The sequence below is a fragment of the Actinomycetospora sp. CA-053990 genome, assembly GCF_050948445.1.
GTDB classification, from domain to species: Bacteria; Actinomycetota; Actinomycetes; order Mycobacteriales; family Pseudonocardiaceae; genus Actinomycetospora; species Actinomycetospora callitridis.
Window position 1 is genome coordinate 4,422,074 of sequence record NZ_CP192043.1, and the last position, 57,671, is coordinate 4,479,744.

Consider the following 57,671-nt stretch of genomic DNA (forward strand, 5'->3'; position numbering starts at 1 on the left):
CTCGTCGGCGCCGGCGGAGAGCTCGCCGAGGGCGTCGGCGGCCTCGTGGGCGGTGTCAACGGCGCCGTCGGCAGCGTGCTGGGGAGCGACGCCGTCGGCGACGTCGTGGACGGCCTGGTCTAGGTACCGGGTCGTCCGCTGCCGGTCCCCCGCTCGGGGGAGCGGGACGGGCAGCGACGAACCGGGGCGGGTCCCGGTGGCGCTGGAACCGCCACCGGGGCCCGCCCCGTCGATCGTCCCGGATGCTTCAGCCGCGCGGGCGACCCTCGTCGGACGGCGACTCCTCCACCGGGCCGGGCGCGCTCCAGGGCTCGGCCTCGTCGGCGCGGCCCGGGGTCAGGCGCCGCAGCAGGTGGTAGCCCGCGACGACGACGATGGTGCCCAGCGCGATCCCCGACAGCGACCCGCCCCCGAGGGTCAGGGCGACGTCCCCGATGCCGATGACGATGCCGGCGGCGAGCGGGACGAGGACCTCCGGGCGGGCGAAGTCGACCTTGTTCTCCACCCAGATCCGCGCCCCGAGCAGGCCGATCATCCCGTAGAGCACCACGGTGATGCCGCCGAGCACCCCGCCGGGCGTGGCCGCGACCACGGCCCCGAACTTCGGGCAGAAGCCGATCGCGATCGCGACGAGCGCGGCGACCCCGTACGCGGCGGTGGAGTAGACGCGGGTCGCGGCCATGACGCCGATGTTCTCGGCGTACGTGGTGGTCGGCGAGCCGCCGACCCCGCCGGCGACGGCCGTCGCGATCCCGTCCGCGGCGAGCGCCCGGCCGAGGTAGGGGTCGAGGTCCTCGCGGGTCATGCTCGCGACCGCCTTGACGTGGCCGGTGTTCTCCGCGATGAGCGCGATGGCCACGGGGACGATCAGCAGGATCGCCGAGGCACTGAACGCCGGCAGGTGCAGCCCGGGCGCCTCGGGCGTGCCGAGCGGCAGGCCGATCCAGGACGCGTCGGCAACGCCGGAGAGGTCGACGCGCGGGTGCGTCGACACGACGCCGGACGCGTCCGGCCCGGTGATCGGCCCCAGCACCGCGTCGAGCAGCAGCGACAGGACGAACCCGACGACGAGGCCGACCAGCACGCCGAGCCGGCCGACCATGCCCCGCCCGGCCACCGCCGTGATCATCACGACGAGCATGGTGATCAGCGCGACGAGCTCGTCCTGGGGCCAGTACGTGCCGGCGACGACCGGGGCGAGGTTGAAGCCGATGAGCATGACCACCGCGCCGGTGACGGCGGGCGGCAGGATCGCCGACACCGTCCGCGCGCCGCCGAGGTGCACCGCGAGCCCGACGAGGGCGACGACGACGCCGCACACCGCGATCGCCCCGGTGACCTCGGCGCTCGTGCCCCCGTCCGCGCGCACCGCGGCGACGACCCCGACGAACGAGGCGCTGGTCCCGAGGTAGCTCGGCACCCGCCCGCGCGTCATCAGCAGGAACAGGATCGTCGCGAGCCCCGAGAGCAGGATCGCGAGGTTGGGGTCGAGCCCCATGAGCACGGGGAAGACGAACGTCGCCCCGAACATGGCCAGGACGTGCTGCGCGCCGAGGCCGACCGTGCGCCCCCACGACAGCCGCTCCTCCGGCCGCACCACCTCACCGGGCGCGGGCGCCCGCCCGTCACCGTGGACCGTCCATCCCCTGATCACGGGCGACAGGCTAGGGCTTCGGCACGCGCATCCCGTCCAGCAGGAGGCCGAGGTAGCGCGGCCAGCGGCCCTCGCCGGCCTCGGCGGTGACGACGGCCATGTGGACGACGGTCGGCAGGTCCTCGGGCACGAGGTCGCCGCGCACCACCCCCGCGGCCTGCCCGCGGCCCAGCAGCTCGCCCAGCGGGGCCAGCGTGCGGGCGGCGAGCTCGGGGGTGAACGCGCCGGTGGCCTTGGCGGCCGCGAGCAGCGCGCGGTGGCGGGTGACCCCGTCGACCAGCCCCTCGAGCACCCCGACCAGCGCCGCCCACGGGTCGGCGACCTCGGCGGCGCGGGCGAGCAGGGGCTCGACGAACTCGGCGACGTAGTCCTCGAGCACCGCGGCCACGAGCTCGTCCCGACCGGCGAAGCGACGGTAGAGCGTCGACGGCGCCACGCCCGCCCGGCGCGCGACCTCCTCGAGCGCCACGTCCGGGCCGCCGACCTCGATGGCCGTCCGGGCGGCCGCGAGGATCGCGGCGTGGTTGCGCGCCGCGTCGGCACGCAGGGGCCGATCCACGCGGACGAGCGGATCGGACGGCGCGGACATCGGCGACACCGTATCGCCCGCGATCAGTCGTCGACGAGCTTGAGCGCGCCCGACGGGCACTGGGCGACGGCGTTGCGGACCTCGCCGACCTGGTCCGCCGACGGCTCCTCCTGGAGCACCAGGACGAGCGCGTCGTCGTCCTGGTCGAACACGTCCTCGGCGGCGAGCACGCAGTTGCCCGCGCCGATGCACGCCTCACGGTCGGCCTGGATGTGCATGGGTTCTCCCTCGGTGGTGGTGGGTCACCAGGTGACGGGCAGGGCACGGAGTCCGTGCACGATGGTGGCCGAGCGGAACTCGATCTCCTCGAACGGGATGCCCGGTGCGAGCGCCGGGAAGCGCCGGAAGAGGGCGGGGAACGCCACGGCCATCTCGGCGCGGGCCAGGGGCGCGCCCAGGCAGTGGTGCACGCCGTGCCCGAACGCCACGTGCGGGGCGATCGTGCGGGTGACGTCGAGGTCGTCGGGGTGCTCCACCGCCGCGGGGTCGCGGTTGGCGGCGGGCAGCGACAGCACGAGGACCTCGCCCGTGGCCACCGGCACGTCCCCGACCGTCGTGTCGTACCGGACGGTGCGCGGGATCCCGGAGTGGACCACCGACAGGAAGCGCAGCAGCTCCTCGATCGCCGGGGCGACGGCGCCCGGCTCGTCGCGCACGAGGGCGAGCTGCTCCGGCGCGCGCAGCAGGGCCAGCGTGCCGAGCCCGAGCATGTTCGCGGTCGTCTCGTGCCCGGCGATGAGCAGCAGGGACGCGATGCCGATCAGTTCGGAGCGCGCGAGGTCGTCACCGTGCTCGCGCACCAGCATGCCGAGCATGTCGTCGCCGGGCTCGGTCCGTGCACGGTCGACGAGCTCGCCCATGTAGGTGCGCGACTCGGCGGCCACCCGCCCGCGCTCCTCCATCGGCAGGCTGAGGTCGACCTGGCGCGCCGCACGGCCCTGGAACTCGGCGCGGTCGTCGTACGGGACGCCGAGCAGCTCGCAGATGACGAGGCTCGGCACCGGGAGCGCGAAGGCCTCGACGAGGTCGGCGGGCGGGCCGGCGGCAGCCATCGCGTCGAGGTGGTCGTCGACGATCTCGACGATGCGCGGCTCGAGACGTCGGATGCGCTTGACGGTGAACTCGCCGGTGAGCAGCCGGCGCAGCCGGGTGTGCTCGGGCGGGTCGGTGGCGAGCAGGTTCCCGGCGCGCGGGTCGATCCCGTCCTCGGGCATCGGGAGGCGGGGCAGGCCGGTGTTGGTGAAGCGCTCGGCGTCGCCCAGCACCTCGCGCACGTCGGCGTAGCGGGTGACGAGGCGGGCGGGGGTGCCGAACCCCGTCCGGATCGCGGTCAGCCCCGGCTCGTCGCGCGTCGCCTGCGTCTCCGGCACCGGCGCGAACCGGTCGCGCTGCATGTGGCGGGGAACCGGAGGAGCCCCGTCGGTGCTCGTGCTCATCGCCAGGACCGTACGCCAAGTGGGAGTGTGCTGCCGGTTTGGCCGCGGACCTCGCGAGGCACACGAGCGACATGAGCGAGAGCACCGAGCGGGTCGTCCTGGTCACCGGCGCGGGCCGGGGGCTGGGCGTGGAGGTCGCCCGCCAGCTGGTCGACGCCGGGCACCTCGTGGTGGTCGGGGCGCGCGACGTCGAGGCGGGCGCCGCGGTGGCGAAGCAGCTGGGCGAGAACGCGTGGCCGCTGCACCTCGACGTCACCGACCCGGAGTCCGTGCAGGCCGCGGTCGAGGCGGTCGACCGTCGCCACGGGCGCCTCGACGCGCTCGTGAACAACGCGGCGGTGCACTTCGACCCCGGCGCCGACCCCGTCACCGAGGACCTCGAGGTCGCCGACGGCGCCTGGCGCACCAACGTCCTCGCGCCCTGGCGCCTCACGCAGGCCTTCGTGCCGCTGCTGCGCGCCGGGAACGACGCGGTGATCGTCAACGTGACCAGCGGGCTCGGCTCGCTGGCGCGCATGGGCGCGCACTCGCCCGCCTACAGCGTCTCGAAGGCCGGGATCAACGCGCTGACCCGCGTGTTCGCCGACGCCCTGACCCGCGACGGCATCGCCGTGCACGCGGTGTCCCCCGGCTGGACCGCCACCGACATGGGCGGCTCGGGCGGGCGGCCGATCGCCGAGGGCGCGGCCGGGATCGTCGACGTCGTCCGCTCCCCCGGCGCCGCCCCCTCCGGCTCGTTCCTCCAGGACGGCGAGCACGTGCCCTGGTGACCCGTGAGCGATGTTCCCGGCTATAGCCGGGAACATCGCTCACGTGCCCAGGCTGCGCGCCACCTCGACGAAGTGGGCGACGGCGGGCGAGCGGTCGGCGCGGCGCCAGGCGACCTGGAGCGCGACCATCGGCACCGGCCCCGAGAGCGGGCGGAACACCACGCCCGGCGGCCGCAGGTTCGCGTAGTACGCCGGCTGCAGCGACACCCCGAGCCCCGCGGCGACGAGCCCGAGCTGGGTCTCGATGTCGGCGCCCTCGGCGACGATGCGCGGGCTGAAGCCGTGCTCGCGGCAGTAGCTCGTGATGATGTCGAAGAACGCCGTGCCCAGCGAGCGCGGCCAGAGCACGAAAGGCTCGTCGGCCAGCAGCGCCGGGTCGATCTCGTCCTGCCCTGCCAGCGGGTGGTCCCCGGGCAGCGCCGACACCAGGGGCTCCGAGACGAGGTGCTCGACCTCCACGGCCACCGTCGCCGACGCGGCGCGCACCAGCCCCACATCGAGACGGCCGTCGGCGAGGGCGACGATCTGCGCGGCCGTGTCCTGCTGGGAGACCTCGAGCTGCAGGTCGGGGAACGACGTCCGCATCGCCCGCAGGATCTGCGGCGTGATCGACGCCAGCGCGGTGCCGACGGACCCGACGACCAGAAGCCCCACCGCCCCGTCCGCCGCCTGCGTGACCAGCGACTGCGCCCGCTCGGCCTCGAACAGCACGCGCGGCGCCGCGTCGAGCAGCACCCGCCCGGCCGGGGTCAGCTCGGTGGCGCGGCTGGAGCGGTCGAAGAGGGCGGCGCCGAGCGTCCTCTCCAGCGCGCGGATCTGCTGGGAGAGCGCGGGCTGGCTGACGTGCAGCCGCCGGGCCGCGCGGCTGAAGTGCAGCTCGGAGGCCACGGTGAGGAACACCCGCAGCTGCCGGAGCTCGACGTCCATGACCTCGATACTGCCCCGCGCGAGCGGCATAAGTCCGCCCTGATGACAGCAGTGGCAGGGGTGATCGCGGATCCACCCCGCGCGACCGGGTGAGCGGTGACGCTGAGGACACATCCGAGAACCGACCCGGAGTGATCACCGTGCACAGCTCACGAACCCGGCCCGACCGCCGCCTCGTCGTCATCGGCTGCGGCGGGCTCGGCTCCGCCGCCGCCTACTGGCTCTCCCGGGCCGCCGGGGGTCGCGTCCTCGCCCTCGAGCGCCACGGCCTCGGGCACGACCACGGCGCGAGCCAGGACCACTCGCGGATCATCCGCTACGCCCAGCACCAGGACGCCTACGCGGCCCTCGCGCCCGCCGCCTACGCCGCCTGGCGCGACGTCGAGCGCGTCTCCGCCCAGACGCTGGTCACCGAGACCGGCGGGCTCGTCATCGAGGACGTCGACGCGCGCTCGGGCCTCGACACGGGCGGGCGCAACCTCGGCGGGTACGCCGCGGTGGCCGACCGGCACGGCGTCGACTTCGACCTCCTCGACGCGCGCGGCATCGAGGCGCGCTGGCCGCAGTTCCGTCTCGCCGGCACCGAGCAGGCCATGTACCAGCGGCGCACCGGCATCGTCGACGCGGCACGCGCCAACGCCACCCACGTCGCGCTGGCCCGCGGGCACGGCGCGGAGATCCGCGAGCACTCCCCCGTGCGTGCCCTGCACCCCACCCGCGACGGCGTCGAGGTCGTGCTCGACGGCGAGGTGGTGCGCGCCGAGCACGTCGTCGTCACCGCCGACGCGCGCACCAACGAGGTGCTCGACGGCCTGGTCGAGATCCCGCTGACCGTCCTGCAGGAGCAGGTGACGTACTACGCGACGCCGAACCTGCTCGACTTCTCGCCCGCGCGGTTCCCGGTGTTCATGTGGCACGGCGCCGACAACTTCTACGGCTTCCCCGTGTACGGCGAGGTCGCCACGAAGCTGGGCCAGCACATGGGCGGGAATGAGGTCACCGCCGACTCCCGCACGTTCGAGCCGGACCCGCTGCGCCAGAAGCGCCAGGAGGCGTTCCTCGCCGAGCACCTGCCCGGCTTCGGCGGCCCCGAGCTGTACACGAAGACCTGCCTGTACACGATCCCGCCCGACCAGCACTACGTGATCGACACCGTGCCGGGCGAGCCCCGGGTCAGCGTCGGGGTCGGCGCCGGGCACGCGTTCAAGTTCGCGTCGCTGATCGGCAAGATCCTCGCCGACCTCGCGACGACGGGCGGCACGCGGCACCCCATCGGCGCGTTCGGTCTCGACCGCCCCGCGCTGACCGACCCGACCTGGGGGCGAACGTTCCATGTCTGACCTCGTCACGCGCTCCCCCGGGTGGTCGCTCCCGCAGGCGGCCTACACCGACGCGGACGTCTTCGCCGCCGACCTCGACCGCGTCTTCGCCGCGCACTGGCTCTTCGCCGGGCACACCGGCGAGCTCGACACCGCCGGCCGCTACCTCACCGTGGACGTCGGCCGCGACCGCGTCATCGTCGTCCGCGGCGAGGACGGCGTCCTGCACGCCCACCACGACGTCTGCGCCCACCGCGGCTCGCGGGTGACCACCGAGCCCCGTGGCCAGGTCAAGGCGTTCGTGTGCCCCTACCACCAGTGGGTCTACGCACTCGACGGCTCGCTGCGCGCGGCCCGGCTGATGGGCGACTGCTTCGCCACCGCGTCCCACCGGCTCGCCCCGGTCGCGGTCCGCGAGGTCGCCGGCCTGGTGTTCGTCTGCCTCGCCGACGAGCCGCCCGACTTCGGCGCCTTCGCCGCCGCCCTCGAGCCGCGGCTCGATCCGCACGGGCTCGCCGATGCGCGTGTCGCCGTGCGCCAGCACTACCGCGTGGCCGCGAACTGGAAGACGCTCGTGGAGAACAACCGCGAGTGCTACCACTGCGCGGGCAGCCACCCCGAGTTCTCGCTGTCGAACTTCGACGTCGGCATGAACGGCGACGTGCGCACCAACCCCCGCTACGACCGCGCGCTCGCCTCGGCCCGCGCCCGGTGGAGCGCGCAGGGCCTGCCGGGCGAGGACGTCAACTTCCCCGAGGGCGCCTGGTACCGCGTCGCCCGCCTGCCGCTGCGCGACGGCTTCGTCTCGGAGACCCTCGACGGCCGCCCGCTCGCTGCGCCCATGGGCCGCCTCACCGACCCCGACGTCGGCAGCCTGCGCGTGGTGTCGCTGCCCAACCTCTGGGCCCACGCCAACGGCGACTACGCGGTGACCACCCGCCTGACACCGGTCGACGCCGGCACCACGGACGTCGAGCTCTGCTTCCTCGTCGCGCGCGACGCGACCGTCGACGAGGACGCGATGACCGCCGTGTGGCGGGCGACCTCCGAGCAGGACTGGGCGCTCTGCGAGGCGAACTACGCCGGCATCGCGTCGCGGGGCTACCGTCCCGGGCCGCTGTCCCCGGTGGTCGAGGCCTCGGTCGAGGGGTTCCTCGACTGGTACGTCGACGCGCTCGCCGATCCCCCACACGCCCGCTCCGCCTGACCTCCGGCGTCCCCATCGGGTGGTCGTCGCTGCTCGATGGCGTGACGACCCTCCCTCCTGTGGGCGTCGAGGCCGACACTCGGCGACGTCATCGGGGTGGGGCGACGTGTCGGGGGTGCGGCGATGGCTGTCGATCGGGGGGTCTGTCGATCGGTGGTGCTGGCGGCGCTCGTCGGGGCCGCGCTCGTCCTCGGGTCCGCGTCCGCCACCGGAGCACCGGCCGGCACCCCCGCGAGCGGGGGCGACGGGACGCGACGGGTCGCGCTCGGCGACTCCTGGGCCGCCGGGACCGCGGCCGGCGAGGTCGAGGCGGCGTCCGGCACGTGCCGGCGCAGCCCTCGCGCCTACCCCGCGGTCGTCGCCCGCGCCGCCGGCGAGACCTCGTGGACCTCGCGGGCGTGCGCGTCCGCGACGGGTGGCGGGAACGGCCAGTTCACGTCGCTCGGCCCGGCGACCGAGGTCGTGACGGCCACCGTCGGCGCCGACGCGACGGGGCTCGGCGCGCTGGCGTCCGCCTGCTCGTCGCAGGGCGCCGCGGCGCGCTGCGACGACGCGATGACCCGCTTCGACCGGGCGCTCACCACGCTGCCGCGCGCGCTCGACGCGTCGCTCGCCGACATCGGGAAGCGCGCCCCGCGCGCCGCGGTCACCGTCACCGGCTACCCCTGCTCGCGGAGGGACGGGCGTGCCCGAGCGGGCCCGCCGACGCGACCCGGGCCGCCCGCCTCGACGACGCCGTCACGCGCCTGGACACCGCGCTCGCCGGCCGCGTGACCGCGGCCGGGATGCGGTTCGTCGACGTCCGGTCCGCGTTCGCCGGGCACGGGGTGTGCGCTCCGGACCCCTGGCTCGCCCCGCTGACCGGCCCCGACGCGCTCCTGGCCGGCGGCGCCACCGCGACCGGGCACGCGCTCGGCGTCCTGCCCGCGCTCGCCGCGCCGGCCCCGACGACGCCCGCCCCGACGACGCCCGCCCCGACACGGCCGGCGACACCCCGTCCGACGGGCGCCGCGACGAGCCGCCGGCCCCGCTGTTCCCCGGCTGAGCCGGCCGGCGCAGCGTCAGCCGAACACCTCGAACGGCACCCGCGCCGGCCCGTCCTCGCCGCCGGTGGTCATCAGGACCACCTCGCGGGCCTGCTCGACGACCGGCCGCGGGTCGAGGGCCGCCAGGTAGGCGCGGTGCTCGGCGAGCGACGCGATCGCGACGTCGCGCCACCCGGTGACGTCCACGGCGTGCGTGGGCTGCGGAGAGGCGGCGACGACGACGTGCCGCACGCCGGACCAGGTCTCGAAGCCCTCGTCGATGAGCTCGCGGAAGACCCATTCGTTGCCGGCGTCGCCCACCGCGTCGAGGGTCGCCCGGCCGACCGCGCGGTGGTCGGCGCTGTTCCACGTGCCCAGGCCCCGTGTGTTCAGCCCGAAGGTGTCGCGGTGGTTGCTGACGACCACCAGCTGCGGGCGGGCCCGCCGGATCTCGCGGGCGAGGTCGCGCCGCAGGTCGAGGCTCTCCGTGACCACGCCGTCGCGATGACCGAGGAACCGGACGTCGTGCACCCCGACGGCCGCGGCGCTCGCCCGCTCCTCGGCCTCGCGCAGCGGCCCGGCGACCTCCGGCGGCGTGCCGGCGATGCCCGCCTCGCCGCGGGTCGCGAGCACGTACGACACCGAGCGCCCCGTGGCGGTCCAGGCGGCGACGGCGGCGTTCGTGCCGTACTCGAGGTCGTCCGGGTGGGCCGCGATCGCGAGGGCACGCGACCAGTCGTCGGGCAGGGGCGGCAGGTCGGGGCTCATGAGGTGCAGCCTGAGACCTCGACCTTGCTCCAGGTCAAGGGAGGGGTCATCCCAGGAGGGCCGCGAGCCGCCGGGGCGCCACCTGCCGGTAGGCGTCGGTGACCACCTCGCGGACCTCGCCCCAATCCGGACCCTGCGGCTCGACGTCGAGCCGCAGCCCGAGCCAGCCGCGGTGACCGACGTAGGGCGGGACGAAGAACCGGTCGGGCTCCGCCGTCACCATCTCCTCCTGCGCGCCCTCGGGGGCGGCGACCCAGAGGCAGAGGTACTCGTCGCCGTGGTGGCGGCCGACGTAGCTGGCGAACATCTTGCGCACGAACCAGCTCGGCGTCCCGTGGCTGATCTTCTCCGTGACCTCGGGCAGGGCCACGCAGACGGCCCGCAGCCCGTCGATCAGCTCGTCGGCGTCCACGCGGGCATCGTGGCCCGGGGCGGGCCGGCTACGCCAGCAGCGAGCCGACCAGGATCGACAGGACGAACACGGCCAGGATGATCACCGTCGCCACCCGCACCCACGGCCGGTGCGGGGTGGGCGTCGAGGGCTCGGAGACGCCCTCGGTGGGGTCGCTGCGCTCGTCGGGCCGCGTCATCGGCGTTCCTCACGGAAGGGGACGGATCGGACACCGACGAGGCTACCGGCCGGTGGCGGCCCGCCTCGGAGCCACGGGGACCTCGCCGCTCGCGTGCCGACCCGACGGCGGCTCCGCACGGTGCCGCCGGGAGCCGTCGGACTCCTCGTCGGCCGGCCGGTGCCGGGCCCGGCGCGGCACCGGGACGTCCCCGGTGGCGGCGTGCCGGCTCCGGGTGACCGGGAGCGGCCCGGACACGGGCGAGGGCGCCCGGGGGCGGGTGCGGCCTCGGCGAGGGCGGCAGCGGCCGCCGCCTCGGCCCGGACGCGCCGCAGGTCGTCGAGCGAGGCGATCGAGGTCGGGGCGGCCGGCTCCTCCTCGGCGTCCGGTGCCGCGGGGACGCGTGGCGGGGCGGGACGGGCGCCGGGGGCCGGCCGCGACGGTCCGAACGACAGCGCCGAGGCGAAGCCGGCGGGGGTGGGCGCCGACCCGGGCTTCGGCGTCGGGCTCGCCGCGGCGCGCACCGTGAAGGCGTCGGTGGTCTCCTCGGGCGCCGGGGTCGCGACGGGCTTCGGGGTGGGCTTCGGGGTGGGCCGTGCGGTCGCCGCGACAGGGGCCGGGGCGGGCGGGTCGACCGGGTCGCCGGCCGGCGGGCCTGGATCGACACCCGCGACGTCTCCGTGGCGACGGGCGCGGGACGGGCTGCGGTGGTCGTCGTCGCCGGGGCCCGGAGGGCCTCGGTCGCCGCTGCGGGGCGCACGGTCGCGGTCGCCGGGGAGGGGGCCACCGGAGCCGGACGCGCGCTCCGACCGGCCGGAGCGGCTGCCGCCGTGGCGGGCTCGACCGCCTCGGTGCGGTCAGCCACCTCACCGCCCTCCTTGCCGGCCCCCCGCTGCGCCACCGGACGAGGCCGGGCGGGACGCACGGGGACCGGCACGATCTCCTCGATCGGCGCGGGCACCACCGCCGGGGCGGGCGCGGAAGCCCGGCGACCGCGGATCATCTGTCCCGCCGCGGAGATGAGGTAGGCGACACCCACGAGGCTCCAGAACGAGAGCACGAGGAGCTGCACGACCGTCGGCGGATCGCTGATCATCGCCAGCTGCACCCCGGCGACGCCGAGCCCGGCCACGCCGAGCACGAGGGCGAACCGCGAGCGCGTCGTCATCTGCCAGCGGGGCCGCGGGCGGGCGACCGACGGCGACGGGCTCCGCTTCGTCTCCCGGCCCACACGTACCTCCTCGACGGATCGGACGACCCGCACCATACGGACAGGACGGACACGGGAGGTGTGGACGCACCGTCCGTGTGAGGACCTCGTCACGGACGGGGCACGTGTCACCCTCCCGGGTGAGGCATCGAACGCGGAGGGCGAAACGTAACGGTCAGGTCGCGGCCTGACAGGTCGCGCACCAGAACAGGTTCCGGGCTGCGTGCGTACGGCGGCTGACCTCCGTGCCACACACCCGACAGGGCTGGCCCGTCCGGCGGTACACGTAGACCTCCCGGCCGCAGCCACGGCCGTGCGGCTCGTCGGGGGCGTGATGACAACCACGGTGGTCGGGGCGCACGGTGTCGATCGCGCCCCGGCGCACGCCGTCGGCGAGCAGGTCCGCGAGATCGGCCCAGACGGCGTCGAAGCGTTCCCGCCCGAGCTCCCGCCCCGGCAGCAGCGGGTCCAGGCCGTGCCGGAAGAGCACCTCGGCCCGGTAGACGTTGCCGACGCCCGCGATCACCGACTGATCCATGAGCAGGGTGGCCAGCGGGGCCTTCGACCGGCCGATCCGCCGCCAGGCCGCCTCGGGGTCGGCGTCGTCGCGCAAGGGATCGGGTCCGAGGCGGGCCCGCACGCCGTCGACCTCGCCCTCGGTGAGCACCTCGCAGGCGATCGGACCGCGCAGGTCCGCCCAGTGCGTGGGCCCGACGAGGCGCATCCGCACCTGGCCGCGGGGCGGCGTCACGTCGCCGGTGTGCATCGTGAACTTGCCGTAGAGCCCGAGGTGGACGTGCACGACGAGGTCGTCGGCGTAGACGTGGAAGAGGTGCTTGCCGTGCGCGTCCACGGCGCGCAGCTCCCGGCCGTCGACGAGCTCGGCGTCCCGGCTGAAGCGGCCCTGCGGGGACGAGACGGCCACCTCGTGGCCCACGAACCGGCGGGTGTGGGTGCGCGCGAGGCGACGGATGGTGTGGCCTTCGGGCACCGGGCCTGCCTACCCCGCCACCCGGCCGGTCACTCCTGGGGAAGGGCCGGGGGCTCGCCGGTCTGCTCGTAGGCGGTGAGCATGTCGATGCGCCGCTGGTGGCGCCCGCCCTCGAAGGCCGTCGCGAGGAACGCCGTGACGATCTCGGTCGCGTCGTCCGGGGTGTGCATCCGCGCGCCGAGCGAGACGACCTGGGCGTCGTTGTGCTTGCGCGCGAGCTGCGCGGTCTCGACGTTCCAGGCCAGGGCGGCGCGGCACCCCGGCACCTTGTTGGCCGCGATCTGCTCGCCGTTGCCCGAGCCGCCGATGACGACGCCGAGGGCCTCGGGGGTCGCGACGGTGCGGCGCCCGGTCTCCACGCAGTACGGGGGGTAGTCGTCGACGGGGTCGAACTCCTCGGGCCCGACGTCGACGACGTCGTGACCCGCCCTCGCGAGCTCGCGCAGCAGATGGCCCTTGAGCTCGAACCCAGCGTGGTCCGATCCGACGAAGACGCGCACGGCGCGCAGTCTGTCAGGTGTGAGGAAGGCCGCCGCAGGGGTAGTGGACGGCGGCTCGGAAACATCCCCGTGACACACCGATCGTAGGTTGGCCCGTTATGGGAGCGCGACCGCCGGACCACCGCCTGCCCCCCGCGGGCGAGGTCGTGATGGGTGTCGAGGAGGAGTTCCACCTCGTCGACCTCGAGTCACGGTCGGCGGTGCCGCGCGTCCCGGAGCTGCTCGACGAGCTGACCGCCCTGGACGGCGAGGCGTTCGCCCCGGAGCTCAAGCCCTCGATCATCGAGACGAACTCCCGGCCGACGTCGGACCTCGCCGACCTGCGCACCGACCTCGTGCGGCTGCGCGGGATGCTCGCGCACATCGCCGACTCCCACGGTCTCGGCGTGGTCGGAACGGGCAGCGTCCCGCTGATCGACGGCTCCGCCGAGGGCATCACCCCGTCGCCGCGCTACGAGCGGATGCGCGACGAGTACCAGATGCTCGCCTTCGAGCAGCAGATCTGCGGCACCCAGGTGCACGTCGACGTCCCCGACCGCGACGCCGCGGTCGCGGTGATGCAGCACAGCGCGCCGTGGCTGCCGGTCCTGCTCGCGCTCTCGTCGAGCTCGCCGTTCTGGAAGAGCGAGGACACCGGCTACGCCAGCTCCCGCACGCTGGCGTGGCACCGCTGGCCGACCGCCGGTCCCCCGGCCCCGCTCCGCGACGCCGCCGACTACGACGCCCTGATCGCCGACCTGCTCGCCTCGGGGACGATGTCCGACCCGGGCATGGTCTATTTCGACATGCGTCCGTCGGCGCACCAGGCCACCGTCGAGGTGCGCATCTGCGACGCCAGCCCGAGCGTCGACGGCGTGGTGCTGATCGCCGGGCTCTCGCGGGCGCTCGTGCGTCACGGGGTGCGCGCGCACGTCGAGGGCCGGCCGATGCCGCAGTACCGCCCCGAGCTGCTGCGCGCCGCGAGCTGGCGGGCGGCGCGCTCCGGCCTCGAGGGCGACCTCGTCGACGTCCCCGGCCGCGAGCTCGTGCCCCCGTCGCGGGCGGTGCGCCTCATGCTCGAGCACCTCGCCGACGACCTGGACGAGGCCGGCGACCGCGCCGTCGTCGAGGAGCTGGCCCTCGAGGCCCTCGCCCGCGGCAGCTCCGCGGCCCGCCAGCGCCAGCGCGCCAACCGCAACGGCAACCTCGAGGCCGTCGTCGACATGCTCCTCGCCGAGACCCGGGGCGCGCCGGACTCGCCGGTGGACGCACCGATCTCGGAGACGGTCGCGCCGGTCCTGCTCGCCGACTACGCGTCGCCCGCCTACGACGAGGCCGTCGCCGAGGACGGCACCGTCCGCCCCGCGTACTCGTGGCTGGTCTCGACACTCGAGCGGATCGGCCCGCCCGGGCTGCTGGTGCACGAGAAGAGCCGCGACGCCGAGCAGCGCGCCCGCGGCATGATCTTCGGTCAGGCCGACGACGACGAGCGGCTCTTCCCCCTCGACCTCGTGCCGCGCCTCATCACCCCCGGCGAGTGGGAGACGCTCACCGAGGGGCTGATCCAGCGGGCGCGCACGTGCGAGGCACTGCTGCAGGACCTGCACGGCGAGCGCGCCTGCCTGCACGACGGCGTGCTCCCCGAGGACGCGCTGCGCTGGCTGCCCCAGCCGCACGAGACCGCGATGAACCTGCACCCCGGGGCCATCCGGGCCCTGGTCAGCGGCCTCGACCTCGTCTGCGACGCCGCCGGCGAGTGGAAGATCCTCGAGGACAACCTGCGCATCCCCTCGGGCATCGGCTACGCGATGGCCGACCGCCGCGTCGTGCGCAGCGTCCTGCCGGAGCTCCAGGCCCCGAACGGCGTGCTCGACGCCGACGAGGGGCCCGCGATGCTGCGCGAGGCGCTGCTGGCCTGCGCCCCGCCGGCGGCCGGCCACGACCCCGTCCTCGCCCTGGTCACCGAGGGGACGACGGACTCGGCGCACTTCGAGCACCGCATGCTCGCCGAGGAGATGGGCGTGCCGCTGCTCACCCCCGGCGAGCTCCGCGCCGTCGCCGGGATGATCACCGTGGCCGCCACCGGGCGCCCCATCGACGTGATCTACCGGCGCATCGACGAGGAGGTGCTGTTCACCGCGGAGGACGCCGAGGGGGTCCCCCTGGGCGACCCCGTCCGCGAGGCCGTCCGCACCGGGCGCCTGACCCTGGCCAACGCGCCCGGCAACGGGCTCGTCGACGACAAGGGCGTCTACCCCTTCATCTCGTCGCTCACCGAGTACTACTTCGGCGAGAAGGCGACGCTCGCGGCCGTCCCGACCTGGTCGTGCGCCGATCCCGAGCAGCGCGAGTACGTCCTGTCGCACCTCGACCGGCTCGTCACCAAGCCCGTCGACGGGTACGGCGGGCAGGGCATCGTGGTCGGGCCGCACGCGAGCGCCCAGGAGCTCGACGAGGTGGCGGCGGCGGTGCGCGCGCACCCCGCGGCGTTCGTCGCGCAGGAGACCATCCGGATCTCCACCCACCCGACGTTCACCGGCACGACGCTGGAGCCGCGCGTGGTCGACCTGCGGGCCTTCGTCGTCCTCGCCCCCACCCCGACCGTCCTCCCGACCCCGCTCACCCGGGTCGCGCCCGCCGACTCGCTCGTGGTCAACTCCTCGCGCGGCGGGGGCTCGAAGGACACCTGGATCCTGCGCTGAACGGGGATCCGCACTGAATGGGCGCACCCCCGACCGACCGTGACCGAGGAGGCCACACGTGTGCGGCATCGCCGGTGAGTTCCGCTTCGACGGCCGGGCGGCCGAGGTCGCCACCGTGCTGGACATGGCCCAGGTCCTCGAGCCCCGGGGACCCGACGGCTGGGGCGTCGTCGGCCACGGGCCGCTCGCGCTGGCCCACCAGCGCCTGAAGATCATCGACCTGTCGGAGACCGGGGCCCAGCCGATGGTCGACTCCGACCTCGGCCTGACCGCGGTCTTCAACGGGATCATCTACAACTACCGGCAGCTGCGCGACGAGCTGCACGCCGACGGCTACCGCTTCTTCTCCACCTCGGACACCGAGGTGCTGCTCAAGGCCTTCCACCGCTGGGGCGCGGCGTGCGTCGAGCACTTCAAGGGCATGTTCGCGTTCGCGATCTCCGACCGTCGCACCGGCGACCTGGTGCTCGGCCGCGACCGCCTCGGGATCAAGCCCCTCTACGTCGCCCAGGTGCCGGGCGCGGTGCGGTTCGCCTCGTCGCTGCCCGCGCTGCTGGCCGGCGGCGGGCTCAACACCGACGTCGACCGCGTCGCGCTGCACCACTACATGAGCTTCCACTCGGTGGTCCCCGCCCCGCGCACGATCCTGCAGGGCGTCCGGAAGCTCCCGCCGGCGACGGTCCGCACGCTCTCCCCCGACGGCGGCACCACCGACTGGACCTACTGGGAGCCGGAGTTCACGCGCGACGCCGACCGTTCTGCAGAGGAGTGGGCGCAGACGGCGCTCGACTCGCTGCGGACCGCGGTGGAGCGGCGCATGGTCGCCGACGTGCCGGTCGGGGTGCTGCTCTCGGGCGGCATCGACTCCTCGATCGTCGTCGCCCTGCTCGCCGAGATGGGCCAGAAGGACCTCAAGACCTTCTCGATCGGCTTCGAGTCCGAGGGCGGGGAGTCCGGCGACGAGTTCGACTACTCCGACCTCGTCGCGAAGACCTACGGCACCGACCACGTGAAGTTCACGGTCCCCAAGCACGAGACCGACGACGCCCTGGCCGGGGCCGTCGCGGCGATGGCCGAGCCGATGGTCAGCCACGACGTCGTCGCCTTCTACCTGCTCTCCCGCGAGGTCTCGAAGTCGATCAAGGTGGTGCAGTCGGGCCAGGGCGCGGACGAGATCCTCGGCGGCTACGACTGGTACCCGCCGCTGGCCGGGATCGCGCGCGACGCCGCGCTCGACTCGTACCAGAAGGCGTTCTTCGACCGCCCGCACTCCGAGGTCGCGCAGCTGCTCACGCCCGAGGCCCTGGTCGACGACGACGTCAGCCGCGCGTTCGTCGCCGAGCACTTCGGACGGCCGGGGGCCGACTCCGCGGTGGACGCCGCGCTGCGCCTCGACACCACGATCATGCTCGTCGACGACCCCGTGAAGCGCGTCGACAACATGACGATGGCGTGGGGCCTCGAGGCGCGCGTGCCGTTCCTCGACCACGAGTTCGTCGAGACGATGGGCGCCTGCCCGCCGGAGTACAAGCTCGCCGACGGCGGCAAGGGCGTGCTCAAGGCGGCGGCGCGCGGCGTGCTGCCCGACGAGATCATCGACCGCAAGAAGGGCTACTTCCCGGTGCCGGCGATCCGCCAGCTCTCGGGCCCGGTCCTGGAGCGGGTGCGGGGGGCCCTGACCGACCCGGCCGCCACGTCGCGGGGCCTGTTCCGGGCCGACGCGGTGGCGACGATGCTCGACGACCCGAACTCGGGGCGCACCAACCTCGGCGCCAACGCGTTGTGGCAGGTGGCCCTGCTCGAGATGTGGCTGCAGGAGCACGGCATCACGTAGGTACCGTGCCCGCGAGGGGGATCGTGGTCGACCGAAGGAGGACGCGGGCCGGTGGACGAGTGGATCAGCGCCACACGCTGCTGGTCGCCCAGCCCCTCCCCGGACGGCACCACGATCGCCTTCGTCTGGGACGGGGACGGCCGGCCGCAGGTGCGCATGCACCGCCGGGCCACCGGCGAGGAGTGGTCGCTCGACACGGGTGACGAGCTCGTCTCGACCGTCCGCTGGTCGCCGGACGGGCTGTGGCTGGCGGTCGAGACCGCGCCCGACGGCGGCGAGCGCAGCAACGTGTCCATCGTCCGCCCGGACGGCACCGACCTGCGGCCGGTGCGCGGGGTCGGCGACGCCGACCGGGGCGCGGTGACCCTCGACCGCTTCACCCACACCGGCTCCGTGCTGGCGATCACCGAGTCCGACTACGACACCACCACCGCCTGGCTGGTCGACGCCGAGTCCTCCCAGCGCCAGCGGGTCGGCTCCGGGCACGCCCTGCAGGTCCTCGACGTGAGCCGCGACCGGCGCCGTGTGCTCCTGCGCCGCGGGCGCCGCGGGTCACGCCACGTCGGCATCGTCGACCTCGACGGCACCGAGGGCTGGCACGAGATCGACTCCGGGCGCGGGCCCGGCGGCCCGCCGGGCGCCGTCGAGCACCCGGTGGCGATCACCCGGGACTCCAGCGTGGTGGCCGGCCGGTTCTGCCCCGACGGCACCCAGATGTACCTGCTCACCGACGGCGGGCGCGAGCGCGCGGCGCTGGTGCGCGTCGACGTCGCGACCGACGCCCGGCCGATGACGCCCGAGGTGCTCGCCGAGCGCCTCGACGCCGAGCTCGAGCGCTTCGCCCTCACCGAGGACGCGGCGGTCGCCGCGCTCGTGTGGAACGCCGAGGGCCGCAGCGAGGTCGACCTGCTCGACATCTCCTCCGGCAAGTCCAGCGCCTACGCCCCGCCCGGCGACGTCGTCACCAGCGCGGTCTTCAGCCACGACGGCGACTCGCTGGTCATGGGCATCCAGGCCCCCGAGGTGCCCGCCGCCGTGTGGTGCCACGAACTCTCGTCGGACACCACCGCGCTGATCTGTCCGCAGGAGGAGCCGTCCTGGGGGCCGGGGCAGCTCGTGCACCCGACGCTCGAGGTCGTCACCACCCCCGACGGCCTGCGCCTGCCCGGGTGGCTCTACCGGCCGCGGGGCCAGTCGGGGCCGTTGCCCACGGTGATCTACCTGCACGGGGGGCCCGAGGCGCAGGAGCGCCCCGTGTTCACCCCGCTCTACCAGCACCTGCTCGCCCGGGGCATCGCCGTCTACGCGGCCAACGTGCGCGGCTCCTCGGGGTTCGGGCGCTCGTTCGTCAACGCCGACAACGGCGCGGGACGCTTCGCGGCGATCCGCGACGTCGCGACGTGCGTCGAGCACCTCGTCGACACCGGCGTCTCCGATCCCGAGCGGATCGGCGTCATGGGCCGCTCCTACGGCGGCTACCTGACCCTCGCGGCGCTGGTGAACCACCCCGAGCTCTTCGCGGTCGGCATCGACGTGTGCGGCATGGCGGACTTCGAGACGTTCTTCGCGCGCACCGAGCCGTGGATCGCCGACGCCGCGGTGGGCGAGTACGGCCACCCGATCCACGACCGCAACCTGCTCCGCGAGCTCTCCCCCGTGCACCGCATGGAGCACCTGCGCGCGCCCCTGCTGGTGATCCACGGGAAGTTCGACACCAACGTCCCGGTGCACGAGGCCGAGCTCGCCGTCCACGGCGCCAAGGCCGCCGGCGTGCCGATGAAGTACCTGCTCTTCGACGACGAGGGCCACGAGATCCAGCGCACCGAGAACCGCGTGCGCTTCATCCACGAGTGCGTCGACTGGCTCTGCACGCACTTCGGTCTCGACTGACGCCCGGGGGCGCCTGGGCTGTTCGAGTGGCGCTTCGCCCGGATCGTCCCCTTCCCTGTCACTCTCGGTGAGACATCACCGGAGGTGCGCCATGAGCCCCATCGACGACCACCATGCGGCGCTCGGCGGTGACGGGGGCCTGCTGGGGGCGCCGACGGGTCCGGAGCTGAGCACACCGGACGGCATCGGGCGGTTCCGGCACTATCTGCGCGGATCGGTCTACTGGTCCCCCGTCACCCGGGCGCACGAGGTCCACGGGGCGATCGCCGCCGCCTGGTCCGGTATGGGCTGGGAACGGAGCCCGCTGGGCTATCCCCTCACCGACGAGCTGGGCACCCCGGACGGGGTCGGGCGCTTCAACCTCTTCCAGAACGGCGCGATCTACTGGACCCCGGGCACGGGGGCGTTCGAGGTCCGCGGCGCCATCCACGTGCTGTGGGCACAGCTCGGCTCCGAGCGCAGCGCGCTGGGGTATCCGCTGAGCAACGAGGAGACCACGCCGGACCGGCACAGCCAGCACACGCGGTTCCAGGGCGGCGACATCTGGTGGGACGCCCACCGCGGGGCCTACGAGGTGCTCACACGCCCGGCGTTCCCGCGGCCCGATCCCGCGGTCGGCGGCGCGTGGGCCGTCGCCCCGTTCACGGCGGACATCAGCGGTCTGCACGCGGCGCTGCTCCCGACCGGGGCGCGCGGCTCGATCTGGTTCCTGAGCTACCTCGACGAGACGGGGCACGGGCACCACGACCCCCAGCCGGCCCACGACGGCGAGTCCCGGGTGCTCGACCTCGCCACCCGGACGGCGTCGACACCGGGGTACGAGGGCCCGCACCACCACCTGCCGAACCTCTTCTGCGGCGGTCACGCCTTCCTGCCCGACGGGCGCCTGCTCATGGTCGGCGGGGACCGGGAGGACCAGGACCGCCTGCGGATGCTGCACACCTTCACGCCGGGCGGCGCGGGCGGCGGCCGGTGGCGGGACGTCGACCGCATGGCCCAGGGCCGCTGGTACGGGTCCGCGGTGACCCTGCCCGACGGCCGGGTCCTCATCGTGGCCGGTGAGCGCCGGGTGTTCCATCCCGCGCAGGGCCCCAACCCCAACCTCAGCTACGAGATTTTCGACCCCGACACGGACGAGGTGGGCCCGGCGACGCCGGCACCGCAGTTCGGGCAGTTCGCGGGCTCGGTCACCTACCCGTGGGTGTTCGTGCTCCCTGGCGACCGGGTGCTCGTGCACGGAGGCACGCGCACGGTCTTCCTGGACCTGGGCACGCTCGCCTTCGACCCGACCCCGGTGGACGCGATCGAGCGTCCCGACCGCAACAGCCGCACCTACGGCGTCGAGGGCACGAGCGTCCTGCTGCCCCTGCTCCCCGACGCGAGCCCGCCGTACCGGGCGACGGTGCTGGCGCTCGGCGGCGGGGGCGCGCCGCCGGTGGGGATGCGGACCCCCGCCACCGCGAGCTGCGAGGTCCTCGACCTCGGCGTGCCCACCCCCGCGTGGGCGCCGGCCGCCACGATGCACGCCGCGCGCGTCATGCCCGACGCGGTGCTGCTGCCCGATCGCACCGTGCTGGTGATGTCGGGCAGCAGCCGCGGCTACGCCGACAACGGCGCGAACCCGGTGTGGGAGAGCGAGCTCTACGACCCCGCGACCGACACGTGGACGCCGATGGACCACACCGTGGTCCCGCGGCTGTACCACGCCACGGCGCTCCTGCTCCCCGACGCGACGGTCATGACCTCGGGCACCGACGCCACGTGGAACCCCGAGGTCATCCCGGTCTCGGAGCTCCGGTTGGAGATCTTCCGGCCGCCCTACCTCTTCCGGGGCGACCGACCGACGATCACGTCCGCGCCCGACGCCGCCGACCACGGGAGCGTCATCACGGTCGGGACCCCGGACGCCGCGTCGATCACCACCGTGGCGCTGATGCGGAACGGGTCGTGCACCCACTCGTTCAACCCGGACCAGCGACACGTCGGACTGGAGATCACCTCGCGGTCCGCCGATGAGCTGACCCTGCGCATGCCGCCCGACGGAGCCGTCGCCCCGCCCGGCTGGTACATGCTCTTCCTGCTCCGCGACGGGGTCCGCTCGGAAGCGGAGTTCGTCCGTCTCTTCTGAGGTCGCCCGGGCGCGCCCGGCTACAGCTGGATGGACTTGATCTCGAGGAACTCCTCGAGCCCGTAGCGGCCCAGCTCGCGGCCGGTGCCCGACTGCTTGTAGCCGCCGAACGGCGCCACCGGGTTGAACGCGCCCCCGTTGACGTCGACCTGCCCGGTGCGCATGCGCTTCGCGACCTCGACGCCGCGCTCCTGCGACCCGGCGAACACCGCACCCGCCAGCCCGTAGACCGTGGCGTTGGCGATCTCGACGGCCTCGTCCTCGGTGTCGTAGGGCATGACCGACAGCACCGGCCCGAAGATCTCCTCCTGGGCGATCGTCATGTCCGGGCGCACGCCGGAGAAGATCGTCGGCCGGACGTAGGCGCCGCGCTCGAGCCCGTCGGGACGACCCGGGCCGCCGGCGGCGAGCTCGGCGCCCTCGGAGACCCCGGTGGTGATGTAGCCGTCGACGCGCTCGCGCTGGCGCTCCGAGGACATCGGCCCGATGCGGGTGGACTCCTCGGTCGGGTCGCCGACGGTGTACTTCGCCGACTGCTCCACCGCCATCTCGACGACCTGGTCGTGCAGCGACGCGGGCACGAGCAGCCGGGTCCACGCCGTGCAGGTCTGGCCGCCGTTGATGAAGCAGTTGCCCAGGCCGAGCTTGACGGCCTGGGTGAGGTCGGCGTCGTCGAGGACGATGTTGGCGGACTTGCCGCCGAGCTCCAGGGCCACGCGCTTGACCGTGGCCGCCGCGACCTCCTGCACCCGGCGCCCGGCGGGCACCGAGCCGGTGAACGACACCATGTCGACGCCCGGGTGCTTCGCCAGGGCCTCGCCGGCCTCGGGCCCGGTGCCGTGCACGACGTTGAAGACGCCGGCGGGCAGGCCGGCCTCGGCGGTGATCTGGGCGAGGATGCCCGCGGTCAGCGGCGCGACCTCGCTGGGCTTGAGCACGATCGTGCAGCCCGCGACCAGCGCCGGCGCCACCTTGGCGACCACCTGGTGCAGCGGGTAGTTCCAGGGCGTCACGGCCCCGACGACGCCGATCGGCTCGCGCACGACCAGCGAGTTGCCGATCTCCTCGGTCCAGGGGAACGACTCGGCCAGCCCGGCGACGCCCTTGGACGTGGCCATCGGCATGCCGACCTGCACCGAGTTGGCGAACTTCGTCGGCGAGCCCATCTCCGCGGTGATGGAGGCGGCGATCTCGGCGCTGCGGGCCTTGATGCCCTCGCGGATCGCGGTCACCGCCGCGACGCGGTCGGCGAGCGGCCGGGCCGCCCAGGCCGGGAAGGCGTGCCGGGCGGCGAGGACGGCGGCGTCGACGTCGCCGGCGCCGCCCGCCGGCACCTCGGCGAGCGTCTCCCCGGTCGCGGGGTTCACCACCGCGATCGACCCGGAGCCCTCCTGCCAGGCCCCGTCGATCCAGTGCCGCGTGAGGGTGTCCGTACCGGTCGTCATCTCGTGCCTCCGAGTCGGTGGGGTGCGCCCTCCACCCTGCCCGACGGGGCGACGTGGCCCCTCATCTGACCTACCGTGTGATGACGGACACAGGTGGAGGTTCCCCATGCTCATCGACGAGATCCGACGGACGCCCGCGAAGGTCGTCACCGAGGAGCAGCGCGAGTCGTACTGGGAGAACGGCTACCTGCTGCTCGAACGGCTGATCCCCGAGGAGTGGCTGGTGCGCCTGCGGGCGGCCACCGACGAGATGGTGGAGCGCAGCCGCGCCCTGAGTGCCTCGGATCGCGTCTTCGACCTCGAGCCCGACCACACGGCCGACGCGCCGCGGCTGCGCCGGGTCACCAGCCCCGTCGACCAGCACCCTGACTACTGGGCCTACGCCCGGGACTCGCTGCTCGCCGACGTCGCGGCCGACCTCGTGGGGCCCGACGTCGCCTTCCACCACTCGAAGCTCAACTTCAAGTGGGCCCGGGGCGGCGCGGAGGTCAAGTGGCACCAGGACATCCAGTACTGGCCGCACACCAACTACACGCCGCTGACGTTCGGGACCTACCTGTACGACTGCGGCATGGAGCAGGGGCCGCTCGGCGCCCTGCCCGGCAGCCACGACGGCCCGCTCTACGACCTCTACGGCGACGACGGCGCCTGGGCGGGAGCGCTCTCGGCGCGCGACGCGGCCGGCCTCGACACCGCCCGGACCGCCTACCTGCCCGGCCCCGCCGGCTCGGTGACGATCCACAACTGCCGCACCGCGCACCACTCGGCGGCGAACGACTCGCCCATCGGCCGCCCGTTGCTGCTCAACGTCTACAAGGCGGCCGACGCCATGCCGTACACCGCGAACCCCCTGCCCTCGAGCCACGCCGAGGAGGTCGTCCGCGGGCAGCGGGCCCGCTGGGCGCACCACGACCCGCGCCCGTGCCTCATCCCGCCGGACTGGTCCGGCGGCTACACGAGCCTGTTCGCGCTGCAGCAGAACGAGGCGCCGGCCTCGATGTGACGCCGGCGGCCTCGTGCACCGGGGCTCAGTCGAACTTCAGCTCGGTGTCGCGCGTGCGCTTGAGCTCGTAGAAGTACTCGTAGCCCGCGAGGAGCTTGGCGCCGTCGAAGATCCGGCCGGCCTGCTCGCCCTTGGGGATGCGGGTCAGGACGGGGCCGAAGTAGGCGGAGCCGTCGACGTGGATCACCGGGGTGCCGACATCCATGCCCACCGGGTCCATGCCCTCGTGGTGGCTCTTCTTCAGCGCCTCGTCGTACTCGTCGGAGTACGCGGCCTGGGCGAGCGAGGCGTCCAGGCCGACCTCGGCGAGCGCCTTCGGGATGACGTCGTCGAAGTCCTTGTTGCCGTTGTTGTGGATCTCGGTGCCCATCGCGGTGTAGAGCGGCGCGAGGACCTCGTCGCCCTTCTGCTGCGCCGCGGCGATGGCGACGCGGACCGGGCCCCACGCCTTCTTCATCATCTCGGCGTACTCCTCGGGCAGGTCCCGGCCCTCGTTCAGCACGGCGAGGCTCATCACGTGCCAGTGCGTCTCGACGTCTCGCACCTTCTCGACCTCGAGCATCCAGCGCGACGTGATCCACGCGAAGGGGCACAGCGGGTCGAACCAGAAGTCGACGCGGGTCTTCTCAGCCATGGCGATCGGGTTCCCCTCTCAGAAGGTCTCACCCGGGCAACCCCGGCGAGGGGCCGTGATGTTCCCGGTCGGTCGTAGGGTGGCGCCGTGGCTGCCCCGAACCTGACCCGCGACGACGCCATCACGCGCGCCGAGCTGCTCGACGTCGAGTCCTACGCGGTCGACCTCGACCTCACCGACGGGGCCGGCGCGCCCGGCGAGTCGACGTTCCGGACGACGACGACCGTGCGCTTCACGGCCGCCGAGCCGGGCGCCTCGACCTGGATCGACCTCGTGGCCGCCGGCGTGCGCTCGGCGACGCTCAACGGCCGCGAGCTCGACGTCGCCGACTACGACGAGGAGAAGGGCATCGCGCTGCCCGACCTCGCCGCGGAGAACGAGCTCGTCGTCGATGCCGACGGCCGCTACATGAACACCGGCGAGGGCCTGCACCGCTTCGTCGACCAGGTCGACGGCGGCGTCTACCTCTACAGCCAGTTCGAGACCGCGGACGCCAAGCGGATGTTCGCCTGCTTCGACCAGCCCGACCTCAAGGCGACGATCACCGCGACGGTGACCGCGGCGCCGAGCTGGCAGGTGATCTCCAACGGTGCGACCGAGGCCGTCACCGATGCCGACCACGGCGCCAAGCGGCACGCCTTCGCCACCACGGCGCCGATCTCGACCTACCTCGTCGCGCTGATCGCCGGGCCGTACGCGCGCTGGGACGACACCTACACCGACGAGCACGGCACCATCCCGCTCGGCATCTTCTGCCGCGCGAGCCTCGCCGAGCACATGGACGCCGAGCGGCTGTTCACCGAGACCAAGCAGGGCTTCGGCTTCTACCACCGCAACTTCGGTGTGCCCTACCCCTTCGGGAAGTACGACCAGCTCTTCGTCCCCGAGTTCAACGCCGGCGCGATGGAGAACGTCGGCGCCGTGACGTTCCTCGAGGACTACGTCTTCCGCAGCCGCGTCACCCGCTACCTCTACGAGCGCCGCGCCGAGACCGTGCTGCACGAGATGGCGCACATGTGGTTCGGCGACCTCGTGACCATGCGCTGGTGGGACGACCTGTGGCTCAACGAGTCGTTCGCCACCTGGGCGAGCGTCGTCAGCCAGGCCGAGGCCACCGAGTACCGCAACGCGTGGACGACGTTCGCCAACGTCGAGAAGTCGTGGGCCTACCGCCAGGACCAGCTGCCCTCGACCCACCCCGTGGCCGCGGACATCCCCGACCTGCAGGCCGTCGAGGTCAACTTCGACGGCATCACCTACGCCAAGGGCGCGAGCGTCCTCAAACAGCTGGTCAGCTACGTCGGGCAGGAGGAGTTCCTGTCGGGGCTGCGGCTCTACTTCTCGCGCCACGCCTACGGCAACGCAACGTTCGACGACCTGCTCGGCGCCCTCACCGAGGCCTCCGGCCGCGACCTGTCGGGCTGGAGCGCGCAGTGGCTCCGGACGACGGGGCTCAACTCGCTCTCGCCGTCGTTCAGCGTGGGTGAGAACGGCAGGTACACCGCGTTCGAGGTCGTCCAGGGCGGCGCCCGGCCCGGCGCGGGCGAGCTGCGCACCCACCGGCTCGCGGTCGGCATCTACGACGACGACGGCTCCGGCAAGCTGGTTCGGCAGCACCGCGTGGAGCTCGACGTCTCCGGCGACCGCACCGAGGTGCCCGAGCTGGTCGGTGTCGACGCCGGCGCGCTGGTGCTGGTCAACGACGACGACCTCACCTACTGCACGATGCGCCTCGACGAGCGCTCGCTGACCACGCTGATCGACCGCATCGGCGACATCGCCGAGCCGCTGCCCCGCACCCTGTGCTGGTCGGCGGCCTGGGAGATGACCCGCGAGGCGGAGCTGCGCGCCCGCGACTTCGTCGCCCTCGTCACCGCGGGGCTCGCCGCCGAGTCCGAGGTCGGCGTGGTCCAGCGCCTCCTGCTGCAGGCCCAGACGGCGCTCGCCTCCTACGCCGAGCCGGGCTGGGCGGTCACCGAGGGGTGGCCGACGTTCGTGGCGCGCCTGCTGGAGCTGGCGCACGCCGACCCGGGCTCCGACCACCAACTGGCGATCGTCAACGCGCTCGCCGGATCGGTGCTCACCGGCGAGGCGATCGACACCATCGCCGGGTGGCGCTCGGGCGAGAAGCCGCTCGAGGGCCTCACCGTCGACACCGACCTGCGCTGGCGTCTCCTGCACGCGCTCGTCGCGCACGGCGCCGCGGGCGAGGCCGAGATCGAGGCCGAGTACGCCCTCGACAACACCGCCACCGGCCGGCGGATGACCGAGCGCGCCCGCGCGCTGATCCCCACCCCGGAGGCCAAGGCCGAGGCGTGGCGCCGGGCCGTCGAGGACGACTCGCTCCCGAACGCGATCAACTCCGCGATCATCATGGGCTTCTCGCACCCGGCGCAGCAGGCGCTGCTCGTCGACTACGTGCCGCGTTACTTCGCGGCCGTCGACGACGTCTGGGCCCGCCGGTCCTCGGAGCAGGCGCAGCCCATGGTGCAGGGGCTCTTCCCGTCCTGGGCCGTCGAGCAGGCGACCGTCGAGCAGGCGGACGCCTGGCTCGAGGGCGACCACCCGTCGGCCCTGCGCCGCCTGGTCACCGAGGGTCGCGCGGGCGTCGTGCGCGCCCTCGCCGCTCGGGAGTTCGACCGGGGCTGAGGCTCACCCGTACGGAACGAACGCGCTGTTCGCTGCGATAGGAGCAGCGAACAGCCCGTTCGTTGCGTCAGGAGTGCTGGTGGTGCGCGGCACCGGCCTGGTCGGCGAGCATGGTGACGCCCTCGACGATGCCGCCGACGAGGTCGGACTCCTTGAACGACGCGACCATGCTCATCACCGCGAGCTTGGCGCCGCGGTCGTCGATGCGGCGGCTGGACTCGGCACCCGTGACGACCTCGACGACGCGCTCGCCCGGGGACACCGCGACGACGACCGCCTCGGCCGCGCTGTCGCCGAGCGAGGCGTGGAGCTCCTCGGCCCGCTCGCGGGAGCGGGGGCCCAGGGCGCCGATCCAGAGCGTGAACAGCAGCCCGGTCTCGCGACCGGCGAGCGTGAGCGCCTCGTCGAGCCGGGAGAGCTGGGAAGGCGAGAACGGGGTGCGCGAGTCCTCGGCGAGCACGTCGGTCGCCTCGGAGATGCGGCCGGACAGCGTCGCGACGCGCGCCTCCCCGTAGACGGGGTCCTCGAGCATCCCGGGCGTACCGCTGTACCGGGTGGTCTCGCCCGGCGCGTCCTGCCTGGTGGGGACGACCTCACCACGTGCCACGAGCGCCTCCTCGGGCGGTGTGCTCGGCGGCCGCACCGGCGGGGACGGCCTCGACGGTCGGTCCGGGGACGCCGGAACCGCGGGGGTTGCCCATCCACCACAGCGGCTCGTGGTCCCACGGGTCGCCGGAGCGGTAGCGGGCGCCGCGCGCGGGACGGCGGACGAGGGTCAGGGCGGCGATCAGGCCGATCCCCCCGAGCGAGGTCACCCCGTAGAGCAGGAAGGTGGTCAGCGGGCTCACGGGCAGCACCGTAGTGGATCCGGCCCACGACGTCCCGTCGTAGGAGGCCCCGGATCGCCTCACATCCCGGGAGGCCGCCGCTGCGCCCACGGCCGCGCCGCCTCGAGCTCGGCGCCGAGCGCGAGCAGCACCGCCTCCTCGCTGCGCCGGCCGCGCAGCGAGACGCCGATGGGCAGGCCGTCCGACCAGGACAGCGGCAGGGAGATCGCGGGCTCGCCGGTGAGGTTGGCGATCGCGGTCCACGGGGTGAACGCGACCTGGCGCGCGAAGTCGTCGACCGGATCGCCCCCGGCGGTGAACCACCCGACCGGGCGGGGCGGCAGCGCGACGGTCGGGGTCAGGACGGCGTCGAACGCCGCGCGCTCGGCGACCAGCCCGCGGGTCGAGACCTGGAGGGTGTGCAGCGCCGCCATCGCCTCCCACCCGCCGACCTCGCGACCGCGGGCGCGGAGGTGGCGGGTCAGGGGCTGCAGGCGGGGTTCGTCCCCGGGCGCGACGGGGTCGCCGAGCGAGAGCACCGTCCACAGCGTCAGGAACGCGGCCACCGCGTCGTCGGGCAGGCGCAGCGTCACCGGCTCGACGTGGTGGCCGAGCTCGGCGAGCAGGGCGGCCGTGTCCTCCGCGGCGCGGCGGCAGGCGGGGTCGACCGCGGCACCGTCCAGCGGCGCGTCGACGGCCAGCGCGATCCGCAGCCGCTCCGAGGGGCGGGCGACGGCGCCCAGGAAGCCGCCGTCGGGCGGGGGCGCGGGGACGAAGGGCTCGCCGGGCGCGGCCGTCGTCATCGCGTCGAGGAACGCGGCCGCGTCGGCGACCGTGCGGGCCAGCGGGCCGTGCACCGACAACCCCGCCGGGTCGCCGCCCGCCGGGCCGGCCGGGACGCGGCCACGGGTGGTCTTGAGCCCGACCAGCCCGCACACGGACGCCGGGATGCGCACCGAGCCGCCGCCGTCGGTGCCGTGCGCGACGGGCAGGATCCCCGCCGCCACCGCGGCGGCCGCCCCGCCGGACGACCCGCCCGCCGACCGCGTGGTGTCCCACGGCGTCACGGCCGGCAGCCTGCCGGCGGGCTCGGTGTAGCAGGGCAGGCCGAACTCGGGGACCGCCGTCTTCCCGATGCTGATCGTGCCCGCGGCGCGCAGGAGCCCGACGACGTCGTCGTCGTACGCCGGGACGTACCCGTCGTGGATCACCGAGCCCCGCGCCGTGCGCACACCGGCGGTCGCGGTGAGGTCCTTGATCGCCGTCGGCACCCCGGCGAGCGGTCCGCCGCCGGCGACACCGGCCCGGTCGAGCGCCCGCGCGTCGTCCCGGGCCCGCTCGGGTGTCAGCACCGCGAACGCCCCGAGCTCGGGGCCGAGGCGTTCGGCGCGGGCGAGGGCGGCGTCGACGACGTCCAGCGCGCTCACGTCACCGCGGCGCACCGCCGCCGCGGTCTCGAGGGCGGTCAGCTCTTGGAGGTCGCTCACGGGTGCACCATCGTGCACGCAGGAGTCCGGGAGGTGTCAGGAGGTGTCAGGCGGCCGTCTCCCCCAGGTACGGCAGCCAGAGCGGGTCGGCGTCCACGACGCTCGCGAGCAGGCGCCAGTGCCGGCCCCGCGGCGCGGTGGGCATGGTGCGCAGCGGCCAACCGAGCTCGGCGAGCAGCTTGTCCGCCTTGCGGTGGTTGCACCGGGCACAGCACGCGACGCAGTTCTCCCACGTGTGCGTCCCGCCCCGGCTGCGCGGGACGACGTGGTCGATGGTCTCCGCGCGCCCTCCGCAGTAGGCGCAGCGGAAGCGGTCGCGGTGCATGAGCGCCGCGCGGGTCAGCGGCACCCGCGCGCGGTAGGGCACGCGCACGTAGGTCCGGAGCCGGATCACCGAGGGGACGTCGACCGAGCCGGTGGCCGAGTGCAGGACGAGCCCGGCGGCGTCGCCGTGGACCACCTCGGCCTTGTCGCAGACCAGCAGCACGATCGCGCGCCGGAGCGGCAGCGCGGTGAGCGGTTCGAAGGTGGCGTTGAGGAGGAGGACCCGGCGGCGACCCCAGGACGGCGCAGGGAGTGCGGACGGCGTCGGGGAGAGCGGGGCCGGGAGCGAGGGAGCGAGGGAGAGTTCGGGGACGGGATCGGGAGGGTCGAACGCGCCGTGCGGCGGCGTGGTGGGCGGGACCTCGCTGACCAGCGGAGTCACGCTGCCGGGTTGTCGTTCGTGCACACGACCACCTCCCGGGGAGTTGGTGTTATACGACCACACAACACGCGCGATCGCACGCCTGTTCTGATCGCCCGCGCGCGGCGACCGGGGCGGGTCGGGGCTTGGCGGGGCACGGCGGGGCGTGCTCTAGCGTCGGGGAACGTGACCGTGCCGCCGCCGACACCGCCACCGGCGCCGTCGGACCTCCTGGAGAACCCGCTCTCGAGCGCGATCCCGCCCGAGGCGCCCGCCTGCGCGGCGGACCAGGGCTCGCTGTGCGCGCGCGTCTACCGGCTCACGCAGACCGACTGGCTGTCCCGGTCCGCCGACGAGCTGTTCGCGCACGCCGTCGTCGTCCTGCTGATCATCGTCGTCGCGGTCTTCCTGCGCCTCGCCGTGCACCGCGCAATCCACCGCCTGACCAGCGGCGCCGGCGAGGGACGGGTCCCGACGCTGTTGCGTCCCCTGCGCGACCGCGCGGTGCGCACCCTGCGCGACGCCGCCCCGCTCATGGTCGAGCGCCGCACGCAGCGCGCGCAGGCGATCGGCTCGGTGCTGCGGTCGTTCTCGACGATCCTGATCTACGGCGTCGCGTTCGTGCTGATCCTGGGCGAGTTCGGGGTGAACCTCGCCCCGATCATCGCCTCGGCGGGGATCGTCGGTGTCGCCATCGGTTTCGGCGCCCAGAACCTCGTGCGCGACTTCCTGTCCGGCATCTTCATGATGCTCGAGGACCAGTACGGCGTCGGCGACGTCGTCGACCTGGGCGAGGCCACCGGCACCGTCGAGGCCGTCGGCCTGCGCGTCACGACGCTGCGGGACATCGCCGGCACCGTCTGGTACGTCCGCAACGGCGAGGTGCTGCGCGTCGGCAACTCCAGCCAGGGCTTCTCCGTGGCCGTCGTCGACATCCCCGTCGGGCACTCCGCTGACGTGGACGACGCCCTCGAGATCGCCGAGCGGGCCGCCAACGCCGAGTGCGCCGAGCCGAAGATCGCGAGCAAGGTGATCGCGCCGCCCGAGATGCTCGGCGTCCAGTCGGTCACCGCCGAGGGCGTCCTCATGCGCCTGACCATCCGCACCCGCCCCGGCGAGCAGTGGGCGGTGCAGCGCGCCGTCGCCGCCGAGGTCAAGACCGCCCTCGACGACGCCGGCGTGCCGGCCCCGTACCCGTTCGGCGGACGGCCCGGAGTCGCGGGCCCCGGGACCCCGGCGGTCTGACGGACCGGGACCGGATCTGGGACCGTGGTGGGGTGAGTGCACCGCAGGCCGGACGGCCCGAGACCTTCTACGACGCCGTGGGCGGGCACGAGACCTTCGTGGCGATCGTGCACCGCTTCTACGAGCAGGTCGCCGACGACCCTGTCCTGCGTCCCCTCTACCCCGAGGAGGACCTGGGCCCGGCGGAGGTGCGCCTGCTGATGTTCCTCGAGCAGTACTGGGGCGGGCCGCAGACCTACTCCCACCAGCGCGGACACCCCCGGTTGCGGATGCGGCACGGCCCGTTCGCCATCGGCCCCCTCGAGCGGGACGCGTGGCTGCGCTGCATGCGCGTCGCCGTGGACGAGGCGAACCTCCCCGAGGAGCGCCGCCGGCAGATGTGGGAGTACTTCGAGATGGCCGCCACGAGCATGATGAACAAGACCTGGTGAGCGCCCGGGCCTGACGCCTGGTGGGATGGCCCGCATGGCTGCGTCGACACCCTCCGGCAACCCGCTCCAGAACGTCTCCTTCCCGAGCAACGGGCGGACCGCCCACGGGTACCTGGCCCTTCCCGAGTCCGGCTCCGGGCCCGGCGTCGTGGTCATCCAGGAGTGGTGGGGCCTCACCAGCCACATCGCCGACGTGACCAACCGCCTCGCCGCCGAGGGCTTCGTCGCGCTGGCTCCCGACCTCTACGGCGGCACGACCACCCACGACTCCGACGAGGCGGCCCGGCTCATGCAGGAGCTGCCCGTCGACCAGGCCGCGACCGACCTCGGTGGCGCCGTCGACTTCCTGCTCGCGCACGAGGCCGTCACCGGCGACAAGGTCGGTGCGGTCGGCTTCTGCATGGGCGGCGGGTTCGTGCTGGTCCTCGCCGCGCAGCAGGGCGACAAGATCGGTGCCGCGGTGCCGTTCTACGGTGTGCTGGGCGAGGACTTCCCCAGCTTCGAGAACCTGTCCGCCCCGCTCCTCGGCCACTTCGGCGAGGAGGACGAGATGGCGCCGCCGGAGGCCGTCGAGGACCTCGCCGAGCGGATCGAGAAGGAGTCGGGCGTCCGGCCGGACTTCCGCCTCTACCCCTCCGACCACGCGTTCTTCAACGACGAGAACCTGCTCGGCACCTACGACCCCGAGCAGGCCCTCAAGACCTGGAGCGCCACCCGCGACTTCCTGCGCGCGAACCTCGGCTGACGTCAGGTCAGCAGGGCCAGGCGGGGTCGGCGGCGGCGCACGATCGCGCTGTCACCGACCTCGACCCGCATCCACGCGTCGTCCTCGGAGAGCGCGACGGTCAGCCCCGCGGGGTCCTCCGGCCAGCCCATCCCCGCCACGGCGACGAGGCAGCGCGCGGGCACCCGCACCCCGCCGCCCTCCCACGCGGTGTCGTCCAGGCCCGCCTCGGTGATGCGGGCGACCAGGGCGTCGACCTCCTCCGCGGCGATCGACCCCACCGCCCGCCACGGCCCGTCTCCCGGCAGGTCGCCGCGCCAGCGGCCGTCGACCGCCGCCCCGGGGTCGACCTCCGGGGCGTCGACGACGCTCAGCGCGGCGAGCAGGTCCGACCCCGTCACCGTGACGTCGCGCGGCTCGACCGACCCCGGGTCCTGGTCGCGACGAGCACGTCGAACGGCGTGCCCGCCCACAGCGCCACCTTGCCGCCGGTGTCCCGCAGCCGCACCACGGCCGCCGGGTCGAGCCGCACGACGCGACCGACGACGTCGGCGAGCGCGGCCCGGTCCGCCGCCTCGGGGACCGCCAGGCTCACGACGAGTAGCTCGCGAGGAACTCCCGCTCCACCGTGGTCAGGCGCCGCGGCCGCTCGCTGGCGAGGTCGTAGGGCACGAGCTGGGTGGTCGCCGTGACCGCGGGCTTCGCGGCGTCCCAGCCGCCGTCGCCGTCGGGCAGCAGGAGCCGGTAGGCGACGCGGAACGACGCGGCACGCACGTCCTGCGCGGTCATCTCGACGCGCACCCCGGACGGGGACCACGTGATCGGCCGCTTGTAGGCCACGTCCAGGGCGGACACGAGCAGGCCGCCCTCGAAGTCCCCCACGCCGGCCTCGGTCGCGGCCTCGAACAACATGCCGGTGCGGGCGTCCTCGAGCAGCGTGACCACGCGGGCGTGGTTGACGTGCCCGTAGGCGTCCTGGTCGGACCAGCGGACGGCCACGTCGTTGACGTACGGAGCCACGCGGTTGCTTCCTCCTGCGCTCGGGGCGTGTCTTCTCAGCGGACCATGCTGCGGAGCTGGCGGGCGGCCACCGACACGGTGGCCAGGTCGTCCCGGCGCTCCTTGGCGATCTCGGCGAGCGCGGTGCGCGCGCGCACCAGCCGTGAGGCGTTGGCCTGCTCCCAGTGCTCGATCTTCTCGTCCACCGACTCCTCGGGGCCGGTGTCGGCCAGCACGTCGAGGGTGATCGCGCGCAACGACGCGTACAGCTCGTCGCGCAGGGAGAGCCTCGCCAGTGCGTTCCAGCGGTCGGAGCGGTCGAGCCCGGCGACGGCCGTGAGCAGCGCGTCCAGCCCGAGGTGCTCGGAGAGCGCGTAGTACAGCTCGGCGACGGCGAGCACCTCGTCGTCGGTGACCTCACCGTCGGCGGTGTGCACCCCGCCCTGCTCCTGTTCCGCGATCTCGGTGATCTCGACGACGTCGAGCAGCCCGAACGCGTACAGCCCGCCGAGGGCCCGCCGCGCGAGCTCCACCGGGGTGCCGGCGACGACGAAGTCCTGGGTGCGGGCGAACAGGCCCTCGGCCTCGCCCCCGCGCAGGAGCTCGGGGACGCGCGGGGCGAGCGCCGCGATCCAGGGCCTGAACCGCTGGATCTCGGCGCCGACCGCGATCGGCTGGGGCCGTTGGGTGAGGAACCAGCGCGCCGCGCGGTCGAGCTGCCGGCGGGCGGCGAGGGTGATCCGGTCGGCGACGAAGGTCGGGAGCACGTGCTCGCCCGCGGCGAGGTCGGCGGCCAGCTCGTCGAGCCCGAACACCGAGGTGGCGACGTGGTAGGCGCGCACGGCGTCGCCCGGGGAGGCCGCGACCTCCTGGACGAGCCGGTGGACGTAGGTCAGTCCCCCACCGTCGACCACGGTGTTCGCGAGCATGGTGGTGACGATCTGGCGGCGCAGCGGGTGTGCGGCGACGGCGTCCGGGTAGCGCTGCGCGAGCACCGGCGGGAAGTACGCCGGCAGCCGGCGGGCGAACACCTCGAGGTCGGGCAGCTCGGAGGCCGCGAGCGCGTCGGTGAGGTCGAGCTTCACGTGCGCCATCAGCGTGGACAGCTCGGGGCTGGTCAGCCCCTGGCCCTCGTTCCAGCGGACCTCGAACTCCTCCTCGGAGGGGAGCACGTCCAGCTCGCGGTCCAGCCGCCCGCGGGCCTCCAGGTCGGCGACGAGGTCCCGGTGCACGTGGAGCATGCCGACCGCGTGCGCGCGCGACACCCCCAGCACCTCGTTCTGCGCGACGTTGTCGGCCAGCACGAGCCCGGCCACGTCCTCGGTCGTCGCGGCGATCTGCTCGTCGCGGTCGGCCGGGCCGAGCTCGCCGCGCTCGACGAGCGAGTCGAGCAGGATCTTGATGTTGACCTCGTGGTCGGAGCAGTCGACGCCCGCGCTGTTGTCGATCGCGTCGGTGTTGACCTTGCCGCCGGCGCGGGCGTACTCGATGCGCCCGCGCTGGGTCAGCCCCAGGTTCCCGCCCTCACCGACGACCGCGACGCGCAGCTCGTCGCCGTCGACGCGCACCGCGTCGTTGCTCTTGTCGCCCACGTCGGCGTGCGTCTCGGTGGACGCCTTGACGTAGGTGCCGATGCCGCCGTTCCACAGCAGGTCGGCGGGGGCCCGCAGGATCGCGCGGACCAGCGTCGGCGGGTCGAGGTTCCCCGGCTCGACGTCCAGGACCTCGGCGGCGCGGGCCGACACCGGGATCGCCTTCATGGTGCGCGGGAAGACCCCGCCGCCCTCGCTGATCAGCGATTCGTCGTAGTCGGCCCACGAGGAGCGCGGGAGGTCGAAGAGCCGGCTCCGCTCGGCGAACGAGACCGCCGGGTCCGGGTCGGGGTCGAGGAACACGTGCCGGTGGTCGAACGCGGCGACGATCTTCAGGTGCTCGGAGAGCAGCATCCCGTTGCCGAACACGTCGCCGGACATGTCGCCGACGCCGACCACGGTGATCTCGTCGCTCGCGACGTCGGTGCCGAGCTCGCGGAAGTGCCGCCGCACGCTCTCCCACGCGCCGCGGGCCGTGATGCCCATGGCCTTGTGGTCGTAGCCCACCGAGCCGCCCGAGGCGAACGCGTCACCGAGCCAGAACCCGTAGTCGGTGGCCACGGCGTTCGCGAGGTCGGAGAACGTGGCGGTGCCCTTGTCGGCGGCGACCACCAGGTAGGAGTCGTCGCCGTCGTAGCGCACGACGCCCTCCGGGGTGCGGATCGCCGACTGCGCCGCGTGCCCCTCGCGGTCGTCGACGAGGTCGAGCAGCCCCGAGACGAACATGCGGTAGCAGGCGACGCCCTCGGCGCGGGCGGCATCGCGGTCGGTGGCCGCGTCGCCGGTCGGTGCGGGCGGCCGCTTGACCACGAACCCGCCCTTGGCGCCGACCGGGACGATCACCGCGTTCTTCACGGCCTGCGCCTTGACCAGGCCCAGGATCTCGGTGCGGTAGTCCTGCAGGCGGTCCGACCAGCGCAGACCCCCACGCGCGATCGCCCCGAACCGCAGGTGCACGCCCTCGACGCGGTTGGAGTGCACGAACGTCTCGATGGCCGGCACCGGCTCGGGCACCCCGGGCACCTGCGCGGGGTCGAGCTTGAGGGCGAGGAACGGCCGGGGCGCGCCGGTCTCGTCGCGCCGGAAGTAGTTCGTGCGCAGCGTCGCGCGCACGACGCCCAGCAGCGAGCGCAGGATGCGGTCGGCGTCGAGGCTCGTGACCTCGGCGATCGCGTCCGTCACCCGCCCGTCGACCTCGGCCACGCGTCGCTCGCGCTCGTCGTCGGACAGCGCCGGGTCGAACCGGGCCTCGAACAGCTCGACGAGCCCGACGGCGACGTCACGGTGGGCGCCGACGACGTCGGTGATGTAGCTCTGCCCGTACGCGCTGCCGACCTGGCGCAGGTACCGCGAGAACGCGCGCAGCACCGCCGCCTGGCGCCATGAGAGGCCGGCGCGCAGCACCAGGGCGTTGAAGCCGTCGGCGCCGACGTGCCCGCTCCACACCGCGTCGAACGCCTCCGCGAAGCGCTCGGTGAGATCGGCCTCGGTGCCCGGCGGCACGGTGTCGGTGTCCCCGAGGCGCAGGCCGAAGTCGTTGATCCAGCAGCTCAGCCCGTCGCTGCGGGTGACGCCGTAGGGACGCTCGTCGACGACGACGACGCCCAGCGACTGCAGCGCCGGCAGCACCGACGAGAGCGTCGCGCGCCGGCCCGCGAGGTAGAGCTTGAGACGGCGGTCGCCGGCGTCGGGGTTCGTGGGCCGGTAGAGGCGCACCGCGGTGTGGTGGCCGTCCCCGTCGGCGCCCTCCGGGGTGAGGCCGTCGAGGACCCGCAGGTCGAGGAGCCCGCGCTCGGGGCCGAAGTCCTCCTTGTAGGACTCCGCGAACGGCTCGCCGATGCTCGCGAGCACCGCGCGCTCCTCGCCGGTCGCGTGCTCGCGCAGCCGGTCCGACCACGTGCGCGCAGCCTCGGCGAGCTGGTTCGTCAGCGCCTCGAGGTCGGGTGACACCGGCTCCTCGCGCCCGGTGTGCACCGTGACGTGCAGGAGCGCGAGCTGGTCCTCGGTGACCCGGGCGGTGTGCTCGAGGTCGGTGCCGCGGAGCTCGCGCATGAGCACGTCCTGCATCCGCGTGCGCGTCACCGTCGTGTAGCGGTCGCGCGGCAGATAGATCATGCACGAGAAGTAGCGGCCGTACGGGTCGCGGCGCAGGAACAGCCGGACCCGGCGGCGTTCGGCGAGGTCGAGCACCCCGGTGGCCGTCGACTCGAGCGAGGCGCGGTCGGTGCACAGCAGCTCGGCGCGCGGGTAGGTCTGCAACACCTCGAGCAGGCGCTGGCCCGACCACGAGTCGACCGGGAGCCCGGCCTCGGCCACGACCTCCTGCACGCGCCGCGAGACCACGGGGATGCCGAGCACGTCGGCGTGCCGGGCGGCGACGGTGAGGATCCCGAGGAAGCGGTGCTCGCCGACGAGGCGGCCCTCCTCGTCGTGGATGCTCACGCCCACGTAGAGCGGGTGCTCCGGGCGGTGCACGGTCGATCGGGCGCTGGCCCGGGTGAGCACGAGCAGCTTGCGCGGCGCCGCGTCGGCGGCGACGCCGGCGGGGCGCACGCTGTCCGGGCTGGCGGTCAGCGTGCGCGCGACGAGGCTGTCGCGGCGCAGCACACCCAGTCCGGTGGCGAGGACGCCCCGCAGGGCCGGCCCCTCCGGGGTGTCGATCAGTTCCTGGCGCCGGTAGCCGAGCAGGATCAGGTTGCCCTGCGCGAACCAGCGCAGGAGGGCGACGGTGTCGGCCGTGTCCGCGCCGCCGCCGGCCGCGGCGAGCTCGTCGGCCAGGGCGCGGGCGGTGGACACCATGCGGTCGCCGTCCTCGACGACCTCGCGCACGTCGGTGAGCACGCCCGAGAGCCGCGCGTGCAGGTCGGCCGCCAGGTCGCGCGCCGGGTCCGAGCCGGGCAGGTCGCCGAGCTCGATGTTCATCCAGGACTCGGCCACGGTGCCCGGCGGCGGCGCCGCGGGGTCGGCGAGCGGGAGGATGTCCAGCAGTTCGCCGCGCACGTCGCGTCGCACCACGATCACCGGGTGCACGACGCGGTGCACGCTCGCGCCCGTCCGGTCGATCTCGGCGAGCACCGAGTCGATGAGGAACGGCATGTCGTCGGTGACGACGAGCACCGAGATGCGCCCCGCGGCGCCCGGGGTGTCGAGCACCGCGGTCACCGGCTTCCCCGGCACCCGCAGGCGGGCGAGGCTCCGGTGCGCCCGCACGGTCGCCAGGGCGTCCGCCGGCTCGGGGACGAGCTCGCTGTCGGGCACCCGGGCGAAGTACGTGATCGCCAGCTCGCCGAGCTCGCTGTCCGGCGGGTCCTGCTCGGCGGCGACCGCCCGCAGCACCTCCCGCACGCCGGGCCAGGAGCTCGCCGCTCCGTCCCGGGCGGCGTCACGGCTCGTGGTCGTCGTCATGGCGTGCTCACACACCTCGCACGTCGGTGGGCGGAGGTCCTCCCCGTGTGCCGCTCGCGGCACGACCGAGGGGTCACGCGAGCCACCCTAACGACGCCCCGGAGCGGCGAACCGGGACTCGAGGGAGTGACGGGCGCCCGGTGGCGGGTCACCGGCGCGCCCGCCGGTCGTCGGCGGCGTCCGGCCCGGGGCCTGCGGAGTGGTAGGCGTCCATGGCGTCGGCGAGCAGATCGGCCAGGCGCGGGCCCGGGTCGTCCTCGCGCCGCGCCGGGGGCACGCCGGTGCGCGACCCCTGCGGCCCGGTACTGCTGGACGGGGTGACGTGCGTGGCGCCGGTGCCCGTCGAGGCCCGGGGTGTGGCGGCAGGACCGGGCGGCCGGGCGCTCGACGACGTGACGGTCGTGTGGCCGTTGGTCCCGTTCAGCGGCGTCGGCGAGCCGTTCGTGAGGCCGCCCCCGAGCGGCACCCCGGCGTCCTCGTACTCGCTGAGGAGGTCGACGAGGGTGAGCGCCAGCTCCCGCGCCAGCTCGTCGTCGACACCTCCCGGCCCGGCGCCGGGCCCGGTCGTGACGCCCTGACCGAGAGCACTCCGGCCCAGGGCGGTCCGGCTGTCCACGCCTCGGCCGTGCTGGTCGGCCTGGCCGTTCGCGCCGGTGTGGGCGACGCCCGGGCGCGCGGCGACGGTCGCGGGGTCCGGGGCGTCGAGGGCGTCGCGCCGCCGGCTCCCGGACGGTGCGCGGTCCTCGTCCCGCGCCCCCATGGCGATCCGCTCGAGGCCGAGCGGGTCGCGGTCGTCGAGGTTCACCGTCCCTCGGCCCGCGTCCCCGAGTCCACGGTCCGCAAGGGGATCGGTCCCGTCCTCGTCGGCGCGTCGGCGCGCTGACCCGTGCTCGTCGTCCCGGGAGCCGAGGGGGTCGTCGCGCCGGTCGTCGGAGCGGGAGGACCAGGGCACGTCGTCGCGACGGGGCAGGATCGACTCCGGCGCCTCCCACCGCGCGCGGGCCCGGGCGAGCCGACGGCGCCGGGCGGCGGCGGGGTCGTCGTCGCCCGGGGTGGCGTCGCTGCGGGCGTGGTCGTCCGGGGCGCCGGTGAGGGTCTCGGCGGGGCCGTCCTCGGGCGGCTCGGTGGCGGTCGCTGCCGGCTCTGCGGTGGCGGCCGCGGCCGAGAAGGCGACGAACTCGCCGCGGGCAGCGGCCAGCGCGGCGGCGAGCAAGTCGCCCGGGTCGTCCTCCTCGCGGTAGCGGTTGCGGCGGCGGCGCGGTTCGGCGGCCGGTTCAGCGGCCGGCTCCGGTGCGTCGTCGACCACGGCGTCGTTCCCGGGCGGCGACTCCTCCGGCTCCTCCGGCTCCGGGCCGGTCGGCAGGCCGTCGAGCGCGAACGCCGGGGCGGACCCGGCGCCCGTCGGAGAGGCCGTGTCGGTGGTGATCTCGGCGGGGCCCGCACCGCTCCTGGCCTCGGTCGCCCAGGCGCCGTCGGCGTCCTCGCCGGCGGCCCGGTCCGGGGCGTCCCCGTGGACGCCGCCGAGGGATCCGGTCCTCGTCGCGGGAGAGCGCGGCCGCCAGCGCGACGCGTGCCCGCGTGGCCTCCTCGTGCGCCGCCTCGAGGTGCGGGCGGGCGCGACGGAGCTCCTCCAACGCCAGACGTGCGTCGCCACGTCCCTCGGCCACGGCGGCGAGCACCTCGACCGCGACGGCGACCTGCGCCTCGTGGCCCCGCGCGGTCAGGTCCGTCTCTGCCTCACGCGCCAGGCGCTCCGCGGTCTCGAACTCACCGGCCGGCAGGTGCACGTGCCGCGCCAGCACACAACGCAGGCGACCCAGCGCCAGCGACGTCGTCGCCCGGGGCGTGTCTGCCAGCGCCGGCGTCCCCGCCTCACGGGCCTCGTCGCGACGACCGAGCCCGGCGAGGAGCTCGACGCGGTCCGCGAGCAGCAGGGCCGCCTGGCGCCCCCGTCCGCGACGTCCGCGTCCGACACCGCGACGCGGAGGACCTCGAGCGCCCCGGAGGTGTCCCCCGCGTGCCGGCGGGCCTCCGCCCGGGCGCGCCGCATCGCGAGGCGCCGGGCGTCGTCCGCGGTCTCGCCCACGAGGTCGTCCACCTGACGTCCGGCCGCATCCACCCCGGCGACGTCGCCCCGGGTCGCTCGCGCCGCCGCCCACGCGACCAGGGCGTCGGCGCGCGCCGCCGAGGGCAGCACACGCCCGGCGGCGAGCGGCTCGAGCAACGACTCCGCGGCGTCGACGGCACCGCACCGCAGGGCCGCGAGCGACAGCTCGCACCGCAGGGTCCCGGCATCGACGACGCGGCCCTTGCGCTCGGCCGCACGGAGGTGGGGCAGGGCGCGCACGATCAGCTCGGCGCCCCGGTCGGACTCCCCGAGCGCGAGGACCGCCGACCGCTCGGCCGCGGTCCGGGCGCTCGCGTCCGCGCCGGCCACCCGGGCCACGTGCTCGGCCAGGGCGACGCTGAGCTGCGGATCCGTCCACCGCAGGCCCTCCGCGACCGCGAGGATCGCGCTCGCGCTGAGCCCTGGGACACCGGGCTGCCCGGCCGGCACCTCCACCTCGGGGAGTCCCTCAGTCCCGGGTCAGCTTGCGGTGCGTCACACGGTGCGGGCGGGCGGCGTCCGGGCCGAGGCGCTCGACCTTGTTCTGCTCGTAGTCGGCGAAGTTGCCCTCGAACCAGAACCACGAGGCAGGGTGATCGTCGGTGCCCTCCCACGCCAGGATGTGGGTGCAGACGCGGTCGAGGAACCAGCGATCGTGCGAGACCACCACGGCGCAGCCCGGGAAGTTCTCCAGCGCGTTCTCGAGCGAGGACAGCGTCTCGACGTCGAGGTCGTTGGTCGGCTCGTCGAGGAGCAGGAGGTTCCCGCCCTGCTTGAGGGTCATCGCGAGGTTGAGACGGTTCCGCTCGCCTCCGGAGAGGACGTTCACCGGCTTCTGCTGGTCCGGCCCCTTGAAGCCGAACGCCGAGATGTACGCGCGGGACGGCATCTCGACGTTGCCGACCTGGATGAAGTCGAGCCCGTCGGACACGACCTTCCAGACGTTGTCGGTGCCGGAGAGGCCCTCACGTCCCTGGTCGACGTAGGAGAGCTTGACCGTGTCGCCGACCCGCACGTCGCCCGAGTCCGGCTTCTCGAGGCCGACGATCGTCTTGAACAGCGTCGTCTTGCCGACGCCGTTCGGCCCGATGACGCCGATGATGCCGTTGGGCGGCAGCGAGAACGACAGGTCCTTGATGAGCAGGCGGTCGTCGAAGCCCTTGTCGAGGTGGCTCACCTCGACCACCACGTTGCCCAGACGCGGGCCCGGCGGGATCTGGATCTCCTCGAAGTCGAGCTTCCGGGTCTTCTCCGCCTCGGCCGCCATCTCCTCGTAGCGGGCCAGACGCGACTTGCTCTTGGCCTGCCGCGCCTTCGCCCCCGAACGCACCCAGGCGAGCTCGTCCTTGAGCCGCTTCTGCAGCTTGGAGTCCTTGCGGCCCTGCACCGCGATGCGGTCGGCCTTCTTCTCGAGGTAGACCGAGTAGTTGCCCTCGTAGCCGATCGCCCGCCCGCGGTCGAGCTCGAGGATCCAGCCCGCGACGTTGTCGAGGAAGTACCGGTCGTGGGTGACGGCGAGGACCGCGCCCTCGTAGTTGGCGAGGTGCTGCTCGAGCCACTGGACGCTCTCGGCGTCCAGGTGGTTGGTGGGCTCGTCGAGCAGCAGCAGGTCGGGCTTGCTCAGCAGGAGCTTGCAGAGCGCCACGCGCCGGCGCTCGCCACCGGAGAGGTGTGTGACCGGGGAGTCGCCGGGCGGGCACCGGAGGGCGTCCATCGCCTGCTGCAGCTGGGAGTCGAGGTCCCACGCGTCGGCGTTGTCGAGGTCCTCCTGGAGGGCACCCATCTCCTCCATGAGCTCGTCCGAGTAGTCGGTGGCCATGAGCTCGGCGATCTCGTTGTAGCGGGCGAGCTTGGTGGCCACGTCGCCCGCGCCCTCCTGCACGTTGCCGAGGACCGTCTTCTCCTCGTTCAGCGGCGGCTCCTGCTGGAGGATGCCGACGCTCGCGCCCGGGGCGGCGAACGCCTCGCCGTTGTTCGGCTGGTCGAGTCCCGCCATGATCTTCAGAACGCTCGACTTGCCCGCCCCGTTGGGGCCGACGACACCGATCTTCGCGCCGGGGAGGAAGTTCAGCGTGACGTCGTCGAGGACCACCTTGTCCCCGTGGGCCTTGCGAACCTTCTTCATGGTGTAGATGAACTCAGCCACGCCTCCGATGGTAGTTGCCACCGCTCGGCGTCCACCGGCCCCGGGGCCGTTCAGGCGCTCGCGCGCGACGAGCCGGAACGCCGCCGGTCACCGGGGGTGATGCCCGTGACCGTCGCCCCCTCCGGCTCCGACCCGTCGAGCGCCGACGCGACGTCCACGGCGCCCTCGGTGACCAGGGTCGGCTCGCTGCTCGTCGCCGTGGCGAACGCGGGGACGACGTCAGACGTCCCCTCTCCGAGCCCCACCGTTCCCGCGAGCCCGTCGCCCTCGGTCACCGTCCCGTCGGCAGTCTGAGCGAGGTCAGGACGACGGCGGTGGACGTCCGCGGTGCAGCGCGCGAGGTCCGGCCCGATCGCCACGGCGCTGATCTCGGTCATGTACCGCCGGACGCCCTCCGCCTCGTACTCGCGCACCGAGAGGCGCCCGGTGACGATCACCGGATCACCCTTCGTCAGGCAGCGCGCACCGTCGGCCAGCCGCCGCCAACAGTTGACCGATGCGGTGAACCGGTCGCCGTCGACCCACGACTCCGACGCCTTGTCCCAACGGCGCTCCGAGCTCGCGACGCGGAAGGTCACGAGCATGTGCTCCAGGTTGGCGCCCACCCGCCGCGCGATCACGTCGCCCGCGACGTTCCCCGTCACGGTCACCATCGTCTCGTTCACGTCGAACTCCGCTCGTCCTGTCCGGGGCCGGGGCGATTCCCTGCCCGCAGGACCAACCATCACGCGGCCGGCGCGCAGGACGGGAGCACCGATCGCGCGCCTGGGGACGAGAGCGGAGGTTGTGGACGGAGCCATGTCGTGGTGAGCCGTCGAATGGTCCGCACGGCCTCGACAGCGCCGCCGGAAAGGCGAATACGGGATGGCCGGTAAATCGACAGGCCCCGCGCGAAAAAAGGGGCGGGGGCTCCTGGTGGAGTCCTCGCCCCTTGTGTTTCGGGTGAGAATGTGTGTGGGGGTGGTCGGGTGTTCCGGCGGTGTCCTACTCTCCCACGACCTGTCGGTCGCAGTACCATCGGCGCTGGAGGGCTTAGCTTCCGGGTTCGGGATGGGTCCGGGCGTTTCCCCTCCGCTGTGACCACCGGAACACCCCACCACCCCCACAAGACCGGGTTGCCCGGTTGTGGGGTGGGGTGTGTGGTCGCTGGGATATGCACAGTGGACGCGAACAGAATTTCTTCTGTTTCGTTACGCAGTTTGTTTGCCGTGTTCACACACAAGCTCGTCGTGATTGCTTGACGTGTGTGTGGGCAAGTCCTCGGCCTATTAGTACCAGTCCACTGAACGCCTTGCGGCGATTACATGTCTGGCCTATCAACCCACTGGTCTGGTGGGGGCCTTAACCCTCGAAGGGGTGGGAGACCTCATCTTGGAACAGGCTTCCCGCTTAGATGCCTTCAGCGGTTATCCTTTCCGAACGTAGCCAACCAGCCGTGCCCCTGGCGGGACAACTGGCACACCAGAGGTTCGTCCGTCCCGGTCCTCTCGTACTAGGGACAGCCTTCCTCAAGTCTCCTGCGCGCGCGGCGGATAGGGACCGAACTGTCTCACGACGTTCTAAACCCAGCTCGCGTACCGCTTTAATGGGCGAACAGCCCAACCCTTGGGACCTACTCCAGCCCCAGGATGCGACGAGCCGACATCGAGGTGCCAAACCATGCCGTCGATATGGACTCTTGGGCAAGATCAGCCTGTTATCCCCGGGGTACCTTTTATCCGTTGAGCGACACCCCAACCACGTGGTGGTGCCGGATCACTAGTCCCGACTTTCGTCCCTGCTCGACCCGTCGGTCTCACAGTCAAGCTCCCTTGTGCACTTGCACTCGACACCTGGTTGCCGACCAGGCTGAGGGAACCTTTGGGCGCCTCCGTTACCCTTTGGGAGGCAACCGCCCCAGTTAAACTACCCACCAGGCACTGTCCCTGGACCAGATCATGGTCCGAGGTTAGATGCCCAATTCGACCAGAGTGGTATTTCAACGTTGACTCCACGATCACTGGCGTGACCGCTTCCCAGTCTCCCACCTATCCTACACAAGCCGAACCGAGCACCAATACCAAGCTGTAGTGAAGGTCCCGGGGTCTTTCCGTCCTGCCGCGCGTAACGAGCATCTTTACTCGTAGTGCAATTTCGCCGAGTCTGTGGTCGAGACAGCGGGGAAGTCGTTACGCCATTCGTGCAGGTCGGAACTTACCCGACAAGGAATTTCGCTACCTTAGGATGGTTATAGTTACCACCGCCGTTTACTGGCGCTTAAGTTCTCAGCTTCACCCCGAAGGGTTAACCGGTCCCCTTAACGTTCCAGCACCGGGCAGGCGTCAGTCCGTATACATCGTCTTGCGACTTCGCACGGACCTGTGTTTTTAGTAAACAGTCGCTTCCCCCTGGTCTCTGCGGCCCCACCCCGCTAACCCGCAAGGGGTTTCACGGGACAGGGCCCCCCTTCTCCCGAAGTTACGGGGGCATTTTGCCGAATTCCTTGACCACAGTTCGCTCGAACGCCTCGGTATTCTCTACCTGACCACCTGTGTTGGTTTGGGGTACGGGTCGCGTAGGAACTCGCTAGAGGCTTTTCTCGGCAGCATGGGATCACTCTACTTCGCCTCAAACGGCTATGCGTCACGTCTCAGCCTTGATGGTGAACGGATTTGCCTGTCCACCGGCCTACACGCTTGCACCAGCACTACCACTAGCTGGCGGAGCTGCCCTCCTGCGTCACCCCATCGCTTGGCTACTACCAGGCGGGGTCCCGCGCTCCCCTCGAGGTGCTCCCGAAGGAGACACCCGAGGTTCGGGCGGTTAGCACACCTGGATTCGCCAGGGACGCGCCTACACGAGCACGGGAATATCAACCCGTTGTCCATCGACTACGCCTGTCGGCCTCGCCTTAGGTCCCGGCTCACCCTGGGCGGAAAAACCTGGCCCAGGAACCCTTGGTCATCCGGCGGCAGAGTTTCTCACTCTGCTATCGCTACTCATGCCTGCATTCTCACTCACACGGGCTCCACGACTGGATCACTCCGCCGCTTCACCGCCCGCATGACGCTCCCCTACCCAACACCACCACCAGCTACGCCATCAAGGGCAAGCAGTGTTCACGCGGTGTTGCCGCGGCTTCGGCGGTGCGCTTGAGCCCCGCTACATTGTCGGCGCAGGACCACTTGACCAGTGAGCTATTACGCACTCTTTCAAGGATGGCTGCTTCTAAGCCAACCTCCTGGTTGTCTGGGCGATCCCACATCCTTTCCCACTTAGCGCACGCTTAGGGGCCTTAGCCGGCGATCTGGGCTGTTTCCCTCTCGACTACGAACCTTATCGCCCGCAGTCTCACTGCCGCGCTCTCGCTCACCGGCATTCGGAGTTTGGCTGACTTCAGTAAGCTTGTAGGCCCCCTAGGCCAACCAGTGCTCTACCTCCGGTGAGTACCACGCGACGCTGCACCTAAATGCATTTCGGGGAGAACCAGCTATCACGGAGTTTGATTGGCCTTTCACCCCTACCCACAGCTCATCCCCCAGGTTTTCAACCCTGGTGGGTTCGGGCCTCCACGCCGTCTTACCGGCGCTTCACCCTGGCCATGGGTAGATCACTCCGCTTCGGGTCTAGAGCACGCGACTACGATCGCCCTATTCGGACTCGCTTTCGCTACGGCTACCCCTCAACGGGTTAACCTCGCCACGTACCGCTAACTCGCAGGCTCATTCTTCAAAAGGCACGCCATCACCCCGCAAGGCTCTGACGGCTTGTAGGCACACGGTTTCAGGTACTGTTTCACTCCCCTCCCGGGGTACTTTTCACCTTTCCCTCACGGTACTCGTCCGCTATCGGTCATCAGGGAGTATTTAGGCTTACCGGGTGGTCCCGGCAGATTCACAGCGAATTTCACGGGCTCGCTGCTACTCGGGAACACCGCAACGGGAGAACGCAGTGTTTTCGTCTACGGGGGTCTCACCCTCTACGCCGACGCGTCCCAACGCCTTCGACTAACACCACGAACACCCGCACCAGGGCGGCAGCCCTGATACGCGGAACCCCACAACACCCCACCAGCAACGCCTGCCGGCTCTCACACTGGCGGGGTTTAGCCTCTTCCGCTTTCGCTCGCCACTACTCACGGAATCACTCTTGTTTTCTTCTCCTGCGGGTACTGAGATGTTTCACTTCCCCGCGTTCCCTCCCACCGTCCTATACATTCAGACGGCGGTGACACCCCATGACGGGTGCCGGGTTACCCCATTCGGACACCCTCGGATCAAAGCTCGGTTGACAGCTCCCCGAGGACTATCGCGGCCTCCCACGTCCTTCATCGGCTCCTGATGCCCAGGCATCCACCGTGCGCCCTTAACAACTTGACCAACACACACATCAAGAAATCACGACACAAATGTGCACAGAAACAAAAGATGCTCGCGTCCACTGTACAATTCTCAACGACCACACGAACCGCCACCACACCCCCCACAACACGGGGAGCAGGTGAACGATCGCCCCTAGAGACCAACAACCACCCCACACCTCCGAAGAGAGTGCGGGGCCGGTTGTCCTCTCAGGACCCAACAGTGTGCTGCCCAACCTCGAAAAGTCGGGAGTTCGGTGATTCCACATTTCTCGAGCAACCCCCTCCCACCCCCGACACAGAGTCCGAAGACTCCTGGTCCGAAGACCGAGTTCGGGGAGGTACTGGGGCCCTCCACCACCAGCACGGGCGTGCACAGAACATTCGCCTGTGGACACGCCGGCTGATGGTGTTCGGTGAAGCTCCTTAGAAAGGAGGTGATCCAGCCGCACCTTCCGGTACGGCTACCTTGTTACGACTTCGTCCCAATCGCCAGTCCCACCTTCGACCGCTCCCCCCCTTGCGGGTTGGGCCACGGGCTTCGGGTGTTACCGACTTTCGTGACGTGACGGGCGGTGTGTACAAGGCCCGGGAACGTATTCACCGCAGCGTTGCTGATCTGCGATTACTAGCGACTCCGACTTCACGGGGTCGAGTTGCAGACCCCGATCCGAACTGAGACCGGCTTTACGAGATTCGCTCCACCTCACGGCTTCGCAGCCCTCTGTACCGGCCATTGTAGCATGTGTGAAGCCCTGGACATAAGGGGCATGATGACTTGACGTCATCCCCACCTTCCTCCGAGTTGACCCCGGCAGTCTCCCATGAGTCCCCGGCATCACCCGCTGGCAACATAGGACAAGGGTTGCGCTCGTTGCGGGACTTAACCCAACATCTCACGACACGAGCTGACGACAGCCATGCACCACCTGCACACCAGCCACAAGGGAACGCCCATCTCTGGACGCGTCTAGTGCATGTCAAACCCAGGTAAGGTTCTTCGCGTTGCATCGAATTAATCCACATGCTCCGCCGCTTGTGCGGGCCCCCGTCAATTCCTTTGAGTTTTAGCCTTGCGGCCGTACTCCCCAGGCGGGGCGCTTAATGCGTTAGCTGCGGCACGGAACCCGTGGAATGGACCCCACACCTAGCGCCCAACGTTTACGGCATGGACTACCAGGGTATCTAATCCTGTTCGCTACCCATGCTTTCGCTCCTCAGCGTCAGTATCGGCCCAGAGACCCGCCTTCGCCACCGGTGTTCCTCCTGATATCTGCGCATTTCACCGCTACACCAGGAATTCCAGTCTCCCCTGCCGAACTCTAGTGATGCCCGTATCGACCGCACGCCCAGAGTTAAGCCCCAGGTTTTCACGGCCGACGTGACACACCGCCTACGAGCTCTTTACGCCCAATAATTCCGGACAACGCTCGCACCCTACGTATTACCGCGGCTGCTGGCACGTAGTTGGCCGGTGCTTCTTCTCGACCTACCGTCACCCCATCCAGAAGATGGAGCTTCGTCGATCGCGAAAGAGGTTTACAACCCGAAGGCCGTCATCCCTCACGCGGCGTTGCTGCGTCAGGCTTCCGCCCATTGCGCAAGATTCCCCACTGCTGCCTCCCGTAGGAGTCTGGGCCGTGTCTCAGTCCCAGTGTGGCCGATCACCCTCTCAGGCCGGCTATCCGTCGTCGCCTTGGTAGGCCATCACCCCACCAACAAGCTGATAGACCGCGGGCCCATCCCCCACCGAAAAAACTTTCCACCAAGAAACATGCGCTTCAAGGTCATATCCGGTATTAGACCCAGTTTCCCGGGCTTATCCCGAAGTGGAGGGCAGGTCACCCACGTGTTACTCACCCGTTCGCCGCTCGTGTACCCCGAAGGGCCTTACCGCTCGACTTGCATGTGTTAAGCACGCCGCCAGCGTTCGTCCTGAGCCAGGATCAAACTCTCCAACAAATAACATTGGAACAAAACAGTCCCAGCAAAAACACCCGACCCCACTGGCAAACAAGGCCGAGCGCACTCAAAGAAACCCGATCAAACACCCGAGAACCCCAAAAAAGGGGACCTCACGATGCCGACGGGATAAAACCCACCAAACATTCAGCACACTGTTGAGTTCTCAAAGGACAACCACACCACCGTACAAGCCAGCCCGCGAGGGCCAGACCTTCCGGAAGGCGACTTCCCATCGTACTGCTTCGCCCGGACCGGGTTCAACCTCGCTGTCCTGGCGACCCGGAGAACACTACACCCGCCCATGAGGACCTCTCACGGGGGGTGGGTTTGCACGATCACCGCAGGTCAGCGAGGGGGTCGCGGCGCGCCGTCCCGAGCGACCGTCTCAGCCGACCCAGTGGACCTGCAGGAGGTCCACGCGCCCGAGCTCCTCGACCACCACGTAGGTCACCAGCCCGCGGGCCCCGAACGGCAGGGTCCGCACGGCTCCTCCGGGGTTCCGGTCCACCAGGGGGTCCCCCGCCCACGGGGTGAGCTCGAGGACGGCCATCGCCTCGGCGAGCGCCACCACGGCCTCGCGCGGCAACCCGGACAACGTCTCCAGGACCGAGCCGACGTCGATCTCGTAGGCCACCTAGAGCCCGAGGTCCCCGCGCACCTCATGCCACGGCACGCGGGAAGTACCGGGCTCACGGTCCTCGAGCGCCGTCGTCGCCGCACTTCGGAGCGACCGGTAGCCGTCGTGCCCCCCTGCGGCCACGGTCACCCGGGCCACCCGACGCCAGGCCTCCAGGCAGGTGTGGACGACCGTGAGGTCGTAGGTGTCGGCGGCCCGGGACAAGGCTTCACGCCACTGGCGGTCGAACTCGGCAGCGCTCTCGGGCGTCAGGACCGCGCGCACCTCGGCCGGCGACGCGTCCGCCCAGGTCCCCGGGTACCGCCCACCCGGTGGGGTCGAGGACGCGGCCGCGGTCATGGCCGTCACTCTACGACGGAGGGCCCTGCCGCCCGCCGGGTTCCACCGTGGTGTCGCCAGGCGCCCTCAAGGCGCGGGACGCGTGGGGGACGTGATGACGGGACCGAGCGACGCCACGGAGCTGCCTCCACTGTCGCGTGCGGCGCCCAGGTCGCCGACGACGAACTCGTGGCGGTCATGCTCGCCGGAGGTGACGAGACCCGGGCCGGGTGGTGGGACCGGAGCCGCGGGTGGATGACGGCTGAGGACCGGCCAGGGGCGACGAATCGGTCTCGACCATCCTCGGGCTCCGGAGGGTGTCCGTGGTGGAGGACCGGCCCGAGATCCGCCGGCTTCGTCGTGCGGGGAGCGTCTCGATCTCGGAGATCGCCGGCGGGATGGGGCCGGCGCGACGCAGCGGGAAGCCGGCGCTGAGAGCGCCCACCGCGTTCGCCGGAAGGCTCGCGACCGGGAGCGCGGTCGCCGGCGCGGACGACCGGGAGCTCACCGGCATCGTCGAGCTGGCGGCGTCGCGGCGCGGTGAGAATCACTCCACGGCACACGAGGTGAACCGCTCGACGAACCGCCTCTGCCACGGCGTCTCCACCGCCTGGGGCGAGTACCGCGAGCGGACGAACGCGACGGCCTCACCGCTGGGCAGCCCGTCGATGATCGCCAGGCAAGCCAGCGCGGTCCCGGTCCGGCCCCGTCCGCCGCCACACGCGAACTCCACCCGCTCGTCGCCGGAACGGGCGAGCGCCTCGAGCAGGCTCTGCTCGAAGGCCGGTCGATCTGACGGCAAGCGGAAGTCGGGCCATCTGACCCACCGGCTGTCCCACTCGACCGTCGGCGGCTCCTTGCCCAGCAGATACACCCCGAACTCCGGCGCAGCGCCCTCGGGTCGGGGCCTACGCAACCCCCAGCCCCGCACGAGCCTCCCTGACGGCAACCGCATGACACCCGGCTGCCCCTCAGCCCAGCTGCCCACCGTTCACCACCCCCGTCAGTGCTGCCCAGGCGGTCAGCAAGTCAGCCGGGTCGACGACCCAGGGGACGGAGCACCCTCGCCGAACCCGGTGGAGATTCATTCGTCGCCGAACGGTATCCGGCCGTCGTCGACGCCGCGCCCTTCCGCCGGCCTCCGCCGGCGCGGCCGTCGGAGTGCTGATCGGGGTCGCGGACGTCGCGTCGGACGGCGGCGACCAACGCTGTCCTGCCCCACCCACGGTCTCACCGCAGCACCGGCGTCGTGGTCTCGCCACCACGGCTGGTGCCCGGCCGCATCGGGCACGTGAGCACGTTGCGAACGACCCAGAGCGGGCTCCACCTCCGCGTCTCGCTTCCGGCCCCACTGAGGCGGGTCTCTCGATGGCGGTGATGGTCCGAGCCTGGTGCGAGGCCGTTCCTCGGTGAGGCCTCCGATCTCACCGAGCTCCTCCCGTGGTGAGAACGCCCCGTGGGACCACCGCCGCAGGCAGCAGAGCAACATCGGCCGTCACCGCAGCCTCGCCGAGGACGACGCAGGCTGACGACTGGCCAGCGGCGCGCACCGTTCCGTGGGGCGCCGACGCGCCGCGAGCCGGTCATCGGCGCCGCAGTCCGCTCGAGCCGCCACGTGCGAGCTCCGACCCGTCGGCGGCGCCACTCGAGCAAGAGGCATGCACCGACCCGAGGGCGGCCGGCAGACGTCGATACCCCGATCTCGTTCGTGGCAGAGAAACGGGTCGAGACGCGAAAAAGGGGCGGGGGCTCCTGGTGGAGTCCTCGCCCCTTGTGTTTCGGGTGACGATGTGTGTGGGGGTGGTCGGGTGTTCCGGCGGTGTCCTACTCTCCCACGACCTGTCGGTCGCAGTACCATCGGCGCTGGAGGGCTTAGCTTCCGGGTTCGGGATGGGTCCGGGCGTTTCCCCTCCGCTGTGACCACCGGAACACCCCACCACCCCCACAAGACCGGTTGCCCGGTTGTGGGGTGGGGTGTGTGGTCGCTGGGATATGCACAGTGGACGCGAACAGAATTTCTTCTGTTTCGTTACGCAGTTTGTTTGCCGTGTTCACACACAAGCTCGTCGTGATTGCTTGACGTGTGTGTGGGCAAGTCCTCGGCCTATTAGTACCAGTCCACTGAACGCCTTGCGGCGATTACATGTCTGGCCTATCAACCCACTGGTCTGGTGGGGGCCTTAACCCTCGAAGGGGTGGGAGACCTCATCTTGGAACAGGCTTCCCGCTTAGATGCCTTCAGCGGTTATCCTTTCCGAACGTAGCCAACCAGCCGTGCCCCTGGCGGGACAACTGGCACACCAGAGGTTCGTCCGTCCCGGTCCTCTCGTACTAGGGACAGCCTTCCTCAAGTCTCCTGCGCGCGCGGCGGATAGGGACCGAACTGTCTCACGACGTTCTAAACCCAGCTCGCGTACCGCTTTAATGGGCGAACAGCCCAACCCTTGGGACCTACTCCAGCCCCAGGATGCGACGAGCCGACATCGAGGTGCCAAACCATGCCGTCGATATGGACTCTTGGGCAAGATCAGCCTGTTATCCCCGGGGTACCTTTTATCCGTTGAGCGACACCCCAACCACGTGGTGGTGCCGGATCACTAGTCCCGACTTTCGTCCCTGCTCGACCCGTCGGTCTCACAGTCAAGCTCCCTTGTGCACTTGCACTCGACACCTGGTTGCCGACCAGGCTGAGGGAACCTTTGGGCGCCTCCGTTACCCTTTGGGAGGCAACCGCCCCAGTTAAACTACCCACCAGGCACTGTCCCTGGACCAGATCATGGTCCGAGGTTAGATGCCCAATTCGACCAGAGTGGTATTTCAACGTTGACTCCACGATCACTGGCGTGACCGCTTCCCAGTCTCCCACCTATCCTACACAAGCCGAACCGAGCACCAATACCAAGCTGTAGTGAAGGTCCCGGGGTCTTTCCGTCCTGCCGCGCGTAACGAGCATCTTTACTCGTAGTGCAATTTCGCCGAGTCTGTGGTCGAGACAGCGGGGAAGTCGTTACGCCATTCGTGCAGGTCGGAACTTACCCGACAAGGAATTTCGCTACCTTAGGATGGTTATAGTTACCACCGCCGTTTACTGGCGCTTAAGTTCTCAGCTTCACCCCGAAGGGTTAACCGGTCCCCTTAACGTTCCAGCACCGGGCAGGCGTCAGTCCGTATACATCGTCTTGCGACTTCGCACGGACCTGTGTTTTTAGTAAACAGTCGCTTCCCCCTGGTCTCTGCGGCCCCACCCCGCTAACCCGCAAGGGGTTTCACGGGACAGGGCCCCCCTTCTCCCGAAGTTACGGGGGCATTTTGCCGAATTCCTTGACCACAGTTCGCTCGAACGCCTCGGTATTCTCTACCTGACCACCTGTGTTGGTTTGGGGTACGGGTCGCGTAGGAACTCGCTAGAGGCTTTTCTCGGCAGCATGGGATCACTCTACTTCGCCTCAAACGGCTATGCGTCACGTCTCAGCCTTGATGGTGAACGGATTTGCCTGTCCACCGGCCTACACGCTTGCACCAGCACTACCACTAGCTGGCGGAGCTGCCCTCCTGCGTCACCCCATCGCTTGGCTACTACCAGGCGGGGTCCCGCGCTCCCCTCGAGGTGCTCCCGAAGGAGACACCCGAGGTTCGGGCGGTTAGCACACCTGGATTCGCCAGGGACGCGCCTACACGAGCACGGGAATATCAACCCGTTGTCCATCGACTACGCCTGTCGGCCTCGCCTTAGGTCCCGGCTCACCCTGGGCGGAAAAACCTGGCCCAGGAACCCTTGGTCATCCGGCGGCAGAGTTTCTCACTCTGCTATCGCTACTCATGCCTGCATTCTCACTCACACGGGCTCCACGACTGGATCACTCCGCCGCTTCACCGCCCGCATGACGCTCCCCTACCCAACACCACCACCAGCTACGCCATCAAGGGCAAGCAGTGTTCACGCGGTGTTGCCGCGGCTTCGGCGGTGCGCTTGAGCCCCGCTACATTGTCGGCGCAGGACCACTTGACCAGTGAGCTATTACGCACTCTTTCAAGGATGGCTGCTTCTAAGCCAACCTCCTGGTTGTCTGGGCGATCCCACATCCTTTCCCACTTAGCGCACGCTTAGGGGCCTTAGCCGGCGATCTGGGCTGTTTCCCTCTCGACTACGAACCTTATCGCCCGCAGTCTCACTGCCGCGCTCTCGCTCACCGGCATTCGGAGTTTGGCTGACTTCAGTAAGCTTGTAGGCCCCCTAGGCCAACCAGTGCTCTACCTCCGGTGAGTACCACGCGACGCTGCACCTAAATGCATTTCGGGGAGAACCAGCTATCACGGAGTTTGATTGGCCTTTCACCCCTACCCACAGCTCATCCCCCAGGTTTTCAACCCTGGTGGGTTCGGGCCTCCACGCCGTCTTACCGGCGCTTCACCCTGGCCATGGGTAGATCACTCCGCTTCGGGTCTAGAGCACGCGACTACGATCGCCCTATTCGGACTCGCTTTCGCTACGGCTACCCCTCAACGGGTTAACCTCGCCACGTACCGCTAACTCGCAGGCTCATTCTTCAAAAGGCACGCCATCACCCCGCAAGGCTCTGACGGCTTGTAGGCACACGGTTTCAGGTACTGTTTCACTCCCCTCCCGGGGTACTTTTCACCTTTCCCTCACGGTACTCGTCCGCTATCGGTCATCAGGGAGTATTTAGGCTTACCGGGTGGTCCCGGCAGATTCACAGCGAATTTCACGGGCTCGCTGCTACTCGGGAACACCGCAACGGGAGAACGCAGTGTTTTCGTCTACGGGGGTCTCACCCTCTACGCCGACGCGTCCCAACGCCTTCGACTAACACCACGAACACCCGCACCAGGGCGGCAGCCCTGATACGCGGAACCCCACAACACCCCACCAGCAACGCCTGCCGGCTCTCACACTGGCGGGGTTTAGCCTCTTCCGCTTTCGCTCGCCACTACTCACGGAATCACTCTTGTTTTCTTCTCCTGCGGGTACTGAGATGTTTCACTTCCCCGCGTTCCCTCCCACCGTCCTATACATTCAGACGGCGGTGACACCCCATGACGGGTGCCGGGTTACCCCATTCGGACACCCTCGGATCAAAGCTCGGTTGACAGCTCCCCGAGGACTATCGCGGCCTCCCACGTCCTTCATCGGCTCCTGATGCCCAGGCATCCACCGTGCGCCCTTAACAACTTGACCAACACACACATCAAGAAATCACGACACAAATGTGCACAGAAACAAAAGATGCTCGCGTCCACTGTACAATTCTCAACGACCACACGAACCGCCACCACACCCCACAACACGGGGAGCAGGTGAACGATCGCCCCTAGAGACCAACAACCACCCCACACCTCCGAAGAGAGTGCGGGGCCGGTTGTCCTCTCAGGACCCAACAGTGTGCTGCCCAACCTCGAAAAGTCGGGAGTTCGGTGATTCCACATTTCTCGAGCAACCCCCTCCCACCCCCGACACAGAGTCCGAAGACTCCTGGTCCGAAGACCGAGTTCGGGGAGGTACTGGGGCCCTCCACCACCAGCACGGGCGTGCACAGAACATTCGCCTGTGGACACGCCGGCTGATGGTGTTCGGTGAAGCTCCTTAGAAAGGAGGTGATCCAGCCGCACCTTCCGGTACGGCTACCTTGTTACGACTTCGTCCCAATCGCCAGTCCCACCTTCGACCGCTCCCCCCCTTGCGGGTTGGGCCACGGGCTTCGGGTGTTACCGACTTTCGTGACGTGACGGGCGGTGTGTACAAGGCCCGGGAACGTATTCACCGCAGCGTTGCTGATCTGCGATTACTAGCGACTCCGACTTCACGGGGTCGAGTTGCAGACCCCGATCCGAACTGAGACCGGCTTTACGAGATTCGCTCCACCTCACGGCTTCGCAGCCCTCTGTACCGGCCATTGTAGCATGTGTGAAGCCCTGGACATAAGGGGCATGATGACTTGACGTCATCCCCACCTTCCTCCGAGTTGACCCCGGCAGTCTCCCATGAGTCCCCGGCATCACCCGCTGGCAACATAGGACAAGGGTTGCGCTCGTTGCGGGACTTAACCCAACATCTCACGACACGAGCTGACGACAGCCATGCACCACCTGCACACCAGCCACAAGGGAACGCCCATCTCTGGACGCGTCTAGTGCATGTCAAACCCAGGTAAGGTTCTTCGCGTTGCATCGAATTAATCCACATGCTCCGCCGCTTGTGCGGGCCCCCGTCAATTCCTTTGAGTTTTAGCCTTGCGGCCGTACTCCCCAGGCGGGGCGCTTAATGCGTTAGCTGCGGCACGGAACCCGTGGAATGGACCCCACACCTAGCGCCCAACGTTTACGGCATGGACTACCAGGGTATCTAATCCTGTTCGCTACCCATGCTTTCGCTCCTCAGCGTCAGTATCGGCCCAGAGACCCGCCTTCGCCACCGGTGTTCCTCCTGATATCTGCGCATTTCACCGCTACACCAGGAATTCCAGTCTCCCCTGCCGAACTCTAGTGATGCCCGTATCGACCGCACGCCCAGAGTTAAGCCCCAGGTTTTCACGGCCGACGTGACACACCGCCTACGAGCTCTTTACGCCCAATAATTCCGGACAACGCTCGCACCCTACGTATTACCGCGGCTGCTGGCACGTAGTTGGCCGGTGCTTCTTCTCGACCTACCGTCACCCCATCCAGAAGATGGAGCTTCGTCGATCGCGAAAGAGGTTTACAACCCGAAGGCCGTCATCCCTCACGCGGCGTTGCTGCGTCAGGCTTCCGCCCATTGCGCAAGATTCCCCACTGCTGCCTCCCGTAGGAGTCTGGGCCGTGTCTCAGTCCCAGTGTGGCCGATCACCCTCTCAGGCCGGCTATCCGTCGTCGCCTTGGTAGGCCATCACCCCACCAACAAGCTGATAGACCGCGGGCCCATCCCCCACCGAAAAAACTTTCCACCAAGAAACATGCGCTTCAAGGTCATATCCGGTATTAGACCCAGTTTCCCGGGCTTATCCCGAAGTGGAGGGCAGGTCACCCACGTGTTACTCACCCGTTCGCCGCTCGTGTACCCCGAAGGGCCTTACCGCTCGACTTGCATGTGTTAAGCACGCCGCCAGCGTTCGTCCTGAGCCAGGATCAAACTCTCCAACAAATAACATTGGAACAAAACAGTCCCAGCAAAAACACCCGACCCCACTGGCAAACAAGGCCGAGCGCACTCAAAGAAACCCGATCAAACACCCGAGAACCCCAAAAAAGGGGACCTCACGATGCCGACGGGATAAAACCCACCAAACATTCAGCACACTGTTGAGTTCTCAAAGGACAACCACACACGCTTCTGCGAAGCCGTTTCCGGCCCGGTTCTTCGCGGTGATTCCCACTCTACCCGACCCGATCGAGCGGCTCTTCCGGGGGGTCCCGGTCGGTCCGGCTCGGACTCAGGCGGTGCGATCTCGATCGGCTCTCTCGCGGAGCGCCGGTCCGGATCGCTGTCTTCGACTGTACCCGAGGCCCGAGAGCCTCGGTCGGCTACCGGCCGTCCGCGA

The 57,671-nt window shown here is 71.3% G+C and carries 41 protein-coding genes and 6 rRNA genes (1 of these 47 cut by a window edge); 14 read left to right on the top strand and 33 right to left on the bottom strand.

The window, feature by feature from the left end; genetic code table 11:
- Positions 1 to 123, top strand: the final stretch of a protein-coding gene (locus ACQPYN_RS22720) for a hypothetical protein (RefSeq protein ID WP_433027989.1). Its footprint begins 150 nt before the window's first position; the window shows 123 of its 273 coding nt (coding positions 151-273); the start codon falls outside the window, past its left edge; it ends in the stop codon at positions 121 to 123.
- A gap of 124 nt (positions 124 to 247) precedes the next feature.
- Here ACQPYN_RS22720 and ACQPYN_RS22725 read toward each other — a convergent pair whose 3' ends face one another.
- Genes ACQPYN_RS22725 through ACQPYN_RS22740 form a run of 4 tightly spaced genes read right to left on the bottom strand, consistent with a single transcriptional unit; the run spans position 248 to position 3,679 of the window.
- The gene (locus ACQPYN_RS22725) at positions 248 to 1,654 is read right to left on the bottom strand and encodes a uracil-xanthine permease family protein (RefSeq protein ID WP_433027992.1); all 1,407 of its coding nucleotides are present in this window, start codon (positions 1,652 to 1,654) and stop codon (positions 248 to 250) included.
- A gap of 10 nt (positions 1,655 to 1,664) precedes the next feature.
- Positions 1,665 to 2,243 (bottom strand): TetR/AcrR family transcriptional regulator, encoded by a 579-nt coding sequence (locus tag ACQPYN_RS22730; RefSeq protein ID WP_433027995.1) that lies wholly within the window; start codon positions 2,241 to 2,243, stop codon positions 1,665 to 1,667.
- 23 nt (positions 2,244 to 2,266) lie between these two features.
- Positions 2,267 to 2,461, bottom strand: a complete 195-nt coding sequence (locus ACQPYN_RS22735; RefSeq protein WP_433027998.1) for a ferredoxin — start codon at positions 2,459 to 2,461, stop codon at positions 2,267 to 2,269.
- A 24-nt stretch (positions 2,462 to 2,485) separates the two neighbouring features.
- Positions 2,486 to 3,679, bottom strand: coding sequence for a cytochrome P450 (locus ACQPYN_RS22740; protein ID WP_433028001.1), 1,194 nt, complete (start codon positions 3,677 to 3,679; stop codon positions 2,486 to 2,488).
- A 71-nt stretch (positions 3,680 to 3,750) separates the two neighbouring features.
- Here ACQPYN_RS22740 and ACQPYN_RS22745 point away from each other — a divergent pair, with 71 nt between their 5' ends.
- Positions 3,751 to 4,449, top strand: a complete 699-nt coding sequence (locus ACQPYN_RS22745) for an SDR family NAD(P)-dependent oxidoreductase (protein ID WP_433028004.1) — start codon at positions 3,751 to 3,753, stop codon at positions 4,447 to 4,449.
- 39 nt (positions 4,450 to 4,488) lie between these two features.
- On the opposite strand, the gene ACQPYN_RS22750 is transcribed toward ACQPYN_RS22745, so the two are convergent.
- Positions 4,489 to 5,376 carry a LysR substrate-binding domain-containing protein gene (locus tag ACQPYN_RS22750; protein WP_433028007.1) on the bottom strand — a complete coding sequence of 296 codons (888 nt, stop codon included), beginning with the start codon at positions 5,374 to 5,376 and terminating at the stop codon, positions 4,489 to 4,491.
- Positions 5,377 to 5,516: 140 nt separating this feature from the next.
- Between ACQPYN_RS22750 and solA the strand changes: the two genes are divergently transcribed.
- From solA to ACQPYN_RS22765, 3 genes are all read left to right on the top strand, one after another.
- The gene (gene solA / locus ACQPYN_RS22755; RefSeq protein WP_433028010.1) at positions 5,517 to 6,716 is read left to right on the top strand and encodes an N-methyl-L-tryptophan oxidase; all 1,200 of its coding nucleotides are present in this window, start codon (positions 5,517 to 5,519) and stop codon (positions 6,714 to 6,716) included.
- Positions 6,709 to 7,902, top strand: coding sequence for an aromatic ring-hydroxylating oxygenase subunit alpha (locus ACQPYN_RS22760; RefSeq protein WP_433028013.1), 1,194 nt, complete (start codon positions 6,709 to 6,711; stop codon positions 7,900 to 7,902). Before solA ends, ACQPYN_RS22760 begins: the two co-directional genes overlap by 8 nt.
- A 123-nt stretch (positions 7,903 to 8,025) precedes the next feature.
- A complete protein-coding gene (locus ACQPYN_RS22765) occupies positions 8,026 to 8,676 on the top strand; it encodes a hypothetical protein (RefSeq protein ID WP_433028016.1) in 651 nt (216 codons plus the stop codon).
- 287 nt (positions 8,677 to 8,963) lie between these two features.
- Here the strand turns inward: ACQPYN_RS22765 and ACQPYN_RS22770 are convergent, their stop codons facing one another.
- The 5 genes from ACQPYN_RS22770 to ACQPYN_RS22790 all read right to left on the bottom strand — a co-directional run bounded on the left by ACQPYN_RS22770 (position 8,964) and on the right by ACQPYN_RS22790 (position 12,965).
- Positions 8,964 to 9,695 (bottom strand): PIG-L deacetylase family protein, encoded by a 732-nt coding sequence (locus ACQPYN_RS22770; protein ID WP_433028019.1) that lies wholly within the window; start codon positions 9,693 to 9,695, stop codon positions 8,964 to 8,966.
- Positions 9,696 to 9,741: 46 nt separating this feature from the next.
- Complete coding sequence (locus ACQPYN_RS22775) at positions 9,742 to 10,107, bottom strand: MmcQ/YjbR family DNA-binding protein (protein WP_433028022.1); 366 nt, start codon at positions 10,105 to 10,107, stop codon at positions 9,742 to 9,744.
- Positions 10,108 to 10,135: 28 nt separating this feature from the next.
- Positions 10,136 to 10,285, bottom strand: coding sequence for a hypothetical protein (locus ACQPYN_RS22780; RefSeq protein WP_274187620.1), 150 nt, complete (start codon positions 10,283 to 10,285; stop codon positions 10,136 to 10,138).
- A gap of 1,364 nt (positions 10,286 to 11,649) precedes the next feature.
- Complete coding sequence (locus ACQPYN_RS22785; RefSeq protein ID WP_433028025.1) at positions 11,650 to 12,465, bottom strand: Fpg/Nei family DNA glycosylase; 816 nt, start codon at positions 12,463 to 12,465, stop codon at positions 11,650 to 11,652.
- Positions 12,466 to 12,494: 29 nt separating this feature from the next.
- A complete protein-coding gene (locus ACQPYN_RS22790) occupies positions 12,495 to 12,965 on the bottom strand; it encodes a ribose-5-phosphate isomerase (protein WP_433028028.1) in 471 nt (156 codons plus the stop codon).
- 98 nt (positions 12,966 to 13,063) lie between these two features.
- Here ACQPYN_RS22790 and ACQPYN_RS22795 point away from each other — a divergent pair, with 98 nt between their 5' ends.
- From ACQPYN_RS22795 to ACQPYN_RS22810, 4 genes are all read left to right on the top strand, one after another.
- Complete coding sequence (locus ACQPYN_RS22795) at positions 13,064 to 15,646, top strand: glutamate--cysteine ligase (protein WP_433028031.1); 2,583 nt, start codon at positions 13,064 to 13,066, stop codon at positions 15,644 to 15,646.
- 58 nt (positions 15,647 to 15,704) lie between these two features.
- A complete protein-coding gene (locus tag ACQPYN_RS22800) occupies positions 15,705 to 17,480 on the top strand; it encodes an N-acetylglutaminylglutamine amidotransferase (protein ID WP_433028034.1) in 1,776 nt (591 codons plus the stop codon).
- Between the two features lie 51 nt (positions 17,481 to 17,531).
- Positions 17,532 to 19,370 carry a S9 family peptidase gene (locus ACQPYN_RS22805; protein WP_433028037.1) on the top strand — a complete coding sequence of 613 codons (1,839 nt, stop codon included), beginning with the start codon at positions 17,532 to 17,534 and terminating at the stop codon, positions 19,368 to 19,370.
- 91 nt (positions 19,371 to 19,461) lie between these two features.
- On the top strand, positions 19,462 to 21,498 hold the full coding sequence (locus tag ACQPYN_RS22810) for a galactose oxidase-like domain-containing protein (protein WP_433028040.1): 2,037 nt from the start codon (positions 19,462 to 19,464) through the stop codon (positions 21,496 to 21,498).
- Positions 21,499 to 21,518: 20 nt separating this feature from the next.
- Here the strand turns inward: ACQPYN_RS22810 and ACQPYN_RS22815 are convergent, their stop codons facing one another.
- The gene (locus ACQPYN_RS22815; RefSeq protein WP_433028043.1) at positions 21,519 to 22,943 is read right to left on the bottom strand and encodes an aldehyde dehydrogenase family protein; all 1,425 of its coding nucleotides are present in this window, start codon (positions 22,941 to 22,943) and stop codon (positions 21,519 to 21,521) included.
- A 106-nt stretch (positions 22,944 to 23,049) separates the two neighbouring features.
- Here ACQPYN_RS22815 and ACQPYN_RS22820 point away from each other — a divergent pair, with 106 nt between their 5' ends.
- Positions 23,050 to 23,946 carry a phytanoyl-CoA dioxygenase family protein gene (locus ACQPYN_RS22820; protein ID WP_433028046.1) on the top strand — a complete coding sequence of 299 codons (897 nt, stop codon included), beginning with the start codon at positions 23,050 to 23,052 and terminating at the stop codon, positions 23,944 to 23,946.
- Positions 23,947 to 23,971: 25 nt separating this feature from the next.
- Here the strand turns inward: ACQPYN_RS22820 and ACQPYN_RS22825 are convergent, their stop codons facing one another.
- A complete protein-coding gene (locus tag ACQPYN_RS22825; protein ID WP_433028049.1) occupies positions 23,972 to 24,580 on the bottom strand; it encodes a mycothiol-dependent nitroreductase Rv2466c family protein in 609 nt (202 codons plus the stop codon).
- Between the two features lie 87 nt (positions 24,581 to 24,667).
- On the opposite strand from ACQPYN_RS22825, the gene pepN reads away from it, so the two are divergent.
- Positions 24,668 to 27,229 carry an aminopeptidase N gene (gene pepN / locus ACQPYN_RS22830; protein WP_433028052.1) on the top strand — a complete coding sequence of 854 codons (2,562 nt, stop codon included), beginning with the start codon at positions 24,668 to 24,670 and terminating at the stop codon, positions 27,227 to 27,229.
- 67 nt (positions 27,230 to 27,296) lie between these two features.
- Here the strand turns inward: pepN and ACQPYN_RS22835 are convergent, their stop codons facing one another.
- Genes ACQPYN_RS22835 through ACQPYN_RS22850 form a run of 4 tightly spaced genes read right to left on the bottom strand, consistent with a single transcriptional unit; the run spans position 27,297 to position 30,249 of the window.
- On the bottom strand, positions 27,297 to 27,836 hold the full coding sequence (locus ACQPYN_RS22835) for a DUF5130 family protein (RefSeq protein WP_420791813.1): 540 nt from the start codon (positions 27,834 to 27,836) through the stop codon (positions 27,297 to 27,299).
- Positions 27,823 to 28,077: an aa3-type cytochrome oxidase subunit CtaJ gene (ctaJ, locus tag ACQPYN_RS22840; RefSeq protein WP_433028055.1), complete on the bottom strand. Its 255-nt coding sequence runs from the start codon at positions 28,075 to 28,077 to the stop codon at positions 27,823 to 27,825. Before ctaJ ends, ACQPYN_RS22835 begins: the two co-directional genes overlap by 14 nt.
- Positions 28,078 to 28,136: 59 nt before the next feature.
- Positions 28,137 to 29,543, bottom strand: a complete 1,407-nt coding sequence (locus ACQPYN_RS22845; protein WP_433028058.1) for an amidase — start codon at positions 29,541 to 29,543, stop codon at positions 28,137 to 28,139.
- A gap of 46 nt (positions 29,544 to 29,589) precedes the next feature.
- Complete coding sequence (locus ACQPYN_RS22850; RefSeq protein WP_433028061.1) at positions 29,590 to 30,249, bottom strand: HNH endonuclease; 660 nt, start codon at positions 30,247 to 30,249, stop codon at positions 29,590 to 29,592.
- 210 nt (positions 30,250 to 30,459) lie between these two features.
- Between ACQPYN_RS22850 and ACQPYN_RS22855 the strand changes: the two genes are divergently transcribed.
- The 3 genes from ACQPYN_RS22855 to ACQPYN_RS22865 are packed head-to-tail and all read left to right on the top strand — an operon-like array spanning position 30,460 to position 32,649.
- Positions 30,460 to 31,473, top strand: coding sequence for a mechanosensitive ion channel family protein (locus ACQPYN_RS22855; RefSeq protein WP_433039009.1), 1,014 nt, complete (start codon positions 30,460 to 30,462; stop codon positions 31,471 to 31,473).
- Between the two features lie 32 nt (positions 31,474 to 31,505).
- Entirely contained in the window at positions 31,506 to 31,904 is a 399-nt protein-coding gene (locus ACQPYN_RS22860) for a globin (protein WP_274187604.1), read from the top strand.
- 34 nt (positions 31,905 to 31,938) lie between these two features.
- Positions 31,939 to 32,649, top strand: coding sequence for a dienelactone hydrolase family protein (locus tag ACQPYN_RS22865; protein WP_433028064.1), 711 nt, complete (start codon positions 31,939 to 31,941; stop codon positions 32,647 to 32,649).
- Between the two features lie 2 nt (positions 32,650 to 32,651).
- Here the strand turns inward: ACQPYN_RS22865 and ACQPYN_RS22870 are convergent, their stop codons facing one another.
- The 17 genes from ACQPYN_RS22870 to ACQPYN_RS22950 form a co-directional block, all read right to left on the bottom strand.
- Positions 32,652 to 33,029, bottom strand: a complete 378-nt coding sequence (locus ACQPYN_RS22870; RefSeq protein ID WP_433028067.1) for a hypothetical protein — start codon at positions 33,027 to 33,029, stop codon at positions 32,652 to 32,654.
- On the bottom strand, positions 33,026 to 33,223 hold the full coding sequence (locus ACQPYN_RS22875) for a hypothetical protein (protein ID WP_433028070.1): 198 nt from the start codon (positions 33,221 to 33,223) through the stop codon (positions 33,026 to 33,028). The genes ACQPYN_RS22870 and ACQPYN_RS22875 overlap by 4 nt, the downstream gene beginning before the upstream one ends.
- A complete protein-coding gene (locus ACQPYN_RS22880; protein WP_433028073.1) occupies positions 33,220 to 33,648 on the bottom strand; it encodes an acyl-CoA thioesterase in 429 nt (142 codons plus the stop codon). Before ACQPYN_RS22880 ends, ACQPYN_RS22875 begins: the two co-directional genes overlap by 4 nt.
- 35 nt (positions 33,649 to 33,683) lie before the next feature.
- Positions 33,684 to 38,624, bottom strand: coding sequence for an NAD-glutamate dehydrogenase (locus ACQPYN_RS22885; protein WP_433028076.1), 4,941 nt, complete (start codon positions 38,622 to 38,624; stop codon positions 33,684 to 33,686).
- A gap of 148 nt (positions 38,625 to 38,772) precedes the next feature.
- Positions 38,773 to 40,278 (bottom strand): hypothetical protein, encoded by a 1,506-nt coding sequence (locus tag ACQPYN_RS22890; protein ID WP_433028078.1) that lies wholly within the window; start codon positions 40,276 to 40,278, stop codon positions 38,773 to 38,775.
- 66 nt (positions 40,279 to 40,344) lie between these two features.
- Positions 40,345 to 41,187 carry a hypothetical protein gene (locus tag ACQPYN_RS22895; protein ID WP_433028081.1) on the bottom strand — a complete coding sequence of 281 codons (843 nt, stop codon included), beginning with the start codon at positions 41,185 to 41,187 and terminating at the stop codon, positions 40,345 to 40,347.
- A 13-nt stretch (positions 41,188 to 41,200) separates the two neighbouring features.
- Entirely contained in the window at positions 41,201 to 42,877 is a 1,677-nt protein-coding gene (gene ettA / locus ACQPYN_RS22900; RefSeq protein ID WP_433028084.1) for an energy-dependent translational throttle protein EttA, read from the bottom strand.
- Positions 42,878 to 42,927: 50 nt separating this feature from the next.
- Positions 42,928 to 43,542: a single-stranded DNA-binding protein gene (locus tag ACQPYN_RS22905; RefSeq protein ID WP_433028086.1), complete on the bottom strand. Its 615-nt coding sequence runs from the start codon at positions 43,540 to 43,542 to the stop codon at positions 42,928 to 42,930.
- Positions 43,543 to 43,848: 306 nt separating this feature from the next.
- A 5S ribosomal RNA gene (gene rrf, locus ACQPYN_RS22910) occupies positions 43,849 to 43,965 on the bottom strand.
- A gap of 160 nt (positions 43,966 to 44,125) precedes the next feature.
- A 23S ribosomal RNA gene (locus ACQPYN_RS22915) occupies positions 44,126 to 47,235 on the bottom strand.
- Positions 47,236 to 47,646: 411 nt separating this feature from the next.
- Positions 47,647 to 49,178 (bottom strand): 16S ribosomal RNA (locus ACQPYN_RS22920).
- Together the 16S, 23S and 5S rRNA genes form the textbook arrangement of a ribosomal RNA operon.
- Before the next feature lie 388 nt (positions 49,179 to 49,566).
- Positions 49,567 to 49,815: a hypothetical protein gene (locus ACQPYN_RS22925; protein WP_433028089.1), complete on the bottom strand. Its 249-nt coding sequence runs from the start codon at positions 49,813 to 49,815 to the stop codon at positions 49,567 to 49,569.
- Positions 49,816 to 50,157, bottom strand: a complete 342-nt coding sequence (locus tag ACQPYN_RS22930) for a DUF6247 family protein (protein ID WP_433028092.1) — start codon at positions 50,155 to 50,157, stop codon at positions 49,816 to 49,818.
- A gap of 526 nt (positions 50,158 to 50,683) precedes the next feature.
- Complete coding sequence (locus ACQPYN_RS22935; protein WP_433028095.1) at positions 50,684 to 51,010, bottom strand: protein-tyrosine phosphatase family protein; 327 nt, start codon at positions 51,008 to 51,010, stop codon at positions 50,684 to 50,686.
- 937 nt (positions 51,011 to 51,947) lie between these two features.
- Positions 51,948 to 52,064, bottom strand: a 5S ribosomal RNA gene (rrf, locus tag ACQPYN_RS22940).
- A 159-nt stretch (positions 52,065 to 52,223) separates the two neighbouring features.
- A 23S ribosomal RNA gene (locus tag ACQPYN_RS22945) occupies positions 52,224 to 55,333 on the bottom strand.
- A 409-nt stretch (positions 55,334 to 55,742) separates the two neighbouring features.
- A 16S ribosomal RNA gene (locus ACQPYN_RS22950) occupies positions 55,743 to 57,274 on the bottom strand.
- Positions 57,275 to 57,671 lie beyond the last annotated feature (397 nt).

Coding starts and splice junctions, on each gene's coding strand:
- ACQPYN_RS22730 (WP_433027995.1), bottom strand. CDS start 2,243: ATGTCCGCGCCGTCCGATCCGCTCGTCCGCGTGGATCGGCCCCTGCGT.
- ACQPYN_RS22735 (WP_433027998.1), bottom strand. CDS start 2,461: ATGCACATCCAGGCCGACCGTGAGGCGTGCATCGGCGCGGGCAACTGC.
- ACQPYN_RS22740 (WP_433028001.1), bottom strand. CDS start 3,679: ATGAGCACGAGCACCGACGGGGCTCCTCCGGTTCCCCGCCACATGCAG.
- ACQPYN_RS22745 (WP_433028004.1), top strand. CDS start 3,751: ATGAGCGAGAGCACCGAGCGGGTCGTCCTGGTCACCGGCGCGGGCCGG.
- ACQPYN_RS22750 (WP_433028007.1), bottom strand. CDS start 5,376: ATGGACGTCGAGCTCCGGCAGCTGCGGGTGTTCCTCACCGTGGCCTCC.
- ACQPYN_RS22760 (WP_433028013.1), top strand. CDS start 6,709: ATGTCTGACCTCGTCACGCGCTCCCCCGGGTGGTCGCTCCCGCAGGCG.
- ACQPYN_RS22765 (WP_433028016.1), top strand. CDS start 8,026: ATGGCTGTCGATCGGGGGGTCTGTCGATCGGTGGTGCTGGCGGCGCTC.
- ACQPYN_RS22770 (WP_433028019.1), bottom strand. CDS start 9,695: ATGAGCCCCGACCTGCCGCCCCTGCCCGACGACTGGTCGCGTGCCCTC.
- ACQPYN_RS22780 (WP_274187620.1), bottom strand. CDS start 10,285: ATGACGCGGCCCGACGAGCGCAGCGACCCCACCGAGGGCGTCTCCGAG.
- ACQPYN_RS22795 (WP_433028031.1), top strand. CDS start 13,064: ATGGGAGCGCGACCGCCGGACCACCGCCTGCCCCCCGCGGGCGAGGTC.
- ACQPYN_RS22810 (WP_433028040.1), top strand. CDS start 19,462: ATGAGCCCCATCGACGACCACCATGCGGCGCTCGGCGGTGACGGGGGC.
- ACQPYN_RS22815 (WP_433028043.1), bottom strand. CDS start 22,943: ATGACGACCGGTACGGACACCCTCACGCGGCACTGGATCGACGGGGCC.
- ACQPYN_RS22820 (WP_433028046.1), top strand. CDS start 23,050: ATGCTCATCGACGAGATCCGACGGACGCCCGCGAAGGTCGTCACCGAG.
- ACQPYN_RS22825 (WP_433028049.1), bottom strand. CDS start 24,580: ATGGCTGAGAAGACCCGCGTCGACTTCTGGTTCGACCCGCTGTGCCCC.
- ACQPYN_RS22865 (WP_433028064.1), top strand. CDS start 31,939: ATGGCTGCGTCGACACCCTCCGGCAACCCGCTCCAGAACGTCTCCTTC.
- ACQPYN_RS22885 (WP_433028076.1), bottom strand. CDS start 38,624: ATGACGACGACCACGAGCCGTGACGCCGCCCGGGACGGAGCGGCGAGC.
- ACQPYN_RS22930 (WP_433028092.1), bottom strand. CDS start 50,157: ATGACCGCGGCCGCGTCCTCGACCCCACCGGGTGGGCGGTACCCGGGG.